Origin of the sequence: Streptomyces sp. NPDC048257 (assembly GCF_043201855.1) — a bacterium.
Taxonomy (GTDB): Bacteria; Actinomycetota; Actinomycetes; order Streptomycetales; family Streptomycetaceae; genus Streptomyces.
The window spans coordinates 1-56147 of the sequence record NZ_JBICZI010000012.1 but is presented as its reverse complement, the minus strand read 5'-3'; the positions used below and the strand labels follow the sequence as shown (position 1 = coordinate 56147).

51 protein-coding genes, 5 tRNA genes and 1 pseudogene are annotated in these 56147 nt (G+C 71.2%); 18 read left to right on the top strand and 39 right to left on the bottom strand.

Annotated elements, in window-relative coordinates:
• Window positions 1–27 precede the first annotated feature (27 nt).
• From ACGFZK_RS22970 to ACGFZK_RS22955, 4 genes are all read right to left on the bottom strand, one after another.
• On the bottom strand, window positions 28–2457 hold the full coding sequence (locus ACGFZK_RS22970) for a [protein-PII] uridylyltransferase (RefSeq protein WP_393850723.1): 2430 nt from the start codon (window positions 2455–2457) through the stop codon (window positions 28–30).
• A 17-nt stretch (window positions 2458–2474) separates the two neighbouring features.
• A complete protein-coding gene (locus ACGFZK_RS22965; RefSeq protein ID WP_030009357.1) occupies window positions 2475–2813 on the bottom strand; it encodes a P-II family nitrogen regulator in 339 nt (112 codons plus the stop codon).
• Entirely contained in the window at window positions 2810–4153 is a 1344-nt protein-coding gene (locus ACGFZK_RS22960; protein WP_393850722.1) for an ammonium transporter, read from the bottom strand. The genes ACGFZK_RS22965 and ACGFZK_RS22960 overlap by 4 nt, the downstream gene beginning before the upstream one ends.
• A 302-nt stretch (window positions 4154–4455) precedes the next feature.
• On the bottom strand, window positions 4456–5946 hold the full coding sequence (locus tag ACGFZK_RS22955) for a hypothetical protein (RefSeq protein WP_393850721.1): 1491 nt from the start codon (window positions 5944–5946) through the stop codon (window positions 4456–4458).
• A 420-nt stretch (window positions 5947–6366) separates the two neighbouring features.
• Here ACGFZK_RS22955 and ACGFZK_RS22950 point away from each other — a divergent pair, with 420 nt between their 5' ends.
• Entirely contained in the window at window positions 6367–7038 is a 672-nt protein-coding gene (locus tag ACGFZK_RS22950) for a bifunctional DNA primase/polymerase (RefSeq protein ID WP_393850720.1), read from the top strand.
• Between the two features lie 77 nt (window positions 7039–7115).
• Here the strand turns inward: ACGFZK_RS22950 and ftsY are convergent, their stop codons facing one another.
• A complete protein-coding gene (ftsY, locus tag ACGFZK_RS22945) occupies window positions 7116–8327 on the bottom strand; it encodes a signal recognition particle-docking protein FtsY (protein ID WP_393850719.1) in 1212 nt (403 codons plus the stop codon).
• Window positions 8328–8471: 144 nt separating this feature from the next.
• Between ftsY and ACGFZK_RS22940 the strand changes: the two genes are divergently transcribed.
• Together ACGFZK_RS22940 and ACGFZK_RS22935 are read left to right on the top strand one after the other, a co-directional pair.
• The gene (locus ACGFZK_RS22940; RefSeq protein ID WP_393850718.1) at window positions 8472–9932 is read left to right on the top strand and encodes a cytosine permease; all 1461 of its coding nucleotides are present in this window, start codon (window positions 8472–8474) and stop codon (window positions 9930–9932) included.
• A gap of 63 nt (window positions 9933–9995) precedes the next feature.
• Complete coding sequence (locus ACGFZK_RS22935) at window positions 9996–10982, top strand: LLM class flavin-dependent oxidoreductase (RefSeq protein ID WP_393850717.1); 987 nt, start codon at window positions 9996–9998, stop codon at window positions 10980–10982.
• Between the two features lie 41 nt (window positions 10983–11023).
• Here ACGFZK_RS22935 and ACGFZK_RS22930 read toward each other — a convergent pair whose 3' ends face one another.
• The 4 genes from ACGFZK_RS22930 to ACGFZK_RS22915 form a co-directional block, all read right to left on the bottom strand.
• Window positions 11024–12457 (bottom strand): sugar porter family MFS transporter, encoded by a 1434-nt coding sequence (locus ACGFZK_RS22930; protein ID WP_393850716.1) that lies wholly within the window; start codon window positions 12455–12457, stop codon window positions 11024–11026.
• A 183-nt stretch (window positions 12458–12640) separates the two neighbouring features.
• Window positions 12641–16360, bottom strand: coding sequence for an AAA family ATPase (locus tag ACGFZK_RS22925; protein ID WP_393850715.1), 3720 nt, complete (start codon window positions 16358–16360; stop codon window positions 12641–12643).
• A gap of 240 nt (window positions 16361–16600) precedes the next feature.
• Window positions 16601–16819, bottom strand: a complete 219-nt coding sequence (locus ACGFZK_RS22920) for a hypothetical protein (protein WP_030012524.1) — start codon at window positions 16817–16819, stop codon at window positions 16601–16603.
• A gap of 349 nt (window positions 16820–17168) precedes the next feature.
• Window positions 17169–17450, bottom strand: a complete 282-nt coding sequence (locus tag ACGFZK_RS22915; protein WP_393850714.1) for an acylphosphatase — start codon at window positions 17448–17450, stop codon at window positions 17169–17171.
• 136 nt (window positions 17451–17586) lie between these two features.
• Between ACGFZK_RS22915 and ACGFZK_RS22910 the strand changes: the two genes are divergently transcribed.
• Window positions 17587–18549 carry a CAP domain-containing protein gene (locus ACGFZK_RS22910; protein ID WP_393850713.1) on the top strand — a complete coding sequence of 321 codons (963 nt, stop codon included), beginning with the start codon at window positions 17587–17589 and terminating at the stop codon, window positions 18547–18549.
• A gap of 33 nt (window positions 18550–18582) precedes the next feature.
• Here ACGFZK_RS22910 and ACGFZK_RS22905 read toward each other — a convergent pair whose 3' ends face one another.
• Entirely contained in the window at window positions 18583–19194 is a 612-nt protein-coding gene (locus ACGFZK_RS22905) for a flavodoxin family protein (protein ID WP_393850712.1), read from the bottom strand.
• A gap of 127 nt (window positions 19195–19321) precedes the next feature.
• Between ACGFZK_RS22905 and ACGFZK_RS22900 the strand changes: the two genes are divergently transcribed.
• Entirely contained in the window at window positions 19322–19726 is a 405-nt protein-coding gene (locus ACGFZK_RS22900) for a winged helix-turn-helix transcriptional regulator (RefSeq protein ID WP_393850711.1), read from the top strand.
• On the opposite strand, the gene mutM is transcribed toward ACGFZK_RS22900, so the two are convergent.
• From mutM to ACGFZK_RS22855, 9 genes are all read right to left on the bottom strand, one after another.
• The gene (mutM, locus tag ACGFZK_RS22895; RefSeq protein ID WP_393850710.1) at window positions 19699–20559 is read right to left on the bottom strand and encodes a bifunctional DNA-formamidopyrimidine glycosylase/DNA-(apurinic or apyrimidinic site) lyase; all 861 of its coding nucleotides are present in this window, start codon (window positions 20557–20559) and stop codon (window positions 19699–19701) included. The two genes, ACGFZK_RS22900 and mutM, sit on opposite strands and share 28 nt — an antisense overlap.
• Window positions 20560–20673: 114 nt before the next feature.
• Complete coding sequence (rnc, locus tag ACGFZK_RS22890; protein WP_393850709.1) at window positions 20674–21519, bottom strand: ribonuclease III; 846 nt, start codon at window positions 21517–21519, stop codon at window positions 20674–20676.
• 19 nt (window positions 21520–21538) lie between these two features.
• Window positions 21539–21712, bottom strand: coding sequence for a 50S ribosomal protein L32 (rpmF, locus tag ACGFZK_RS22885; RefSeq protein ID WP_003965982.1), 174 nt, complete (start codon window positions 21710–21712; stop codon window positions 21539–21541).
• A gap of 2 nt (window positions 21713–21714) precedes the next feature.
• On the bottom strand, window positions 21715–22365 hold the full coding sequence (locus tag ACGFZK_RS22880; RefSeq protein WP_393850813.1) for a YceD family protein: 651 nt from the start codon (window positions 22363–22365) through the stop codon (window positions 21715–21717).
• Between the two features lie 139 nt (window positions 22366–22504).
• On the bottom strand, window positions 22505–23569 hold the full coding sequence (locus ACGFZK_RS22875; RefSeq protein ID WP_393850708.1) for a cell division initiation protein: 1065 nt from the start codon (window positions 23567–23569) through the stop codon (window positions 22505–22507).
• 103 nt (window positions 23570–23672) lie between these two features.
• Window positions 23673–24152, bottom strand: coding sequence for a pantetheine-phosphate adenylyltransferase (gene coaD / locus ACGFZK_RS22870; protein WP_393850812.1), 480 nt, complete (start codon window positions 24150–24152; stop codon window positions 23673–23675).
• Between the two features lie 14 nt (window positions 24153–24166).
• Window positions 24167–24745, bottom strand: a complete 579-nt coding sequence (gene rsmD, locus ACGFZK_RS22865; RefSeq protein WP_393850707.1) for a 16S rRNA (guanine(966)-N(2))-methyltransferase RsmD — start codon at window positions 24743–24745, stop codon at window positions 24167–24169.
• A gap of 73 nt (window positions 24746–24818) precedes the next feature.
• Window positions 24819–27011 (bottom strand): ATP-dependent DNA helicase RecG, encoded by a 2193-nt coding sequence (gene recG, locus ACGFZK_RS22860; protein WP_393850706.1) that lies wholly within the window; start codon window positions 27009–27011, stop codon window positions 24819–24821.
• Window positions 27012–27037: 26 nt separating this feature from the next.
• Window positions 27038–28726 (bottom strand): DAK2 domain-containing protein, encoded by a 1689-nt coding sequence (locus ACGFZK_RS22855; RefSeq protein WP_393850705.1) that lies wholly within the window; start codon window positions 28724–28726, stop codon window positions 27038–27040.
• A gap of 240 nt (window positions 28727–28966) precedes the next feature.
• Here ACGFZK_RS22855 and rpmB point away from each other — a divergent pair, with 240 nt between their 5' ends.
• Complete coding sequence (gene rpmB, locus ACGFZK_RS22850; RefSeq protein ID WP_073911113.1) at window positions 28967–29152, top strand: 50S ribosomal protein L28; 186 nt, start codon at window positions 28967–28969, stop codon at window positions 29150–29152.
• Between the two features lie 121 nt (window positions 29153–29273).
• On the opposite strand, the gene thiD is transcribed toward rpmB, so the two are convergent.
• Window positions 29274–30074, bottom strand: coding sequence for a bifunctional hydroxymethylpyrimidine kinase/phosphomethylpyrimidine kinase (gene thiD / locus ACGFZK_RS22845; RefSeq protein WP_393850704.1), 801 nt, complete (start codon window positions 30072–30074; stop codon window positions 29274–29276).
• Window positions 30071–31054 carry a thiamine-phosphate kinase gene (locus tag ACGFZK_RS22840; protein ID WP_327264634.1) on the bottom strand — a complete coding sequence of 328 codons (984 nt, stop codon included), beginning with the start codon at window positions 31052–31054 and terminating at the stop codon, window positions 30071–30073. Before ACGFZK_RS22840 ends, thiD begins: the two co-directional genes overlap by 4 nt.
• Before the next feature lie 245 nt (window positions 31055–31299).
• On the opposite strand from ACGFZK_RS22840, the gene ACGFZK_RS22835 reads away from it, so the two are divergent.
• Both ACGFZK_RS22835 and ACGFZK_RS22830 read left to right on the top strand, forming a co-directional pair.
• Window positions 31300–31533: an Lrp/AsnC family transcriptional regulator gene (locus ACGFZK_RS22835; protein ID WP_030028650.1), complete on the top strand. Its 234-nt coding sequence runs from the start codon at window positions 31300–31302 to the stop codon at window positions 31531–31533.
• A 23-nt stretch (window positions 31534–31556) separates the two neighbouring features.
• Window positions 31557–32048: a DUF3515 domain-containing protein gene (locus ACGFZK_RS22830; RefSeq protein WP_393850811.1), complete on the top strand. Its 492-nt coding sequence runs from the start codon at window positions 31557–31559 to the stop codon at window positions 32046–32048.
• An 88-nt stretch (window positions 32049–32136) separates the two neighbouring features.
• Here the strand turns inward: ACGFZK_RS22830 and ACGFZK_RS22825 are convergent, their stop codons facing one another.
• The 3 genes from ACGFZK_RS22825 to ACGFZK_RS22815 are packed head-to-tail and all read right to left on the bottom strand — an operon-like array spanning window position 32137 to window position 35093.
• Window positions 32137–33294 carry a D-alanine--D-alanine ligase family protein gene (locus tag ACGFZK_RS22825; protein WP_393850703.1) on the bottom strand — a complete coding sequence of 386 codons (1158 nt, stop codon included), beginning with the start codon at window positions 33292–33294 and terminating at the stop codon, window positions 32137–32139.
• Window positions 33295–33333: 39 nt separating this feature from the next.
• On the bottom strand, window positions 33334–34344 hold the full coding sequence (locus tag ACGFZK_RS22820; protein WP_393850702.1) for an NAD(P)H-dependent glycerol-3-phosphate dehydrogenase: 1011 nt from the start codon (window positions 34342–34344) through the stop codon (window positions 33334–33336).
• A complete protein-coding gene (locus ACGFZK_RS22815) occupies window positions 34341–35093 on the bottom strand; it encodes a lysophospholipid acyltransferase family protein (protein ID WP_393850701.1) in 753 nt (250 codons plus the stop codon). The genes ACGFZK_RS22820 and ACGFZK_RS22815 overlap by 4 nt, the downstream gene beginning before the upstream one ends.
• Window positions 35094–35283: 190 nt before the next feature.
• Here ACGFZK_RS22815 and cofC point away from each other — a divergent pair.
• Window positions 35284–35934 (top strand): annotated as a pseudogene (cofC, locus tag ACGFZK_RS22810) (2-phospho-L-lactate guanylyltransferase); the annotation flags it as partial.
• Between the two features lie 311 nt (window positions 35935–36245).
• Here cofC and ACGFZK_RS22805 read toward each other — a convergent pair.
• The 4 genes from ACGFZK_RS22805 to leuC form a co-directional block, all read right to left on the bottom strand.
• Window positions 36246–36929 carry an HU family DNA-binding protein gene (locus ACGFZK_RS22805; protein ID WP_393850700.1) on the bottom strand — a complete coding sequence of 228 codons (684 nt, stop codon included), beginning with the start codon at window positions 36927–36929 and terminating at the stop codon, window positions 36246–36248.
• Window positions 36930–37073: 144 nt separating this feature from the next.
• Window positions 37074–37301: a hypothetical protein gene (locus ACGFZK_RS22800; RefSeq protein ID WP_030009267.1), complete on the bottom strand. Its 228-nt coding sequence runs from the start codon at window positions 37299–37301 to the stop codon at window positions 37074–37076.
• A 137-nt stretch (window positions 37302–37438) separates the two neighbouring features.
• A complete protein-coding gene (gene leuD, locus ACGFZK_RS22795; protein WP_393850699.1) occupies window positions 37439–38032 on the bottom strand; it encodes a 3-isopropylmalate dehydratase small subunit in 594 nt (197 codons plus the stop codon).
• Between the two features lie 3 nt (window positions 38033–38035).
• Window positions 38036–39460 carry a 3-isopropylmalate dehydratase large subunit gene (gene leuC / locus ACGFZK_RS22790; protein WP_393850698.1) on the bottom strand — a complete coding sequence of 475 codons (1425 nt, stop codon included), beginning with the start codon at window positions 39458–39460 and terminating at the stop codon, window positions 38036–38038.
• Window positions 39461–39644: 184 nt separating this feature from the next.
• On the opposite strand from leuC, the gene ndgR reads away from it, so the two are divergent.
• A complete protein-coding gene (gene ndgR, locus ACGFZK_RS22785; protein WP_150517662.1) occupies window positions 39645–40361 on the top strand; it encodes an IclR family transcriptional regulator NdgR in 717 nt (238 codons plus the stop codon).
• A 158-nt stretch (window positions 40362–40519) separates the two neighbouring features.
• On the opposite strand, the gene ACGFZK_RS22780 is transcribed toward ndgR, so the two are convergent.
• The 9 genes from ACGFZK_RS22780 to ACGFZK_RS22740 all read right to left on the bottom strand — a co-directional run bounded on the left by ACGFZK_RS22780 (window position 40520) and on the right by ACGFZK_RS22740 (window position 44505).
• Window positions 40520–40592 (bottom strand) — tRNA-Glu (locus ACGFZK_RS22780).
• Between the two features lie 23 nt (window positions 40593–40615).
• A tRNA-Gln gene (locus ACGFZK_RS22775) sits at window positions 40616–40687 on the bottom strand.
• Window positions 40688–40711: 24 nt separating this feature from the next.
• Window positions 40712–40784, bottom strand: a tRNA-Glu gene (locus tag ACGFZK_RS22770).
• Between the two features lie 61 nt (window positions 40785–40845).
• Window positions 40846–40918, bottom strand: a tRNA-Glu gene (locus ACGFZK_RS22765).
• Between the two features lie 27 nt (window positions 40919–40945).
• Window positions 40946–41017: transfer RNA gene (locus ACGFZK_RS22760), tRNA-Gln, on the bottom strand.
• 86 nt (window positions 41018–41103) lie between these two features.
• Window positions 41104–41832: an HAD family hydrolase gene (locus ACGFZK_RS22755; protein ID WP_393850697.1), complete on the bottom strand. Its 729-nt coding sequence runs from the start codon at window positions 41830–41832 to the stop codon at window positions 41104–41106.
• 130 nt (window positions 41833–41962) lie between these two features.
• The gene (gltX, locus tag ACGFZK_RS22750) at window positions 41963–43438 is read right to left on the bottom strand and encodes a glutamate--tRNA ligase (protein ID WP_393850696.1); all 1476 of its coding nucleotides are present in this window, start codon (window positions 43436–43438) and stop codon (window positions 41963–41965) included.
• Window positions 43431–44219, bottom strand: coding sequence for a fumarylacetoacetate hydrolase family protein (locus ACGFZK_RS22745; protein WP_393850695.1), 789 nt, complete (start codon window positions 44217–44219; stop codon window positions 43431–43433). Before ACGFZK_RS22745 ends, gltX begins: the two co-directional genes overlap by 8 nt.
• Window positions 44220–44316: 97 nt before the next feature.
• Window positions 44317–44505 carry a hypothetical protein gene (locus ACGFZK_RS22740; RefSeq protein ID WP_393850694.1) on the bottom strand — a complete coding sequence of 63 codons (189 nt, stop codon included), beginning with the start codon at window positions 44503–44505 and terminating at the stop codon, window positions 44317–44319.
• Window positions 44506–45084: 579 nt separating this feature from the next.
• On the opposite strand from ACGFZK_RS22740, the gene ACGFZK_RS22735 reads away from it, so the two are divergent.
• The 8 genes from ACGFZK_RS22735 to ACGFZK_RS22700 all read left to right on the top strand — a co-directional run bounded on the left by ACGFZK_RS22735 (window position 45085) and on the right by ACGFZK_RS22700 (window position 55381).
• Entirely contained in the window at window positions 45085–48750 is a 3666-nt protein-coding gene (locus ACGFZK_RS22735; RefSeq protein ID WP_393850693.1) for a nitrate- and nitrite sensing domain-containing protein, read from the top strand.
• A 9-nt stretch (window positions 48751–48759) separates the two neighbouring features.
• Window positions 48760–49173, top strand: coding sequence for a roadblock/LC7 domain-containing protein (locus ACGFZK_RS22730; RefSeq protein WP_030708442.1), 414 nt, complete (start codon window positions 48760–48762; stop codon window positions 49171–49173).
• 152 nt (window positions 49174–49325) lie between these two features.
• On the top strand, window positions 49326–49718 hold the full coding sequence (locus ACGFZK_RS22725; RefSeq protein ID WP_030037344.1) for a DUF742 domain-containing protein: 393 nt from the start codon (window positions 49326–49328) through the stop codon (window positions 49716–49718).
• Window positions 49699–50280 carry an ATP/GTP-binding protein gene (locus tag ACGFZK_RS22720; protein ID WP_046776286.1) on the top strand — a complete coding sequence of 194 codons (582 nt, stop codon included), beginning with the start codon at window positions 49699–49701 and terminating at the stop codon, window positions 50278–50280. Before ACGFZK_RS22725 ends, ACGFZK_RS22720 begins: the two co-directional genes overlap by 20 nt.
• A gap of 293 nt (window positions 50281–50573) precedes the next feature.
• Window positions 50574–53753, top strand: a complete 3180-nt coding sequence (locus ACGFZK_RS22715; protein ID WP_393850692.1) for a nitrate- and nitrite sensing domain-containing protein — start codon at window positions 50574–50576, stop codon at window positions 53751–53753.
• A 10-nt stretch (window positions 53754–53763) separates the two neighbouring features.
• Complete coding sequence (locus ACGFZK_RS22710) at window positions 53764–54177, top strand: roadblock/LC7 domain-containing protein (protein WP_030037347.1); 414 nt, start codon at window positions 53764–53766, stop codon at window positions 54175–54177.
• Window positions 54178–54270: 93 nt separating this feature from the next.
• Complete coding sequence (locus ACGFZK_RS22705) at window positions 54271–54816, top strand: DUF742 domain-containing protein (protein ID WP_393850691.1); 546 nt, start codon at window positions 54271–54273, stop codon at window positions 54814–54816.
• Window positions 54797–55381, top strand: coding sequence for an ATP/GTP-binding protein (locus ACGFZK_RS22700; protein WP_007266770.1), 585 nt, complete (start codon window positions 54797–54799; stop codon window positions 55379–55381). Before ACGFZK_RS22705 ends, ACGFZK_RS22700 begins: the two co-directional genes overlap by 20 nt.
• 149 nt (window positions 55382–55530) lie before the next feature.
• Here ACGFZK_RS22700 and ACGFZK_RS22695 read toward each other — a convergent pair whose 3' ends face one another.
• Window positions 55531–55731: an acyl-CoA carboxylase subunit epsilon gene (locus ACGFZK_RS22695; protein WP_393850690.1), complete on the bottom strand. Its 201-nt coding sequence runs from the start codon at window positions 55729–55731 to the stop codon at window positions 55531–55533.
• A 23-nt stretch (window positions 55732–55754) separates the two neighbouring features.
• A partial coding sequence (locus ACGFZK_RS22690) for a carboxyl transferase domain-containing protein (protein WP_393850689.1) occupies window positions 55755–56147 on the bottom strand: 393 nt, incomplete at its 5' end.

Sequence of the window (56147 nt, the reverse complement as noted above, 5' to 3'; positions counted from 1 at the left end):
GCCGCTCCGCGCAGCGGCCCTCCCCAGCTACGCCAGGGCGGCCGCCACCGAGGCGGCCAGCGCCGTCGCGGCCGCGGGGTCCAGGGGCTTGCCCTCGGGAGTGGTGACGTACAGGGTGTCGACGGCGTTCGCGCCCAGCGTGGAGACGTGAGCGCTCCGCACCTTGACGCCCGCCGCCTCCAGAGCCCGCCCGATCCGGTGCAGCAGGCCGACGGCGTCGGGTGCGCGCACCTCCAGGACCGTGGCCAGGGAGGAGACGTCCGGGACCACCGTGACCCGGGGCGGCGGGGGGACCACCCCGCGCCGGCGCGGGTACGCCGCCTCGCGGTCCGCCAGCTTCGCCGGGACGTCCAGCGAACCGTCCAGCGCGCGGACCAGATCGGTACGCAGCCTGGCCGCCTCCGGCAGCGCGCCGTACTCCGCCGCCACCCGCCAGCGCAGCACCAGGACCTCGCCCAGCCGGTCCGGGAGCTCCGTGGAGCGCAGGTCGGCCGCCCGTACGGTGAGCCGGTGCAGGGCCAGCACCCCGGCCGCCGCCGAGAGGACCCCCGGCTGGTCGGGGACGGCGACGACGAGGTCCACGCCGACCGCGTCCTCCTCCTGACGGGCCTGGAGCGCCAGGACGGGCTCCCCGGTGCGCAGGGCCTCCACCGCCAGGCGTTCCTGCTCGGTGGTCGGGATCTCCGGTTCACCGGCGGCCGGGGCCGTGCCGCGCAGCACGGCGGCGACCCGCGCGACGAGGTCCGCCACGAGCGATCCCCGCCATGCGCTCCACGCAGCCGGGCCGGTGGCCAGGGCGTCCGCCTCGGTCAGGGCGTGCAGTATCTCCAGTGTGCCCACCGAGCCCACGGCGTCGGCGACCGCACGGACCGTGGCCGGGTCCTCCAGGTCGCGCCGGGTCGCGGTGTCGATCAACAGCAGGTGGTGGCGTACGAGCGCCCCCAGCACGGCGACGTCCTGCGCGTCGAAGCCGACCCGGGCGGCGACGTCGCGGGCGATGGTCTCGCCGGCCACCGAGTGGTCACCGGGCCAGCCCTTGCCGATGTCGTGCAGGAGCGCGGCCATCAGCAGCAGGTCGGGACGGCCGACCCGGCGGGTGAGGGCCGCGGCCCGCACGGCCGTCTCGATCAGGTGCCGGTCCACCGTCCAGGTGTGGACCGGATTGCGCTGGGGGCGGCAGCGGACCCGCTCCCAGTCGGGGAGCAGCCGGGTGATCAGGCCCTCCGCCTCCAGGGCCTCCCACACGGCCACCGTCGGCTCCCCCGCCCCCAGCAGCGTCAGGAGCTGCTCCCGCGCCTCGGCCGGCCAGGGCACCGGGAGCGGTTTGCCCTGCGCCGCGAGTCGGCGTACGGCGTGCAGGGAGACGGGCAGGCCCGCCTGCGCGGCGGCCGCGGCGAACCGCAGGGCGAGTACGGGATCGCGGTCCGGGCGGGCGGCCAGGGCCAGTACGGCCTCGCCGTCGGACTCCACCACGCCCTCGGCCAGCGGGGCCCGCGCGGCGGCCGCCCGGTCGCCGCGGGCGCCCAGCAGCCCGCGCAGCCTGGGCCGGGCGGCGCGGGCCCGCAGGACGCGCCCGACCTCCCGCCAGGTGACGTCGCCGGCGTACGCGACGACGCGCGCGGCCTCGTACACCTCGCGCAGCAGCGCGTCCGCGTCGAGCAGTCCGAGCCGGTCCGCGACCTGGTCCTGTTCCTGGAGCGAGAGCCGGTCGGTGGCCCGGCCGGTGACCAGGTGCAGGGCGTCCCGGGCGTCGAGGAGCCGCCGCCGGGCCTCGGCGAGGCCCTCGCGCGGGGCGTCGGCCAGCCAGGAGGCGGCGACCGCCCGCAGCGCGGTGACGTCCCGCAGGCCGCCTCGGGCCTCCTTGAGGTCGGGTTCGAGCAGGAAGCGCAGCTCCCCGGCCCGCTCGGCCCGTTCCCGGCACAGGGAGTGCAGCTGCGGGAGGCGCTTGGCCGCCTGGTTGCGCCAGTCGGCCAGTACGGAGGTGCGCAGGCCGGCCAGGAGCCCGGCGTCACCGGCGACCGTACGGGCGTCCAGCAGGCCGAGGTGGACCTTGAGGTCCTCGGCGGCGGTCTTGCGGGCCTCGGCGGGGGTCCGTACCGAGTGGTCGAGGGCAAGGCCGAGGTCCCACACCGGGTACCAGACGCGGTCGGCCAGCGCGCTCAGGGCCCGCGGCTCCGCCTTGCCGTCGTGCAGCAGCACCAGGTCGAGGTCGCTGCGCGGGGAGAGTTCGGCCCGCCCGTAGCCGCCGACGGCCACCAGGGTGGCGCCGCGCACGCCCGTCTCCCGTACGGCGCCCGTGAACAGGGCGTTCAGCCATTCGTCGGTCAGCCCGGCCAGGGCGGAACGCCGCGAAGGCCCGGACTGCGACTCCTGCTGGAGGAGTCGCAGCCGGGCCGCGGCGTATCCGCTGGGTCCCGAGCCGGCCGTGTGGTCCGTGTTCTCTTCGACGCTCGTCACCCAGAAGCTCCCATCGCCTAGAGGGCGTCCGCGCCGCGTTCGCCGGTGCGGACGCGTACGACCGAGTCGACGGGGACGCTCCACACCTTGCCGTCACCGATCTTGCCGGTGGCCGCCGCGCTCACGATCACCCGGATCAGTTCCTCGGCGTCGGAGTCGTCGACCAGTACCTCGATGCGGATCTTGGGGACGAGGTCGACCTGGTACTCGGCACCGCGGTAGACCTCGGTGTGGCCCCGCTGGCGGCCGTACCCGCTGGCCTCGGTGACCGTGAGTCCCTGTACCCCGAAGGCCTGGAGTGCCTCCTTGATCTCGTCCAGCTTGTGCGGCTTGACGATCGCGGTGATCAGCTTCATGCGTCAACCTTCTTGCTCGCGGCGGAGGGGGTGGGGACGGCGGTGCTGCGCGAGGCGGCTCCACCACCGGCTCCGCTGAAGTCGTAGGCCGTCTCGGCGTGCTCGACCTGGTCGATGCCGGCGACCTCGTCGTCCTCGGACACCCGCATCCCGATCGTCTTGTCGAGGAGGAAGGCGAGCAGCGCCGACGTCACCAGAGAGTAGGCGAGGACGGCGAAGACCCCGATGGCCTGCTTGCCGAGCTGTTCCAGGCCGCCGCCGTAGAAGAGGCCGGCCACGTCGGACTGGACCCCGCCGGTGGCGAAGAGGCCGACGAGCAGGGAGCCGACGACACCGCCGACGAGGTGGACGCCGATCACGTCGAGGGAGTCGTCGTAGCCGAACTTGTACTTGAGGCCCACGGCCATGGCGCACAGGACACCGGCGATGGCGCCGACGGCGATCGCGCCGAGCGGGCTGACCGCTCCGCCCGCGGGGGTGATGGCGACGAGGCCGGCGACCGCGCCGGAAGCGGCGCCCAGGGTGGTGAAGGAGCCGTGGCGCAGCTTCTCGTAGCCGAGCCAGGCGAGCATGGCGGCGGCGGTGGCGACCTGGGTGTTGACGAACATGACCGCGCCGACGCCGTCGTCGTTGCCGAGCCAGGAGCCCGCGTTGAAGCCGAACCAGCCGAACCAGAGGAGACCGGCGCCGAGCATCACGAGGGGGAGGCTGTGCGGGCGCATCGGGTCCTTCTTGAAGCCGACGCGCTTGCCGATGACCAGGATCACGCCGAGGGCGGCGGCGCCGGCGTTGATGTGGACGGCGGTGCCGCCCGCGAAGTCGATGACGCCGAGCTCGAAGAGCCAGCCGCCGGCGCCCCAGACCCAGTGGGCGACCGGGAAGTAGACGACGGTGACCCACAGGCCGGTGAACAGGACCCAGGCGCCGAACTTCACGCGGTCGGCCAGTGCACCGCTGATCAGGGCGGGGGTGATGACGGCGAACATCAGCTGGAAGACGGCGAAGACGTAGACCGGGATGGTGTAGCCGTCCCACAGCTCGGTGATCCCGATGCCGCTGAGGCCGACGTAGTCGGAGTTCCAGCCGATGAGGGAACCGGAATCGGTGCCGAAGGCGAGGCTGAAGCCGTAGAGGACCCACAGGATCGTGACGATCCCGAGGCTGATGAAGCTCATCATCAGCATGTTGAGGCTGCTCTTGACGCGGACCATGCCTCCGTAGAAGAAGGCGAGTCCCGGGGTCATCAGCATGACCAGGGCGGAGCAGATGAGCATGAACCCGGTGTTCGCGGCAGACAGCGTCGGGGCGTCTGCCGCGAGGGTCGTGATGGCTGATGCCATCGGCGTCTCCTCGTCGTCGGTACGTTCGCGTGCGGGCGATCGTGAAAACCTGAGCGGCGGCATTGGGAACTGGCCGGTTATTGGCCTTGAGATTCGCGCAGGCCGGTTTCCGGCGGGGCCGCTGAGTGTTTCGCCGCGATGACGAAGGCGTCCGGGTTGTTACGACGCGATGAACGCAGGAACCGTCGATTGAAGCGTGAGCCGGCCGCGGCAGTACCCGGACGTCCTGGCTGGGGGAGCCTGATCGGGCTTCACGGGGTGTCTGCCGCGGCCGGGGCCTCGGGGGGCGGCCCTGTGGGCCGTCAGACGGCCTCCGCGGCTTCGGGGAGCCGGGAGGCGAGGTGGTCAGTGAGCCTGACCACCTCGGCGACGTCGCCGTACTCACGGGCGGCGGTGTCGACGGTCTTGCGCAGGCGGGTGTTCACCCGTTCGGACCGCACCTTTCCCGCCACGTCCAGGGCCCGGTCGACGAGGACCGCGGCCTGCTCGGGCTCGCGCTGGAGCAGGTGCACCGTCGCCATGCCGATGAGGTTGAGGGCGTAGGAGCGCTGGTGCTCCTCGTCCTTCTCGAAGAGCTCGACGGCCCGCTCCATGACGGGCTCGGCGAGGGAGGCGTACATGGGGCTGCGGCCGGCCACGTAGGCCAGGTCCCGGTACGAGTGGGAGTTCTCGCCGTTCAGCTCGGCCTCGGAGAAGAAGCGGATCCAGTCGGGTTCGGGCTCGCCCGCGAAGCCGACGTCGGAGAAGGTGTCCTCGGCCATCCGCACGGCCCGCTTGCAGCGGCTGGGCTGGCCCATGTTGGCGTACGCGCGGGCCTCCATCGCATACAGCATGGCCTGGGTGCGCGGGCCGGCGCAGTCACGGCTGCCGTACTGCGCGAGGTGGATGAGTTCCAGGGCGTCCTCGGGGCGGCCCAGGTGGATCATCTGGCGGCTCATGCTGGAGAGGATGTACGAGCCGAGCGGCTTGTCCCCGCCCTCCTTGGCGGCGTGCAGCGCCAGCACGAAGTACTTCTGCGCGGTGGGGTGCAGGCCGATGTCGTAGCTCATCCAGCCGGCCAGTTCGGCCAGTTCGGCGGCGACCTTGAAGAGCCGCTTCATGACCGGGGCCGGGTGGTTCTCCTGGAGCAGGTCGGTGACCTCGTGGAGCTGGCCCACGACGGCCTTGCGGCGCAGTCCGCCCCCGCACTGGGCGTCCCACTGGCGGAACATGACGGTGGTGGCGTCGAGGAGGTCGAGTTCCGGTTCGGAGAGCCGGGGCGGGCGGTGGCCGCCGAGGGCCCCCGTCGGCCCCGCCCCGCGCGGTCCCGGGTCGGCGGCCGGTACCGGGACGAGCCAGCGCTGCATGGGCTCGATGAGGGCGGGGCCGGCGGAGAGCGCGAGCGAGGTCCCGAGGAAGCCGCGGCGCGCGAGCATCAGGTCGCTGCGGGAGAACTCGCCGAGCAGTTCGACGGTCTGTGGGCCGGCCCAGGGCAGGTCGACCCCGGAGACGGAGGGCGTCTGGTGGGCGGTGCGCAGGCCGAGCTGCTCGATGGCGACGACGGAGCCGAAGCGCTCGGAGAACAGCTCGGACAGGATGCGCGGGACGGGCTCGCGGGGCTGTTCGCCGTCGAGCCAGCGGCGCACCCGGGAGGTGTCCGTGCTGATGTGGTGGGCGCCCATCTGGCGGGCCCGGCGGTTGACCTGCCGGGCGAGCTCGCCCTTCGACCAGCCGCTGCGGACGAACCACGAGGTCAGCTGGTCGTTCCGCGCAGCAGCATCCTCGATCGCTCCGCTTGCGCCGTTGCCGCTCACTGGAACGCCCCCATCCGCTCAGCATCTTCCACACGAAACCCTGGCCGGGGCGCCGGTCGCCACCACGGACCTTCACAGATCCTTCACGCATTGCCTCCGGCATACCCACGGATGGGCCGCCTTCGGTTTCGTGCACCGAAAGTAATCCTACGATCACCCCTGCGGCGAGGTCGATTCCAGAAACGCCACCATTCGCCACCCCTTCGAATGAACTCGCCACCGGCCAGGCGCGATTCACTTGACACCGAGGTGAAAGCGGATCGGGTGGACTGGGGTGCGCTCGGGGCGCGCGCGGCGAGGAGTGCGCCGGGCAGCTTCGCAGGACACCCTCGGCGGGACCGCCGGCAGAGGTCCCGCCGAGGTCGTCACCACCGGCTTCGTAACCACCGGCACGTCCGACCCGTTGGAGGGGGCATGGGCATGGGCTTCACGATCGGCGGCAGCCGCAGCGCCAAGGAGTTCCGCTCCGGCACCCGGCGCCGCGGCGGCCGGACCTCGGAGTGCACGGCGGTGGCGGAGTACACCGGGCTGTGGGGCTGGGACGTGGTCCCCGGCGCCCGCGCCGCGGCGCCCTCCCGCGACTGCTCCTGCGGGGACGCGAAGTGCGCGGCGCCCGGGGCGCATCCCCTGGCCTTCGCCCCCACCGTCCCCGCGGGGGCCACCCTGGACGAGGTCACCGAGGCCTGGGGCGAGTACCCGGGCGCCGCCGTGCTGCTGCCCGTGGGCCGCGCCTTCGACGTCATCGAGGTCTCCGCCGAGGCCGGCCGGCGCGCGCTGGTGCGCCTCGAGCGGATGGGCCTGCCGCTCGGCCCGGTCATCGTCACCCCCGACGGCCGGGCGCAGTTCTTCGTGGCCCCGGGCGCGGCGGCCGAACTGCCGCAGCTGCTGTACCGGATGGGCTGGGACGACGCCGACCTCGACCTGCGGGCGCTGGGGCAGGGGGCCTTCGTGACGGCCCCGCCCTCCGACCGGGCGGGGCTCGGCCAGGTCGGCTGGCTGCGGCCGCCCGCGCTCGACTCCACCGGGGGCCCGCCGCAGGCCAGGCTGCTGCTGGGCACCCTCGCCTACATCTGCCACCGCTTCCGCCGCTGAGGCCCGTCCATGACGGTGCCCCCGCGTTCCGGCCGGAACGCGGGGGCAACTGGTGTCCGTAGGGAGCCCGGCTGCGCTCAGTCGCCGATCAGGGCGTCCACGAACGCCTCCGGCTCGAAGGGCGCCAGGTCGTCCGGACCCTCGCCGAGGCCGATGAGCTTGACCGGGACGCCCAGTTCGCGCTGGACGGCGACGACGATGCCGCCCTTGGCCGTGCCGTCGAGCTTGGTCAGCACGATGCCGGTGATGTCCACGACCTCGGCGAAGACACGGGCCTGGGTCAGGCCGTTCTGCCCGGTGGTGGCGTCCAGGACCAGCAGGATCTCGTCCAGCGGACCGTGCTTCTCCACGACGCGCTTGACCTTGCCGAGCTCGTCCATCAGGCCGGTCTTGGTGTGCAGGCGGCCGGCGGTGTCGATGAGCACCACATCGGCGCCCTCGGCGATGCCCTCCTTGACCGCGTCGTAGGCGATCGAGGCCGGGTCCCCGCCCTCGGGGCCGCGTACGGTACGGGCACCGACGCGCTCGCCCCAGGTCTGGAGCTGGTCGGCGGCGGCGGCGCGGAAGGTGTCGGCCGCGCCGAGCACCACGCTGCGGCCGTCGGCGACGAGCACCCGGGCCAGCTTGCCGGTGGTGGTGGTCTTACCGGTGCCGTTGACCCCGACGACCATGATCACGCCGGGGGTGTCCAGGCCGCTCTCCGTCTTCACGGCGCGGTCGAAGTCGGTGCCGACCAGGGTCAGCAGCTCCTCCTTGAGCAGGGCGCGCAGGTCCGCCGGGGTGCGGGTGCCGAGCACCTTGACCCGTTCGCGGAGCCGGTCCACGAGCTCCTGGGTCGGCACGACACCGACGTCGGCGATGAGGAGGGTCTCCTCGATCTCCTCCCAGGTGTCCTCGTCGAGGTGCTCCCGGGAGAGCAGCGTGAGCAGCCCCTTGCCGAGGGAGTTCTGCGACCGGGCGAGGCGGGCGCGCAGCCGGACCAGGCGGCCGGCCGTGGGCTCGGGCACCTCGATCTCGGGAGCGGCCGGAGCCTCCGGCTCGGCCACCGGCGCCTCGACGGGGGCGGTGGCCTCCGGGAGCCCGACCTCCTCGATCGTGCGGCGCGGCTCTTCCGCCGTCTCTACGGCGTCCTCCCCCACCTGCGGCTCGGCAGGCGGGGCAGTGATGGTCGGCGTGCTCGACGGTGCCGAGGGCGGCAGCTGCTTCTTCTTGCGGCTGCCGACCACGAGCCCGCTGATCACGCCGACCGCGACCAGGGCGATGACTACAGCAAGGATGAGGATGTCCATAACCCCACCAGTATCGGCCACGGTCGCCCCGGAGCCGGGAACCCGGGCGTTCCGAGCGGGACGTAAGCCGCCGTTTGTGGTTTTAGCGGCAAATCCACGATGATGAGCAACTTCCCCTCATAACCTCCCCCACGGAGCAACCGCATGCCTGCCGAGCCCGCCGACGGCGCAGCCGAAACCGCGATCGAGACCCGTGGCCTGGAGCCCGTACCGGACAGCGAGCGCAGCGGCCGGGTCCGCGAGCTCGTCCCCACCTGGGTCGCCGCCAACATCAGCGTGCTGCTGCTGACCATGGGCGCGGGGCTGGTGATCTTCAACAAGCTCAACATCTGGCAGGTGCTCGTCGTCGCCGTGGCCGCGCCGGTCGTCTCGTACGGGATCGTCGGCCTGATATCCATCGCGGGCAAGCGCGGCGGCGCTCCCGGCATGGCCCTGTCGCGGGCGGTGTTCGGGCAGCGCGGCAACCTCTTCCCGGGCGCCCTGATCTGGGTGGCCCGGTGGGGCTGGGAGACCATCAACGCGGTCAGCGGCGCCTACGCCGTGCTGACCGTGCTCGACCTGTTGTTCGGGGTGCGGAGCAGCACCCCGCTCATCGTCGTCACGCTGCTGTTCTTCGTGGGCTGCACCTTCGTGGTCTCGGGCCTCGGCATCAATGCGCTGCGCGTCTGCTCGAAGTGGTCCACGTACCTGTTCGGCGGCTTCAGCGTGCTCGTCCTCGGGTACCTGGTCGTCACCACCGACTGGTCCGACGTCTTCGGCAAGCCGGCCGGCTCCACGGCGATGATGGTCGCGGGCATCGGCACCATCGCGGCCGGCGGCATCAGCTGGGTGCCCTCGGGCCCCGACTTCACCCGCTACCTGCCGCGCGCCGCCTCCTCCAGGGGCATGGTCGGCGCGACGATCGGCGGCGCCGGTGTGGTCGTGCTCCCGATGGTCCTGATGGGCGCCGTGATGGCCGTGGGCACCCCGGACCTGGCCACCGCCCAGGATCCGGTCTCCTTCATCGGGGAGCTGCTGCCGACCTGGATCGCGGTGCCGTACCTGCTCATCGCGCTCGTCGGCATGCTGCTGATCAACTCCATGTCCATGTACTCGGCCGGCTTCACCGCGCAGACCCTCGGCATCAAGGTCCCGCGCGCCGCCGCGGTCAGCGTGAACGCGGTCATCAGCCTGGTCTTCGGCTTCCTGCTGATGGTGGTCGCGACCAGCTTCTTCGGCTCGTTCATCTCCTTCCTGACCCTGCTGGCCGTGGCCTTCTCCGCATGGATCGGCGTCTTCGGCGTGGACATGCTGCGCCGCCCGGTCTACGACGGCCCCGCGCTGCTGGACACCACGCGGAGCAGTGCCTACTGGTACAAGGGCGGCTTCGCCTGGCAGGCGATGACCGCGTGGGCCCTCGCCCTGCTGGTGGGGCTGCTGTTCACCGAGGTGGACTGGTTCGCCGGGCCGCTCGCCGGGACCTGGATCGGCCGCAACGGCCTGGGCTGGGTGGCGGGCATCGTGACCTCCGGCGTGCTGTACGCCGTACTGCCGCGCACGGCGCCCGCCGAGCCGGCGGCGGCGCAGGAGCCCGCGCACGCGCCCGCCGGATCCCTGTCCAACTGACGCCACGTCAGCTAACGTCCCCCTTCGCCCGCCCACCCACATCCGGCGAAGGGGGACTTCTCCATGCCCATCACCGTGGCCCGGTTCAATCTCGTCGACCCGAACGGCACCCCCGAGTCCCTCTCCGCCCGCTACAAGGCGGCGCTGGAGATGGCCCGGTACGCGGACGACCGCGGGATCGACACCATCCAGACCGAGGAGCACCACGGCACCGCCAACAACTGGCTGCCCTCCCCCTTCGCCTTCGCGGGCGCGGTCTTCGGCGCCACCCGCCGGATCGCCGTCACCGTCTCGGCGATCATCGGCCCGCTGTACGACCCGCTGAGGGTCGCCGAGGACATCGCCGTCCTGGACCTGCTGAGCGGTGGCCGCCTGGTCACGGTCGCGGGCATCGGCTACCGGCCCGGGGAGTACGAGCAGCACGGCGTGGAGTGGGGCCGGCGCGGCCGGCTCCAGGACGAGCTGCTGGAGACCCTGCTGAAGGCGTGGACCGGCGAGCCCTTCGAGTTCCGCGGCCGCACGGTACGGGTCACCCCGACCCCGTTCACCCGGCCGCACCCGCTGCTCCTGGTCGGCGGCAGCTCCGAGGCGGCCGCCCGCCGAGCGGCCCGGCTGGGGCTGCCCTTCTTCCCCAGCGCGCACCTGCCGGAGCTGGAGGCGTACTACACCGCGCGGCTGGCGGAGTACGGCACGGAGGGCTTCTGCATGATGCCGGCGGCCGAGACCCCGCTGCTGCACATCGCCGAGGACCCGGACCGGGTCTGGGCCGAGCACGGTGAGCGCTTCCTGCACGAGGCAGGCATGTACGCGTCCTGGCAGTCCAAGGACATCCGCAGCGCCGTACGGTCGGCGGCGCGCTCGGTGGCGGAGCTGCGCGCGGAGGGCGTGTACAGGATCCTCACCCCGGACGAGGCGGTCGCGTACGGCCGGGCCGCGGGCGAGGCGGGGAACCTGGTCCTGCACCCGCTGTGCGGCGGGATGCCGCTGGACGAGGGCTGGCGCAGCCTGCACCTGCTCTGCGAACAGGTACTGCCCCGGCTCAAGGGCTGAGCCGGGGCAGTATCGAGGAGAAGGGGTGTTGGCGGGGGTGGTTACCCCATCTCCTCCAGCGCCTTGCCCTTGGTCTCCGGCACCCATTTGAGGATGAAGGGGATCGAGAGCAGGGCGAAGAACGTGTAGATCATGTAGGCACCCGAGAGGTTCCAGTCGGACAGCGACGGGAACGTGACGGTGATGACCCAGTTGGCGATCCACTGGGCCGCGGCGGCCACACCGAGGGCGGCGGCGCGGATGCGGCCGGGGAACATCTCGCCGAGCAGCACCCAGACCACCACGCCCCAGGAGAGGGCGAAGAAGAGGACGAAGAGGTTGGCCGCGACCAGGGCGGTGATGCCCTGCGCGTGCGGCAGGGAGATGTCGTCGCCGGTTCCGGTCTTGAACGAGAACGCCCAGGCCGCCGTGCCCAGCGACAGCGCCATGCCCACAGAGCCGATGAGGGCGAGCGGCTTGCGGCCGAGCCGGTCCACGAAGATCATCGCGATCACCGTGCCGATGATGTTCACGACCGAGGTCTCGAAGGAGTACAGGAACGAGGAGCTCGCGTCGATGCCGACCGACTGCCACAGCGAGGAGCTGTAGTAGAAGATCACGTTGATGCCCACCAGCTGCTGGAAGACCGAGAGGCCGATGCCGATCCAGACGATGGACAGGAAGCCGAAGCGGCCGCCGAGCAGGTCCTTGAAGGTGGACTTCACCTCGGAGCGCATGGAGTGGTCGATCTCGCGGACGCGGGCGTCGGCGTCGATGCCCGAGCCCTCGACCTCGCGCAGGACCTCCTTGGCCTTTTCCGTGCGGCCGACCGAGACGAGGAAGCGCGGGGACTCCGGGATGGCGAAGGACAGCAGGCCGTAGAGCACGGCCGGGACGACCATCACGCCGAGCATCCACTGCCAGGCTTCGAGTCCGCCGATCTCACCGCGCTGGTCGCCGTCGGCGAGGTTGAGGATGCCCCAGTTGACCAGCTGTGAGACGGCGATGCCGATGACGATGGCCGCCTGCTGGAAGGAGGCCAGCCGGCCCCGGTAGGCGGGCGGTGAGACCTCGGCGATGTAGGCGGGGCCGATGACGGAGGCCATGCCGATGCCGAAGCCGCCGATGACGCGCCACATGGCGAGGTCCCAGAGGGCGAACGGGAGGGCCGATCCGATGGCGCTCGCGGTGAACAGGACGGCGGCGATCTGCATGCAGCGGATTCGGCCGATCCGGTCAGCGAGGCGGCCCGCGGTGGCGGCACCGATGGCGCAGCCGATCAGCGCCGCGGCGATCACCTGGGCGAGCGCTGCCGAGCCGACGTCGAAGCGGTCTCGGATGGCTTCCACAGCACCGTTGATGACGGAACTGTCGTACCCGAAGAGGAAGCCGCCCATGGCCGCGGCCGCGGTGATGAAGATGACGTGGCCGAGGTGGTCGGGATGGGGCGAGGCTCCGCCGCCAGGCGCCGAGGCCCGCGATGTGCTGCTGGTCAAGGTGTGCTCCGTGGGGGTTTCGTCCGTCCTCACAGTGGCGCACAGGTCAAGATCGGGCACCACTCGAAGGCGGGAGACAGCGGAGCGAGCCTATGCGTTCAGTTCCTGAAGTCAATACTTGGCACGAAGTTCACGTACCGCCGAGAGTGGCTGCATTGATTTCACTTCTTGAATTGAGTCGGCTCACCTCAGCCGTTGGCTGATGACCTTCGATACCCCGTCCCCCTGCATCGAAACGCCGTAGAGGGCGTCCGCGACCTCCATGGTCCGCTTCTGGTGCGTGATCACGATCAGCTGCGAACTCTCCTGGAGCTCCTCCATGATCCGGATGAGCCGCTGCAGGTTGGTGTCGTCCAGCGCGGCCTCGACCTCGTCCATCACGTAGAAGGGACTGGGGCGCGCCTTGAAGATGGAAACCAGCAGCGCCACGGCCGTCAGCGAGCGTTCCCCGCCGGAGAGCAGCGACAGCCTCTTGACCTTCTTGCCCGGCGGACGGGCTTCCACGTCGACACCGGTGGCCAGCATGTTGTCGGGGTCGGTCAGGATCAGCCGGCCCTCGCCACCGGGGAACAGGCGCGAGAACACCCCCTCGAACTCCCGGGCCGTGTCCCGGTACGCCTCGGTGAACACCTGCTCGACCCGCTGGTCGACCTCCTTCACCACTTGAAGGAGATCGGCCCTCGTCTTCCGGAGATCCTCCAGCTGCTCGCTGAGGAACTGGTGGCGCTCCTCCAGCGCCGCGAACTCCTCCAGCGCGAGCGGGTTGACCTTGCCGAGCTGCTGGTAGGCGCGCTCGGCCGCCTTGAGCCGCTTCTCCTGCTGCGTCCGGACGAAGGGACCGGGCCGGTTGCGCGGATGCTCCGGGTCCTCCGGCAGCTCCTCCCCCTCGGCGGCCGGGGACGGGGGAACCGGCTGGTCAGGTCCGTATTCGGCGATGAGACCCGCGGCGGCCATGCCGAACTCCTCCAGTGCCTTGGCCTCCAGCGCCTCGATGCGCAGCCGCTGCTCGGCGCCGAGCACCTCGCCGCGGTGGACGGAGTCGGTGAGCTTGTCCAGCTCGCCCTTCAGCTCCCGGCCGCGGTTGCGCGCCTCGCCGAGCTCCCGCTCGCGCAGGCCCTTCGCCCGTTCGGCCGTCACACGCTCCTCGTCGGCCCTGCCGAGCGAGACCTCCACGTGTGCGAGGAGCTGCCGGGAGCCGTCGGCCACCGCCCGGGCCACCTCCGCCTCGTGGCGCAGCCGCGCCCGGCGCCGCTCGGCGCGGGCCCGGGCCTCGCGTTCCGCCCGGGCCGCGCGGTCGAGTGAATCCGCCCGTCCGGCGAGCCCCTTGACCCGCTCCTCGTGGGTCCTCAGCTGGAGCCGGGCCTCCATCTCCGTCTGCCGGGCGTTGGCCCCGTCGGCGGCGAGCCGGTCCCGCCGGGAGCCGTCCGGCTCCTCGTCCACCGGCATCTCCTCGGCGGTCGCGAGCCGCTCCGCGCACTCCTCCACCTCGGCCAGCGCCTGCTCCAGCGCGTCCTGGGCCTTGGCCGCGGCGGCGGCGCTGCGCTCGGCCTCGCCCGCGGCGCCCTTCGCCTGTCCGGCGAGCCGCCCGAGCTGCTGGGCGACTCCGGCCCGGGCCTGTTCCGCGGCGCGCCGCCGCTCGGCGAGCTCCTCGACCAGGGCGGCCGCGTCCTGGCGGCGTGCCTGGGCGGCCGCTTGGGCCGCGCCGAGCTCCTCGCACCGCACGCCCAGCCGGGCCAGCTCGCCCGTGGCCTCGTCGACGGCGGCCTGCACCTCGATCAGGCTGGGCGCCCCGGCGGAGCCGCCGTGCGCGAGGTGCGCCCCGAGCACGTCACCGTCGAGGGTCACGGCCACCGCGCCGGGCCGCTCCGCTACGAGCGCCTCGGCCTCGTCGAGCGTCCCGACCACGACGTGGTCGCGCAGCACCCACCCGACGGCCCGGCGCACCTCGGCGTCCCCGGCGACCAGCCCGGCGGCCGGTACGGGTGCGCCCGCGGGTCCGCTGCCGGGGAGCTGCGCCGGTGCCGGGGCCGCCCCGGCGGACGCGCCGAGGCCCGCCGGCAGGTACGGCGCGGGGGCGGGCAGATCCGCGTCCCGGGACGGGGCCGGGTGGGGGACGGCTCCCCCGCGTCCTGCCTCGGCTCCGGCCCCGGTCCCCGGGCCGGCCGTGGCCTGGCCCGGGAGGGCGGGCACCGCCGGGGCGATCAGCAGGGTGGCGCGGCCCGCGTCCGCCTCGCGCAGGTGGCGGATCGCCCCGGCCGCCGCCCCCGGGGAGACCACCGCCAGCGCGTCCGCCGCCGAACCCAGCGCGGCGGCCACCGCGACCTCGTACCCGGGGGTCACCGACAGCCGCTCCGCCGCCGGCCCCAGCAGCCCGGCCAGCCGCTCCCGCGCCGCGAGCAGCGCGCCCGTACCGTCCTTGCGGCGCAGCCCCAGCGCCAGCGCGTCGCGCCGCGCCGATACGGCCGCCCGTGAGCGTTCCGCCCCGGACAGGGCGTCCCGTGCGGCGGACAGTCCCGCCTCCGCCGCGGCCAACTCCGCCCGCGCGGCCTCGTGGTCCGTGTCCGCCGACGGGTCGTCGAGTCCGCCGACCTCCTCCGCCAGTGCCTCGTACTCCTCCTGCGCGGCGGCGGCCCGGGACTGCGCCGCGTCCCGCGCCGCGACGAGCCGGTCGATCTCGGCCTGCGCCGCCCCCGCGCGGGAGCGGGCCGCGCCGAGCCGCCCGGTCAGCCGGGCCAGCCCCTCGCGCCGGTCGGCGATGGCCCGTGCGGCGTCCCGCAGCCGCCGTTCCTCCTCGGCCAGCGCCTGCTCCAGCTCCGCCCGGTGTTCGGCCGTGTCCTCCAGCGCCCGCGAGGCCGCCTCCAGAGCCGCCGTCAGTTCCGCCTCCTGCTCGCGGATCCGCGCGGCCTCCCGCTCCATGTCCTCGGGGTCGCGGCCGCGCCGCTCCTCCTCCGCCGGAGCCGAAGCGCTCTTGACCCGTGCGTCCGCCAGGGACGCGGTCCCCCGGACCCGTTCGGCGAGCTGCGAGAGCTCGTACCAGGTCTGCTGTGCCCGCTGCAGCCGCGGCGTCAGCTCCCGTACCGCCTCCTCCAGCTCCGCCTCGCGCCGCTGCGCACCCGTGAGCTGGGCCTCGGCGGCCTCCTTGCGCTCCTTGAGCGCCGCCTCGTCCGCGATCTCGGCGTCGAGCGCGCGCCGCAGCGCGACCAGGTCGTCGGCGAGCAGCCGCAGCCGCGCGTCGCGCAGGTCCGCCTGGATCACGGCGGCCCGACGGGCGACGGCCGCCTGCCGCCCCAGGGGCTTGAGCTGGCGACGCAGCTCGTCGCCCAGGTCCTGGACGCGCGCGAGGTTGGCCTGCATCGCGTCCAGCTTCCGCAGCGCCTTCTCCTTGCGCTTGCGGTGCTTGAGCACGCCGGCCGCCTCCTCGATGAAGGCGCGGCGGCCCATGGGATCGGCGTGCAGTACGGAGTCCAGCTGGCCCTGTCCGACGATGACGTGCATCTCGCGGCCGATGCCGGAGTCGGAGAGCAGTTCCTGGATGTCGAGCAGGCGGCAGGTGTCGCCGTTGATCTGGTACTCGCTGCTGCCGCCGCGGAACATGATCCGGGTGATGGTGACTTCGGCGTAGTCGATGGGCAGCGCGCCGTCGGAGTTGTCGATCGTCAGCGACACCTCGGCGCGCCCGAGCGGCGGACGCCCGGTGGTCCCGGCGAAGATGACGTCCTCCATCTTCCCGCCGCGCAGGGACTTGGCCCCCTGCTCGCCCATGACCCAGGACAGGGCGTCCACCACATTGGACTTGCCGGAGCCGTTCGGGCCCACGACACAGGTGATTCCGGGCTCGAAGCGCAGGGTGGTGGCGGACGCGAAGGATTTGAAGCCACGCAGGGTCAGGGACTTGAGGTGCACGCCGCCGGACTCTACCTTTCGCGTCCGGTTTCACCCATGAAGGTGCTGGGCACAACTGACGCCAATGGGATCAGGCCCCCCACCTGGCCCTGTGGTGCGTGGTGCGGCGGTCGGGGAAGGGGGCCCGGGAGAAGGGCTGAGGGGGCCGAGGGGCCGGAGGGGTCGGAGAAAGAAAGAAGGGACGCCGAAGCGTCCCTTGCAGATCATGCGGGGCTTAGTCGAGCGACGAATGAAGCAGGGTCAGGTGAGCGCAGGCTCCGCCTGGGGTACGTCGATGTCGATGCTGCCGAGCAGCGAGTCTCCGTCGTGCTGAGCGGCGGCCGCGTTCAGCGCGTCATTTTCGGACTGAATCCGTACGAGCTCGGACTCGAGGTCCTGGACGCGCTGCTGAAGCCGTCGCATCTCGGCGAGGAGTCGCGGATCGGAACCGCCGACGTAACCGAGAAGCGCCTTTGCCATGATGGATGGTCCTCCACACTGAGTGACCGACCGAAGCGGTGTGGGTCGTGAGGGAATCGCACCCGCGGATGTCCGGCAGCGACTGTCAGTCACTGCGCTTACTACTGCCAGCACTGCCAAACAGCTCAGGTGCGCGGGGCTTCCAGCGTCTCACCAAAAAGTTTGACGGTCAACACGATCACGCCCCGTATCGGCGGGCGCCCCGGTCCCCGCAAGGGACGTGGAGATCATCCTCATCTCCGAGCCTTCCACGAATCGCCCCCGTCGGCAACGCGTCGAAGACGAATGCGCAGTTCCGGCCGGGTGTGGACGCCTGGAGATGTGATGAGTGCATGATCAGCCGATTCGGTCACCGCATCCCGAACCCGTCGTAGCCACCGCGCGGTGTGCCCCAGATCTCTGTCACTCCGTCGACCCGGCCGGGCGTGTCGCAGGAGCGCAGCCAGTCGAGCAGCCGGTGGCAATTCTCACGTTGACCTTCGGCGACCACCTGCACTCGCCCGTCGTCGAGGTTGAGCGCGAAGCCGGCAACCCCGCCGATCTCCAGGGCGTTCTCCCTGGTGAACCAGCGGAAGCCCACTCCCTGCACACGGCCGCGCACCCAGGCGGTCAGACGGACCTCTTCATTCATGCGTGAACGCTAACCGGGCGAGCACTTTCGGGACACATCGCCCCCCTGGCCCCATGGCGTACAGTCGCGCAGCAATGAACTCACCCATTTGGGTGGGTAAGGGATGATCTTGGTCCGGCAAGGAAGGCACGCACCGATGGGACGTCACCGGCTCCCCACCGCGCCGCCCGGCGGCGGCAAGCGCGGCACGGCCCTGCGCAACGGCCTGCTGGGGGCCTCGGTCGCCGTTGCCCTCGGCACGGCAGCCGTCACCACCGGCATGGTGCCGGTCGGCGGCTCCTTCCCCTATGTGGGTGTCAACGCCACGGATGACCCCACCGCGGAGGCGAAGGCCAAGGCCTCAGCCGACCCCGACGCGGCACGGGAGCAGCAGGGCGGCCTCGCGAACCTGTCCGGCCGCGCCTCCGCGGGTACCGGTGCGGGCACCGCGTCCCCGAGCCCGTCGGCCTCCGCCTCCGCCTCCGCCTCCCGGTCGGCGTCGGCGTCGCCGAGCCCCTCGCCGAGCAGCGCGTCGCCCTCCGCCCCGCCGAGCACCTCCCCGCCGTCGGCGCCGGCCACGCCCGCCCCTTCCACCAAGGCCCCGCGCACGAGCCCGGCCGCGCCGGTCGTCCCGGCTCCCTCCAAGAGCCCGGCCCCGGCCCCCTCCACGCCGGCGGCCCCCTCGACGCCGGCCGCTCCCTCGCCTTCGGCCACCCCCGGGGCCCGGCCGCCCCTGGACGGGCACTCCGCGGAGGAGGCCGCCGTCGTCGAGCTGGTGAACCAGGAGCGCGCCCTGGCCGGCTGCGGCCCGGTCCGGGCCAACCCGCCGCTCGCGTCGCTGGCCGGGGCCTTCAGCCTGGACATGGCCACCCGCGGCTTCTTCGGCCACAGCGACCCCGACGGCAACACCCCCTGGGACCGCGCCGCCAAGGCCGGCATCTCGGGCCTCGGCGGCGAGAACATAGCCCGCGGCCAGGGTGACGCCGAGGCCGTGATGAAGGCCTGGATGAACAGCCCGGGCCACAAGGCCAACATCCTCAACTGCGAGTTCCGCACCCTGGGCGTCGGTGCCCACTGGGCCGCCGGCGGCCCCTGGTGGACCCAGGACTTCGGCTTCTAGCTCCCGGACAGGGCCGCACGGAGCCCGGAGGACTCAGACCGCGGCAGCGGCCAGGGCCGCACGGCCCGCGACGACGATGCGGGTCTGCTCGGCGACGCGGCGGCCCAGGTGCTCCGCGGTCGCGATGTCGGCCTTGTGCACGGCGTCCGCACCCTCGTCGGAGTTGGACTGGGCGGCGGCGCCGGCGAAGAAGCCCAGGCGGTTGAGGTCGTTCTCGGAAGCGGTGCTGGAGTTCCAGCCCGGCTTCAGGCCCAGGTTGATCCAGCTCATGCCGTGCTGCGCGGCGAGGATCTGGAAGAACTGCAGGGTGTGCAGCTTGTCGCCGCTCTTGGAGGCGGAGTTGGTGAAGCCCGCGGCCACCTTGTCCTGCCAGGCGTCAGCGAACCAGCGCTTCGAGCTGGCCTCGGCGAAGACGTGGAAGGCGCCGGAGGCCGTGCCCATGTAGGTCGGGGAGCCGAAGACGATCGCGTCGGAGGCGTCCAGCAGCTCCCACTGCGCGTCGTCGATCTCGTCGACCTTGATCAGGTGGACGGTCGCGCCGGCGTCCACGGCGCCGCTGCGGACCGCCTCGGCGACGACGGCGGTGTGGCCGTAGCCGGAGTGGTAGGCGATCGAGACGACGGGGGTGTGCGTGATTGCGGACAAGGCTGATCTCTCCCTCGGGAAAACTCTCGTCGCGGCACAGGACGTGGTGCGACGAGAGAAAGAGAACCACTAACTTTTGGAAAGCGCAACCCACGAGTTAGCGCTGCGGAGGAGTACGCTGGTCCGCATGGACACCCCTGCCTGTACCGACGCAACCGAGGCCGAACAACCGTTCGACGTCTTCGCGCGCGCCTGCCCGTCCCGGGAAACCCTGGAGCACGTCACCGGCCGCTGGGGCAGCCTCACCGTAGGCGCCCTGCGCGAAGGCCCGTGCCGCTTCAACGAACTGCGCCGCCGGGTGGAGGGCGTGAGCGAGAAGATGCTCTCGCAGACCCTGCACGCGCTGGAGCGCGACGGGATAGTCAACCGCGAGGCGCAGCCCACGAACCCGCCTCGCGTCGACTACGAGCTGACCCCGCTCGGCGTCGAGGTCGCGGACCGGCTGCTCGCACTCATCCACTGCCTGGAAGGGAGCATGCCGGTGGTGCTGACGGCCCGCGAGACCTACGACGCCACGCGCGGCGGCCGCTGACAGCGCGGGCAGTAGTAGCTCGACCTGTTCATCCACGGGCGGCGCCGCATCGGGGTGCCGCAGCGCTTGCAGGGTTCGTCCTCGCGCCCGTAGGCGTCGAGCGAACGGTCGAAGTAGCCGGACTCCCCGTTCACGTTGACGTAGAGGCTGTCGAAGCTGGTGCCGCCGACGGCCAGGGCCGCGTTCATGACGTCCCGGACGTGGCCGAGGAGTTCCGCGCTCCGGGGGCGCGTGAGGTTGGCGGTGGGGCGCTCGTAGTGCAGCCTGGCGCGCCACAGCGCCTCGTCCGCGTAGATGTTGCCGACCCCGCTGATCAGGGACTGGTCCAGCAGTGCCCGCTTGACCGTGGTCCGCTTGGCGCGCAGCGCCAGGTGGTAGGCCACCTCGTCGAACAAGGGGTCCAGGGGGTCCCGGGCGATGTGCGCGATCACGTCGGGCAGCCCGCCGGACGTGTTCTCGTGCAGGGAGAGCCCGCCGAAGGTCCGCTGGTCCACGAAGCGCAGCTCCGTGCCGGCGGCATCGTCGAACCGCACCCGGATCCGCAGGTGCTTCTCGTCGGGGGCGTCCGCCGGCTGCACCAGCAGCTGCCCGCTCATCCCGAGGTGCCCGAGCACGGACAGGTCCCGCCCCTCCAGCGGCAGCCACAGGTACTTCCCGCGCCGCTGCGGCACCCCGACGGTCTCCCCGCGCAGCCGCGCCGCGAAGTCGGCCCCGCCGCCCGGATGGCGCCGTACGGCCCGCGGGTGCAGGACCTCCACGGTCTCGACGGTCCGCCCGGCCACCCAGCGCTCCAGCCCCCGCCGCACGACTTCTACTTCGGGCAACTCGGGCACGGGGCACCTCCGGTGGAGTGGATCTGACGCTCCCGGCGAGCGTACCGGCCGCCCGGAAACGGAACCGCCCGCCCCTGCGAGGCAGGGGCGGGCGGGTGGATCCCGAAGGAAGGGTCAGGCGTCGGGCGCCGGTTCGGCGGGCGTCGGCACCCCGCCGTCCGGGGTTCCGGCCGGAGCCGGGACCTCGGCCGGAGCCGCGGCGACGGCTGCCGCAGCTGCGGTCCGTTCGTCCGCCGCTGCACGGATTCCGCGCCATGCGGACTCCGCGGCCTGCTGTTCCGCTTCCTTCTTGCTGCGGCCGGTGCCGGTGCCGTACGAGACACCACCGACGCGAGCGGCAGCAGTGAAGGTCTTCTCGTGGTCCGGACCTGTCTCGGAGACCAGGTACTCGGGCACGCCAAGGCCTTCGGCCGCCGTGAGCTCCTGGAGACTGGTCTTCCAGTCCAGGCCGGCTCCGAGGTTCGAGGACTTCTCGATGAGCGGGTCGAAGAGCCGGTGAACCAGCTCCGAGGCCGCGTCGAGGCCCTGATCGAGGTAGACCGCGCCGATCACCGCTTCAAGGGTGTCGGCGAGGATGGAGGCCTTGTCCCGGCCGCCCGTGCCCTCTTCGCCCCGGCCGAGCCGGATGAAGGAGCCGAGTTCGAGGCCGCGCCCGACCTCCGCAAGTGCACGCGAGTTGACCACCGCGGCCCGAAGCTTGGCCAGCTGGCCTTCGGGGAGATCGGGGTGGGTCGTGTACAGCGTGTCCGTGACCACCAGGCCCAGCACGGAGTCCCCGAGGAACTCCAGGCGTTCGTTGGTGGGCAGACCGCCGTTCTCGTACGCGTACGAGCGGTGGGTCAGTGCACGCACCAGAAGGGCGGACTCGAGTTGATACCCGAGCCGCCCTTCCAGAAGCGTGTGGGACGAGGCCGCGTTGTTACTGTCTGCCTGCTTCTCAGCGTTGGACAGCTCAGACATTGCGCCTCTCACCAGCCGCTCAGACCTCGAGGACCTGGCGCTTGTTGTAGGTGCCGCAGCTCGGGCACGCAATGTGCTGGAGCTTCGGCTCCTGGCAACGCTCACACGAAACCAGGGTGGGGACCGCAGCCTTCCACTGCGACCGGCGGTGGCGCGTGTTGCTGCGCGACATCTTCCGCTTCGGAACAGCCACGGCTACTTCTCCTGCTTCTCGGCGGCGCCCTGAACTCCGTCAGAGGCAGTGCCGCTCATGTTGTCCTTCTCGTCGTCCTGATCGGTCACGACGAGTCCCTGCAATGCCGCCCAACGGATGTCGACGGCGTCATGGTGGTGGTCCGGGTCGTCGTTCAGGCTGAGCCCGCAATCGGGGCACAGTCCGAGACAGTCCTCCCGGCACACCGGCTGCATGGGCAGTGCGAGCACCACCACATCCCGCAGCACGGGTTCGAGGTCGAACAAACCGTCCTCGAGGAAGAGCGTGTCCTCGTCGTCCTCGGCGTCGTCGGCCGGTTCCGCCTTGGAGCGGCTCCGGTCGTCGGCGTCAGGGTACGAGAACATCTCCTGGAAGTCCGCCTTGAGCTCGCGCTCGACGGACTCCAGACACCTTACGCACTCCCCTACGGCCGATGCACGGGCGGTGCCTGTGACAAGCACCCCTTCCATGACCGACTCCAGGCGGAGCTTGAGCTTCACCGGCGTGCCCTCCGGCACTCCGATGACGCCGGCGAGACCGAAATCCGCCGGTGCCGCGATCTCACGGGACAGCCGCTGCATGGCACCAGGACGCCGGCCCAGCTCGTGTGTGTCGAACACGAGGGGGTTGTGGTGGTCGAGGCGGGTATTCAGGGCTGTTCCTGCTTTCACAGATCGCTGAAGATCAAAAGTTCCGCCGCACTAGGGCAGCATGGATCGCGGTGCATACGCGCGACCGAAGAGCCAGGATACCCGCAGCGGCGCCCAGCGCCCAATCCGGTCGGCAGGATCCCTAGCGCCCCTGCTCGTACTGCCGCAGCTGATCCAGGTTGATCATGCTCGTGTCGAAGAGGCTGGTCTCGTCGAGCGAGGGCTGCCGGTCCTGCGGCTGGTCCTGCGACGGGTAGGCCGCGTAGGGGTCCGGCTGCTGCGCCTCGTAGTGCGCGGCGTAGGCCGCTCCCGTGGAGCCGGCGCTTGCACCGGCATACGGGTCCGGCTGCTGCTGGTAGCCGCCGTACGGGTCCTGGTAGGCGTACGCGTCCTGCTGCTGGGCGGGCTGCTGGTAGGAGTACGTGTCGTACACGGGCTCCGCCTGCGCCGGGATCGGCGCCTGCACGTGCAGCGGCTCCGGTTCCGCCAGGCCCGCCAGGAAGTCCGAGTCGCTCGCCGAGCGGGAGGCCTGCCCGCCCACCGCGTCCTGGGCGGCCATGTGCACGCCCAGGTCGTCGGAGGGGACCCGGCCCAGGAGCTTCTGGCGGCCACGGCCCACGGCCTCCAGGGTCTTGGAGAGCACCGCCTCGAAGGTCGCCAGCTTGGTGTCCACGTACGCGTCCGCCTGCTGCCGCTGGGTCTCGGGGTCGTGGCTGCGCTCGGGCGCCTCCATGTCCGGGTACCCGTGCTCGTCCAGGCCCGGGCCGCGCCCGAGGAGCTTCTCCCGGCCCCGGTCCACCGAACCGATGGTCTTGGTCAGCACGACCTCGAAGTTCGCGAGCTTGCTGTCGACGTAGTCGTCGGCCTCGGCCCGGATCTCCTCGGCCTCACGGCGGGCGTCCTCCAGGATCCGGTCCGCCTCGGCCTGGGAGCGCCGGGCGATCTCGGTGTCGGAGATCAGCGAACCGCGCTGGTTGTGGGCCGCGTCGATGATCCGCTCCGCCTCGCGGCGGGCGTCCTCGACCATCTGTTCCCGGCCGCCGATGAGCTCCTGAGCCTGCGCGAGCGAGCCGGGCAGTTCCTGACGCAGCTCTTCGAGCTGCGCGAGCAGCTCGGCGCGGTTGATCACGCAGGAGGCCGACATGGGCATGGACCGGGCGCCGCCGACGGCCGCGACGATCTCGTCGAGCTTCTTCTGCACGTCCATGGGGGCTCGCACTCTCTCGGCCTCAGGCGGTTCCTGAGACGGACGGGACGACTGTAAGGCCAGCGGGCGGGCGCCCGACACTGCCTGACGGCCCATCAGTCGGTCAGCGGTTGCGCAGCCGCTCCAGGAGCGCCGCGTGGACGTGCGCCGGCAGCAGGTGGGCGACGTCGCCGCCCCAGGCCGCGACCTCCTTGACCAGCGAGGAGGACAGGAAGCTGTAGGTGGGGATGGTCGGGACGAACAGCGTCTCGACGCCCGACAGGCCCATGTTCATCTGGGCCATCTGGAGCTCGTAGTCGAAGTCGCTGACCGCGCGCAGGCCCTTGACGATGGCCGGGATGTCGCGCTGCTTGCAGAAGTCGACGAGCAGGCCGTGGAAGGACTCGACCTCGATGTTGCCGTAGTGGGCCGTCGCCTCGCGGATCAGCTCGATCCGCTCCTCGACGGTGAACAGGCTCTGCTTCGACTTGTTGATCATCACGGCGACGTGCACGACGTCGTACAGCCTGGAGGCGCGTCCGATGATGTCGAGGTGCCCGTTGTGGATGGGATCGAAGGACCCCGGACAGACGGCGCGGCGCAACTGAACTCCCTCGTTCATGAGTCTTCGCTGGTGAAGGCGGCGCGTCCGTACCACAGGGTGCCCTCGCCGTACTTGCGCGACCGGAGCGGCTCGAAGCCGTCGGGCCACGGGAAGGCGCCGCCCCTGGTGCTGCGTTCCACGGTGACGAGCGCATCGTCCGTGATCCAGCCATTGGACCGGAGTGTGAGGAGGATCTCCCGCAGCTCCGCGCTGTCCACGGCGTACGGCGGATCCAGGAAGACGATGTCGTACGGGTCCCCGGCGGCCCTGGCCGCCACGATCTGCTCGGCCTTGCCCGCACGGAACTCCGCGCCCGGCAGGCCCAGGGCCCGGATGTTGTCCCGGATCGCCTTGGCGGCCTTGGCGTCGGCCTCGACGAGCAGGGTGTGGGCGGCGCCCCGGGAGAGCGATTCCAGGCCGACGGCGCCGGAGCCGCCGTACAGGTCGAGCACCCGGGCCCCTTCGACGCCGTGCAGCGACTCCCAGGTGGAGAAGAGGCCTTCGCGCATCCGGTCCGAGGTCGGCCGGGTGCCGGTGCCGGGGGGCACGGCCAGCCGTCGCCCGCGGGCGCTGCCGGCGATCACGCGGGTCATCTGGGGTCCTTCGGTACGACGGTAGGGGGGTGCCTCGGCGCTGCCTCGGCACCCCAACGATAGGTCGTGCCGCTCAGCCCTTCTCCAGGTACTGCTCGCGCTCGGTGTCGAGCAAGGCGTCGAGCGCGGTCCGCAGGCCCGGCAGCCGCTCCAGCGCGGGGTCGTCGGCGACGACGCGGGTGGCCTCCTCCCGCGCCTCGGCGATGACCTCCTCGTCCTCGATGACGGCGAGCATCCGCAGCGAGGAGCGGACCCCTGACTGGGCCTGGCCCAGCACGTCGCCCTCGCGGCGCTGCTCCAGGTCGATCCGGGAGAGTTCGAAGCCGTCGAGAGTGGCGGCGACGGCGGCCAGCCGGGCCCGGGCGGGACTCGCCTCGTGCATCTCGCTGACCAGCAGGCACAGTCCGGGCGCGGAGCCACGGCCGACGCGGCCGCGCAGCTGGTGGAGCTGGGAGACGCCGAACCGGTCCGCGTCCATGATCACCATGACGGTGGAGTTCGGGACGTTCACCCCGACCTCGATGACGGTGGTGGCCACCAGCACCTTGACCTCGCCGGCCGCGAAGCGGCGCATGACGTCGTCCTTGTCGGCGGGGTCCATCCGCCCGTGCAGCACCTCGACGCTCAGCCCGGCCAGCGGTCCGCGCGTGAGCTGCTCGGCGATCTCCACGACGGCGAGCGGCGGCCGCTTGTCGCCGTCGTCCTCGGCGGACTTCTTCTTGGGATCGTCCTCCCCGTCCCCGATGCGGGGGCACACCACGTACGCCTGGTGCCCCTTCCCGACCTCCTCGCGGACCCGCTCCCAGGCCCGGGCGAGGAAGTGCGGCTTGTCCTTCGAGGGCACCACGTGGGTCGCGATCGGGGAGCGGCCGGCCGGCAGCTGGTCCAGGACGGAGGTCTCCAGGTCGCCGAAGACGGTCATGGCGACCGTGCGCGGGATCGGGGTCGCCGTCATGACCAGCAGGTGCGGGGGCTGCTTCCCCTTGGAGCGCAGCGCGTCGCGCTGTTCCACCCCGAAGCGGTGCTGCTCGTCCACCACGACCAGGCCGAGGTCGTGGAACTGCACCTTGTCCTCGATCAGCGCGTGCGTGCCGATCACGATTCCGGCCTCGCCGGTGACCAGGTCCAGCAGTGCCTGCCGGCGCGCCGGCATCCCCATGGAGCCGGTGAGCAGCACCACCTTGGTGCCCCGGTCCGAGCCGCCGAGCATGCCCCCCTCGGCCAGTTCGCCCATCATCTCGGTGATGGAGCGGTGGTGCTGCTGGGCGAGCACCTCGGTGGGCGCGAGCATCGCCGCCTGCCCGCCGCTGTCCACGACGGCGAGCATCGCCCGCAGGGCCACCATCGTCTTGCCGCTTCCGACCTCGCCCTGGAGGAGGCGGTGCATGGGGTGTTCGGTGGCCAGGTCGTCGAAGATCTCCTTCGAGACGGTCTGCTGGCCCTGGGTGAGGGTGAAGGGCAGTTTCGCGTCGAAGGAGTCGAGCAGGCCGCCGGGGACCGGGCGGCGGGGGACGGCCGGGAGCTGGGAGTCGGCGTGGCGGCGGCGGGCCAGGGCGACCTGGAGGACGAAGGCCTCGTCCCACTTGAGGCGCTGGCGGGCGTCCTCGATGTCGGCCTTGGTGGCCGGCCGGTGGATCTTCAGCAGGGCCTCGGTGAGCGGGACCAGTCCGCGGCCCTCGCGCAGGGCGGGCGGCAGCGGGTCCACGGCCTCCTGGGCGCTGGGCAGCACCGCGTCCACGCACTTGGTGATCTTCCAGGACTCCAGCTTCGCGCAGGCCGGGTAGATCGGGATGAGCTGGTTGGCGAAGGCGGTGGCGGCGTCCCGGTCGGAGGCGTCCGCGCCGAGCGGCTCGTAGGCGGGGTGGGAGAGCTGGAGCTTGCGGTTGAACATGCCGACCTTGCCCGCGAACATGGCGCGGGTACCCGGCAGCAGGTCCTTGTGCGGCTTGTGGACCCCGGCCCCGAAGAAGACCAGCTGGAGGCGGCCGCTGCCGTCGGTGATGGTCACCTCCAGTCGCTTGCCGCGGCCCCCGTTGAAGGTCAGGATCCGGGCGTCGGCGACCTGCGCGACGACGGTCACGTGCTCGTCGATCTGGTCGGCGAGTTCGGCCAGCGAGGTCAGCTCCCCGCGCTCGGCGTACCGCCGCGGGTAGTGGTGGAGCAGGTCCAGGGCCGTGTGCAGGCCGAGCTGCTCGGCCAGCACCTTGGCGGTGGCGGGACCGAGCGTCTTCTTGAGGTCTTCGTCGAGCGCGGGCACGTGTTCCATTGCACACCATGGCGCTGACAAGCCCGCTATTCCACCCCGATGAGCAGTGGAGCCGAGTACCGGCCGCCCCGGTAGGTGACGGTGTCCACGGCGAGGTGGCCGTGCTGGACGTACGCCTCCAGGTGCTCGGCGACGGCGTCCGGCACCTCGGGTCCGAGGACCAGGGTGACGAGTTCGCCGCCGGAGCCCAGCATCCGCTCCAGGACGGCCTCGGCGGTCTCGGTCAGGCCCGCGCCGATCACCGCGACGTCCCCGTCGATGAGGCCGAGCACGTCACCGGCCTGGCAGATGCCGGCCGAGGTGAAGGACTGCCGTTCGGCGACGGCCAGTTCCCCGTACCGGGTGGCGCCGGCCGCCGCCGTCATGGCGACCACGTCCTCGTCGAAGCTGCCCTCCGGGTCGTGCACGGCGAGGGCGGCCAGGTCCTGGACCGCGGAGCGGGTGGGGATCACGGCCACCCGTACGCCCTCGGCGCGGGCCTGTTCGGCGGCCGCGGCCGCGGCGGCGCGCAGTTCGGCGCGGCCCGGCAGGAACACGACCTCGCGGGCGTGCGCGCGGCGGACGGCGTCGAGGAGTTCGGCGACGGCCGGGACCTCCCCGGGGCGTACGAGCACGGTGGTCGCTCCCGCCTCCCCGCACAGTCCGGCCAGTCCCTCGCCGGGTACGAGGGCGACCACGGCCCGCTGGGCGCGCTCGCCCCGCGCCCGGCGGCACTCGTCCCCGAAGTGGGTGATCCGTATCCGGTAGGGCCGTCCGGCGACGACTCCGGCCTCCACGGCCGCGCCGGGGTCGTCGACGTGGACGTGGACGTTCCACAGGCCGTCGCCGCCGACCACCACCAGTGAGTCGCCGAGCCCGTCGAGCCGTTCGCGCAGTTCCCCGACCGCCGCCTCGGTGGCCTCCAGCAGGTAGATCACCTCGTACGCGGGGCCGTCCTCCTCCTGCGCGCAGGGGTCCGGCGACTGCGGTGCGGGGACCGCACGGCCGCGTACGGGCGGGGCGGCCGGCTCCTGGCCGGACAGCGCCTGCCACAGCGCCCCGAAGACGACGACCAGCCCGCAGCCACCGGCGTCGACCACTCCGGCCCGGCCCAGTGCGGCGAGCTGCCCGGGGGTCTCGGCGAGGGCGGCGCGGGCCCCGTCGTAGGCGGCCCGGGCCACTTCGGCCGCGGTCCCGGCGGCGGCTCCGGCCGCCTCGCCGGCCCGGGCGGCGGCGCCGGCGACGGTGAGCATGGTGCCCTCCACCGGGTGCGCGACGGCCGCGTACGCCTCCTCCGCGGCCCGGGTCAGGGCGCGGGCCAGCAGCCCGCCGGGCCCCTGCTCGCCGTGCGCCCCGCGCTCCCCGTGCTCTGCCCGGACGGTCTGCTCGCCGCCGAGCACGTCGGCCACTCCGCGCAGCAGCTGCGCCAGGATCGTCCCGGAGTTCCCGCGGGCCCCCACCAGCGCGCCGTGCGCCCAGGCCCGTACGGCTTCGCCGAGGGAGGTCCGCCCTGTGCCGTCGGTCACCCCGGGGAAGGCCTCGGCCAGGCCCCGGTCGGCCGATTCGGCGGTGAGGTAGAGGTTGGTTCCGGTGTCCGCGTCGGCGACCGGGTAGACGTTGATCGCGTCGATGTCCTCGCGGGCCCGGCCCAGTGCTGCCAGGGCCAGCGAGCTCCAGGTGCGCACCGCTTCGGCGTCGAGCTCGTCAGGGGACTGCGGCTGCGGCTCGTGCGGCACCGGGCGTTCCTCCTTGTGCGGGCCAGGGTTCACCGCAGGGTAACGAAGGACTGCCCGGGCGTCGGGACCGCGGGGCGGGGGCTGCGGCGGTCATGGTAGTTTTCTTGGACGGACGCAGTCGTTGTATGCTGCTCCGGTTGCCCGATGAGAGTCGGGCCATTCCCCCGGCAAACCACTTCAGATCTCTGAATCCGGTGCGCCGGTTTCACTGTAATTGCATCTGAAGTCTTGGAGTGACCTGTGGCTGCCAACTGCGACGTTTGCGCCAAGGGGCCGAGCTTCGGCAACAGCATTTCCCACTCGCACCGCCGCACCTCGCGTCGCTGGAACCCGAACATCCAGCGTGTCCGTGCCGTGGTCAATGGGACGCCGAAGCGCCTCAACGCCTGCACCTCGTGCATCAAGGCCGGCAAGGTCTCGCGCTGACGCCTCCCGTCGTAGCGCAGCCCTTTCCGGTTGCCAAAAAGGCCGGTTCACCTCTGGTGAACCGGCCTTTTGTCTTGCCCGGGGTCCCGGCCGGAGCGCCGGCCGGGCCGTCACAGCGGGTTCAGCGCCACTGCCAGGCGTGATCCACCGGGCCGATGCCCCCGCCGAGCGCGAAGCCGGCGGCGATGGCGCCCGTGACGTACTCCTTGGCGGCGGTGACGGCCTCCGGAACGGTCAGTCCCCTGGCCAGGCCCGCCGCGATCGCGCTGGCGAGGGTGCAGCCGGTGCCGTGGGTGTGCCGGTTGTCGTGACGGGGGGCGCGCAGCCACCGCTCCTCGGTGCCGTCGGTGAGCAGGTCCACCGCCTCGTGGCCGTGCGCCGCGAGGTGTCCGCCCTTGATCAGCGCCCACCGCGGCCCGTGGCCGAGGATCGCGTCGGCGGCCCGCCGCATGTCGTCCTCGCTCTCGACCACCACTCCGGTGAGCTGGGCGACCTCGTCCAGGTTCGGGGTGGCCACGGTGGCCCGCGGCAGCAGCTCCTTGCGTACGGCGTCCAGCGCCGAGTCGGCGAGCAGCGCGTCCCCGTGCTTGGAGACCCCGACGGGGTCCACGACGGCCGGGGCCCGGGTGTCGGCCAGCAGCGCGGCCACGGTCTCCACCAGGGCGGCGGAGGAGAGCATCCCGGTCTTCACGGCCTGCACGCCGATGTCGTCCACGACGGCCCGGTACTGGGCCGTGACGGCCTCGGCGGGCAGCTCCCAGACTCCCCGGACGCCGAGCGAGTTCTGCGCCGTCACGGCGGTCACCACGCTCATGCCGTGCACCCCGAGCGCCAGCATGGTCTTGAGGTCGGCCTGGATGCCCGCGCCGCCGCCGGAGTCGGATCCGGCGACGGTCAGGCACCGTGGCGGGGCGGTGCTCACAGCGTGCCGTCCTGGGGGGCCGGGTCGGCCCCGAAGTGGTCCCAGCCGCCGGTGCTGGTCCAGGGCGCACCGTCCACGGTCACCTGGGGCAGCGCGGAGCGGTTGAGCACCTCGCCGATGACCTTCCAGCGGGCGGGGAGCTTCACGTCGGGCGGGAAGGTGGCCACGATCGCGTGGTCCTCTCCCCCGGTGAGCACCCACTGCAGCGGGTCCACGCCGACGGCCTGCCCGATGTCGTGCATCTGGGTCGGGATGTCGACGGCCGCCGAGCGCAGGTCGATCCGTACCTTGCTGGCGTCGGCGATGTGCCCGAGGTCGGCGATCAGGCCGTCGCTGACGTCGGTCATGGCGGTGGCGCCGAGTCCGGCGGCCGCGGGGCCCGCGTGGTACGGCGGTTCGGGGCGCCGGTGCGCCTCGACGAAGGCTCGCGGGGAGCGGAAGCCGCGCGAGAGCACGGCGAAGCCGGCAGCGGACCAGCCCAGCCAGCCGGTGACGGCGACGACGTCGCCGGGCTGGGCGCCGGAGCGCAGTACGGGCTCGTGGTTGCGCAGGTCGCCGAGGGCGGTGATGGCGACGGTGATGACGTCCCCGCGGACGACGTCCCCGCCGACCACGGCCGCGCCGGCGACCTGGCACTCGTCGCGGATCCCGTCCATCAGCTCGGTGGGCCAGGTGACCGGGAGTTCGGCGGGGACGACGAGGCCGAGCAGCAGCGCGGTCGGCACCGCGCCCATGGCGGCGATGTCGGCGAGGTTCTGCGCGGCGGCCTTGCGGCCGACGTCGTAGGCCGTGGACCAGTCGCGCCGGAAGTGCCGGCCCTCCAGCAGGATGTCGGTGCTCGCCACGACCCGCCGGTCGGGGGCGGACACCACCGCGGCGTCGTCGCCCGGTCCGAGCCGGACCGCCGGGGTGGTGGTGAGACGTGAGGTGAGCTCCCTGATCAGCCCGAACTCCCCCAGCTCGCCGACAGTGCCCTTCATCGCTGTGCCCCTTCTTGCCCAGTCCGCTTGCGGTCGCGAGCCGTCTCAGCTCTGGGTACCGTCAACAGATACGTCAACTTCTGCTCTCCGTACGCCCCGCCGTGCGTGGCGCCGGGCCCGCAGGTCTCCCCGCGGCGCACGGCGACGCGGTACCGTGGCGTCCCTTCTTCCCCCGGCCCTGTCCATCGTGTGGGGTCCACCCGAAGATTAGGGGAAATGATCCTCGTGGCCGCCCTGGAGGTTCCGTGGTACAGGCGTACATCCTTATCCAGACCGAGGTGGGCAAGGCGTCGTTCGTCGCCGAGTCCATCGGCCAGATCCCGGGGGTGATCCAGGCCGAGGACGTGACGGGCCCGTACGACGTCATCGTCCGCGCCCAGGCCGACACCGTCGACGAACTCGGCCGCATGGTGGTGGCCAAGGTCCAGCAGGTGGAGGGGATCACCCGCACCTTGACCTGCCCGGTGGTCCATCTGTAGCCCCCGTCTACTCTTGGCCGGTGATGTCCCTCCACCGCCGGCCCCTCCGTGTCCTGGCCGCGTCGGCCGTACTGGCCCTCGCGGCTTGTTCCCCGGGCAGCTCCGTTGCCCGGGTCGGCCCTCCGCCCACGCCGCCCACCGCCGTCGCGGGGCTCTGTGCGGCACTGCACAAGGAGCTCCCGGAGACGGTGGCCGGCCTGGCGCGGACCAGGACCGATCCGGAGTCCGATCTGACCGCCGCGTGGGGCGGCTCGGCGATCGTACTGCGGTGCGGTATCCCCAAGCCCCCCAAGATGGCCGATCCGAACCAGGACGGAGTCCACGTGAACGGAGTGGCCTGGCTGCTGGAGGAGCGCGACAAGGCTTCCGGCGGCGGGTTCCGGTTCACCACCGGACTGCGGCTGGCGTACACGGAGGTCCAGGTCGACAAGGAGCATGCCACGGACGCGGGCATGCTCGTCGGGCTGTCCACGGCGATCGCCGCGACCGTGCCCGAGGGCATCGCCTCCTACTGAGCACCGCGCACCGGGTACCGAGCACACCGCCGCCCGCCGGCCACGCCCTCGGGGGCGGGCGGCGGGCGGTCGGCTCTTGGGACGACGGTCAGCGCAGGCCGGTGGAGCGGCGCAGGGCCGCCTGGATCAGGCGGTCCACCAGCTCCGGGTACTCGATGCCCGTCTTCTGCCACATCAGCGGGTACATGGAGATCGGCGTGAAGCCCGGCATCGTGTTGATCTCGTTGATGACGAAGCTGCCGTCCTCGGTGAGGAAGAAGTCGGCGCGCACCAGGCCCTCGCAGGACGCGGCCTCGAAGGCCTCGATCGCGAGCCGCTGCACTTCGGCGGTCTGCTCCGGGGTGAGCGGTGCGGGCACGATCCCGGAGGCGGAGTCGATGTACTTCGCCTCGAAGTCGTAGAAGTCGTGGCTGGACACCGGCGGGATCTCGGCGGGGACGCTCGCGCGCGGCCCGTCCTCGAACTCCAGGACCCCGCACTCGATCTCGCGGCCGCGCAGCAGCGCCTCCACGATGATCTTCGGGTCGTGGCGCCGGGCCTCCTTGACCGCGGCCTCCAGGCCGGAGGCGTCGTCGACCTTGGTGATGCCGATGGAGGAGCCGGCCCGGGCGGGCTTGACGAACAGCGGCCAGCCGTGTTCGGCGGCGAAGTCCAGGATCCTGGCCTCGGCGGCGCCGCGGTCGGCCTCCCACTCACGGGGGCGGATGGTCACGTACGGGCCGACGCTCAGCCCGAAGGACGTGAACACCCGCTTCATGTAGTCCTTGTCCTGGCCGACGGCCGAGGCGAGGACGCCGGAGCCGACGTACGGGATGCCGGAGAGCTCCAGGAGGCCCTGGAGGGTGCCGTCCTCGCCGTACGGGCCGTGCAGGACGGGGAAGACGACGTCCACCTCGCCCAGGGCCTTGGGGACGGCGCCCGGTTCGGTGTAGACGACCTGGCGGCTCGCCGGGTCGACCGAGAGCACGACGGCTCCGTCCTCGGAGTCGGCGAGCTCCTCGACGCTCGGGAGCCTGCGGTCGGCGATGGCCATCCGCTCGGGCTCGTCCGCGGTCAGCGCCCATCGGCCGTCCGTGGTGATGCCGATGGGCAGCACCTCGTACTTGGAGCGGTCGATGGAGCGCAGCACGGCGCCCGCCGTGACGACCGAAATGGCGTGTTCCGAGCTGCGGCCGCCGAACACGACGGCCACGCGGGGCTTGCGGCCCTGCTGCTCAGGGGTCTGGGGGAGGTTCTCGCTGCTCATATCGCCACGAGAGTACCCGCTCAGGCGTCCGGAAAGGAGTTAGCGACGTTCCGGCTTGGCGCTGCGGCCCATCAGCTCCTTGAGCGCGACCAGGGTCGGCTTGCCGTGGTGGACGATGTCCACCACCGTGTCGGTGATGGGCATGTCCACCCCGTGGCGGCGGGCCAGATCTGCCACCGACTGGCAGGACTTGACGCCCTCGGCGGTCTGCTTGGTGACCGCGATGGTCTCCTCCAGGGTCATCCCGCGGCCCAGGTTGGTGCCGAAGGTGTGGTTCCGGGAGAGCGGCGAGGAGCAGGTGGCGACCAGGTCTCCGAGGCCCGCGAGGCCGGAGAAGGTGAGCGGGTCGGCGCCCATCGCCACGCCGAGGCGGGTCGCTTCGGCAAGTCCGCGGGTGATGAGCGAGCCCTTGGTGTTGTCGCCCAGGCCCATGCCGTCCGCGATGCCGACGGCGAGGCCGATGACGTTCTTGACCGCGCCGCCGAGTTCGCAGCCGGTGACGTCGGTGCTCGTGTACGGGCGGAAGTAGGGGGTGTGGCAGGCGGCCTGGAGGCGCTGCGCCACGCCCTCGTCCACGCAGGCGACGACGGAGGCGGCGGGCTGGCGGGCGGCGATCTCGGCGGCCAGGTTGGGGCCGGTGACCACCGCGATGCGCTCGGCGGGGACCTTGGCCACCTCCTCGATGACCTCGCTCATCCGCTTGGCGGTGCCGAGTTCGATGCCCTTCATGAGGGACACGAGCACGGTGTCGGGGGCCAGCAGGGGGGCCCATGCGGCGAGGTTGTCGCGCAGGGTCTGGGACGGGATGGCGAGGACGGTGAAGTCGGCGCCGGCCGCGGCCTCGGCCGGGTCGGTGGTGGCCCGGAGGTTCGCGGGGAGTTCGACGCCGGGGAAGTAGTCCGGGTTGGTCCGGCCGGTGTTGATGGCGTCGACCACCTCCTGGCGGCGGCCCCACAGCGTCACCTCGCAGCCGGCGTCGGCGAGCACGATGGCGAAGGCCGTGCCCCAGGAGCCTGTTCCGAAGACGGTCGCCTTCACGGGACGTGTCACTTGTTGCCCTCCCCTGCGGCCTTGCGCCGCTGTTCCGCCCTGGCGTTGCGATGGTCGTACGGCCGCTCGGGCGCGGTCTCGCCGCGCACCTCTTCCAGCAGCGCGGTGATGGCCGCCATGATGACCTCGGTGACCTCCCGCAGGACCTCCGGAGTGGCCTCCCGGCCGTAGAAGGCGGAGAGGTCCACCGGCGGTCCGGCGAGCACCTGGAGGGTCTTGCGCGGGAAGAGCCGGACCTTGTTCTCCTTGGCGTAGGGCGGCATCGCGAGGTTCGCGCCCCACTGGGCCACCGGAATGACGGGCGCCCTCGTCATCAGCGCCACCCGGGCGGCGCCGGTCTTACCGGCCATCGGCCACATGTCGGGGTCGCGGGTGAGGGTGCCCTCCGGGTAAAAGGCCACGCATTCGCCGCGCTCGATGGCGTCCACGGCGGCCCGGAATGCGTCCAGGGCGTTGGTGCTCTCCCGGTAGACGGGGATCTGCCCGGACCCGCGCAGGATCGACCCGACAATAGGGACCTTGAAGAGGGCGGCCTTGGCGAGCAATCGGGGCACCCGGCCGGTGTTGTACTGGAAGTGCGCGTACGAGAGCGGGTCCAGATACGAGTTGTGATTGACGGCGGTGATAAAACCCCCGTCGGCCGGAATGTGCTCCATTCCCCGCCAGTCCCGCTTGAAGAGCACTACCAGCGGCGGTTTCGCGATGACCGCCGCCAGGCGGTACCAGAAGCCGATTCTGCGGCGGGACACTCGGACACCTTCCTCTAGGACCGGTGCGCGGCTTGGGCACCTCGTCGGCCGGACAAGTGTCACCCCACGCCCGGTCTCTGTCGAGAACACCGTACGCCCCGCTCACGCCACCGGACTCCCCGGTTGCCCGGGCGGAGGCGACAATGGGCCGACACATGACCCGGCCGTGACCTGACCATGGCCGAAGGATGTGCCGGAACGCACCGGAGGGAAGGGGTCCGTCACGAACGCCGTCTGGAGTCTGGTGGTCCCGCTGAAGCCTCTGGCGGTGGCGAAGAGCCGTCTTGCGCGGGCCGTCGGCGCCTCCCGTCCGGGCCTCGCCCTGGCGTTCGCGCAGGACACCGTCGCAGGCGCCCTGGCCTGCGCCGCGGTCTCGGATGTGGTGGTCGTCACGGACGACGCCACGGCCGGTGCGGAACTGGCGCGGATCGGGGCGCGGATCGTCCCGGACGCCCCGGCGGCCGGGCTCAACGCGGCCCTGGCCCACGGGGCGCGGGCGGTGCGTTCGAGGCGGCCCGGCGCCGCGGTGGCCGCGCTGAACGCCGATCTGCCGGCGCTGCGGGCCCCGGAATTGCAACGCGTGCTCGAAAACGCCTCGGTATTTCCACGGGCATTTCTGGCGGATGCGGCCGGAATCGGGACGACCCTGCTTTCCGCCGCGCCGGACGTGGAATTGACCCCCTCCTTCGGCGGCCGGTCACGGGCCAGGCATTCGGCCTCGGGAGCGGTGGAAATAGCCCTGTCGGACGTCGACAGCGTGCGCCGGGACGTGGACACGGCGGTGGATCTGCGGGCGGCGCTCACCCTCGGCGTGGGGCGCCACACCGCCCGATACAGTGCGCGTATGCAGGCGACCGCGTACACGTACGACTCCGAGACCCGCAGCGGCAGTGTGCTGCTGGACGACGGCACTCCGGTGCCCTTCGAGGCCCCGGCCTTCGACGCGGGCGGCCTGCGGCTGCTGCGGCCCGGACAGCGGGTCCGGATCGAGACGGACGGCGCGGGCGCGAGCCTGCGGATCACCCTGGTGACGCTGCAGACCTTCTGAGGGGGGCCGCCGCGGCCCGCGCACCGGCCCGCGGCGCGCCGAACGCACCGCGGGCCGGCTCCCCCACATGGGGAAAGCCGGCCCGGCCTGTGCGACGCGTGCCCCTACTTCTTGCGGGCGGTGGTCTTCTTCGCGGTGGCCTTGCGCGTCGCCGTCTTCTTGGCGGGCGCCTTCGTCGCCGCGGTGACCTTCTTGGCCGCCGGCGCGGTCTTCTTCGCCGTGGCGGTGGTCTTCTTCGCGGTGGCCGTGGTCTTCTTGGCCCCGGCAGTGGTCTTCTTGGCGGTGGCCGTGGCCTTCTTCGCCGTGGCGGTGCTCTTCACCGCCGCCTTCTTGGCGGTCGCGGTGGTCTTCTTCGCCGTGGCCTTCTTTGCGACCGCGGTCTTTGCCGCGGCCTTCTTGGCGGTGGTGGCCTTCTTCGCCGCGGCCTTCTTGACCGTCGCGGAGGCGGCACCACCCGTGAGGCTGCCCTTGGGCGCCTTCTTCACGGACACCTCGCCGCCCTTGGGGAGCTTCTTGGTGCCGCTGACCAGGTCCTTGAAGCCCTGGCCGGCACGGAAACGGGGCACGGAGGTCTTCTTGACCCGGACGCGCTCACCCGTCTGCGGGTTGCGGGCGTAACGGGCCGGACGGTCGACCTTCTCGAACGAGCCGAAGCCCGTGACCGAGACCCGGTCGCCCCCGACGGTAGCGCGGACGATCGCGTCCAGTACCGCGTCGACAGCATCCGCGGCCTGCTGGCGACCGCCCAGCTTGTCGGCAATCGCTTCTACGAGCTGCGCCTTGTTCACGTCTTCCCCTTCGGAGACTTCGCCAGAACGAATGTGTTCAAGCTTATTTCGCACGTTAGGCGGATATATACCGCAAATCAAACACGAAACGGGCTAATCACCCTAGTGCCGCAACGCTGTAGGCCGTTACGGAGTTCCTTCGCATCAGTCGCCTTCAGGGAATCGACCCTCGTCGAGGTCCTTCATCAACCTGTCCAGGCGCCTTGCCGCATCGGCGAGATCATGCTTCGCCGCGGCTGTGACGACCAACAGCTTCCGGGACAGCGCCATCCTTACGCCCTCCGGGACTTGCAGTGAGCGCACCCGTGTGTGTGCTTCTTTCAGCCGGTCCGCGACGAGTTCGTAGAGCTCGAGTTGACTGTCGCGTTCCATGCACAGATTGTGCCATCTGGGGCGAGTTGTCGCCTCACGGGGCCTCAACAAACGCCTGTGCCCCCCGCCGGAGGGCGGGGGGCACAGTGTTGTCCAAGTGATCACCCGAGGGTGAATAAGCGCTGATCAGGCAGGAATCAGGCCTGAATCGTGCGCGGCTTGAAGGTCGGCCGGGCGCTTTCGTACGTAGCGATGTCCGCTTCGTTCTGAAGGGTGAGGGAGATGTCGTCCAGGCCCTCCAGCAGACGCCAGCGGGCGTTGTCGTCGAGCTCGAACTCGGCGACGACACCTTCGGCTCGCACCTGGCGGTCGACCAGGTCGACCGTGATCTCGGCGGCCGGGTCGGCCTCCGTCAGCTTCCACAGCCGCTCGACGGTCTCCTGCGGTAGAACGACGGTCAGCAGGCCGTTCTTCAGGGAGTTTCCGCGGAAGATGTCGGCGAAGCGGGAGGAGATGACCGTCTTGAAGCCGAAGTTCTGCAGGGCCCAGACGGCGTGCTCGCGCGAGGAGCCGGTACCGAAGTCGGGGCCGGCGACCAGAACGGTCGCGCCGGCGCGCTCCGGGCGGTTCGTGACGAACTCCGGGTCCTTGCGCCAGGCCTCGAAGAGCCCGTCCTCGAACCCGTCACGGGTGATCTTCTTCAGCCAGTGGGCCGGGATGATCTGGTCGGTGTCGACGTTGCTGCGGCGCAGCGGGACGGCCCGGCCGGTGTGGGTGGTGAAGGCTTCCATGGTTCAGACTCCGGCGGTCGCGTGGGCGTCGGACAGGTCGGCGGGCGAGGCCAGATGGCCCAGCACCGCGGTGGCGGCGGCCACCTGCGGGGAGACCAGGTGGGTGCGCCCGCCCTTGCCCTGCCGGCCCTCGAAGTTGCGGTTGGAGGTGGACGCGGAGCGCTCACCGGGCGCCAGTTGGTCGGGGTTCATGCCCAGACACATCGAACAGCCCGCGTGCCGCCATTCGGCGCCGGCTTCCTTGAAGACCTTGTCCAGGCCCTCTTCCACGGCCTGCAGGGCAACCCGGACCGAGCCCGGGACGACCAGCATCCGTACGCCGTCGGCGACTTTGCGGCCCTCGATGATGCCGGCGACGGCGCGCAGGTCCTCGATGCGGCCGTTGGTGCAGGAGCCTACGAAGACGGTGTCGACCTTGATGTCGCGCAGCGGCTGCCCGGCGGTCAACCCCATGTACTCCAGGGCCCTTTCGGCGGCGTGGCGCTCCGAAGCGTCCTCGTACGAAGCCGGGTCGGGGACGTGGGCGGACAGCGGTGCGCCCTGGCCCGGGTTGGTTCCCCAGGTGACGAACGGGGACAGCGTGGTGCCGTCGATGACGACCTCCGCGTCGAAGACCGCGTCGTCGTCGGTGCGCAGGGTCTGCCAGTAGGCGACCGCCGCGTCCCAGTCCGCGCCCGCGGGGGCGTGGTCGCGGCCCTGCAGGTAGTCGAAGGTGGTCCGGTCGGGGGCGATCATGCCCGCGCGGGCACCGGCCTCGATCGACATGTTGCAGATGGTCATGCGGGCTTCCATCGACAGTTTCTCGATGGCCTCGCCCCGGTACTCCAGGATGTAGCCCTGGCCGCCGCCGGTGCCGATCTTGGCGATGATCGCCAGGATCAGGTCCTTCGCGGTGACACCCTCGGCCAGCGCGCCGGTGACGGTGATGGCCATCGTCTTGGGGCGGGCCAGCGGCAGCGTCTGGGTGGCCAGCACGTGCTCGACCTGGCTCGTGCCGATGCCGAAGGCCAGCGCGCCGAAGGCGCCGTGGGTGGAGGTGTGCGAGTCGCCGCAGACCACGGTGGTGCCGGGCTGGGTCAGACCCAGCTGCGGTCCCACGACGTGGACGACGCCCTGCTCGACGTCACCCAGCGAGTGCAGGCGGACGCCGAACTCGGCGCAGTTCGCCCGCAGGGTCTCCAGCTGGGCCCGGGAAACCGGGTCGGCGATCGGCTTGTCGATGTCGATGGTGGGGGTGTTGTGGTCCTCGGTCGCGATGGTGAGGTCGAGGCGTCGGACCTTGCGGCCGGCCTGACGCAGTCCTTCGAAGGCCTGCGGGCTGGTCACCTCGTGCAGCAGGTGCAGATCGATGAAGAGGAGGTCGGGCTCGCCTTCGGCGCGCCGGACGACATGGTCGTCCCAGACCTTCTCCGCGAGTGTCCTACCCATCGCTTTCCCTCCGGCCGGCCGGTTGTGCCGGCGCTTCATAGAGATCTCGTGCGCCGTGTCGTCCGTACCCCACGTCCCGGACGACGGCTCGGACCCAGTGGTTCGTGGACCCGCACATACAGACTCGCTGGTTCTTGGAAAAATTGAACTTGCGTTTCACAGTGTGAGACGCGAATATCGTTTCATGGACAACTCTAGCGGCGTCGGCGTTCTCGACAAGGCAGCTCTGGTACTGAGCGCACTGGAGTCCGGTCCGGCCACCCTCGCCGGGCTGGTCGCGGCGACAGGGCTCGCACGACCCACGGCACATCGCCTTGCCGTGGCACTGGAACACCACCGGATGGTGGCGAGGGACATGCAGGGCCGGTTCATCCTCGGACCGCGGCTGGCGGAGCTCGCCGCCGCGGCCGGCGAGGACCGCCTGCTGGCCACGGCGGGACCGGTACTCACCCACCTCCGTGACGTGACGGGAGAGAGCGCGCAGCTCTACCGCCGTCAGGGAGACATGCGTATCTGCGTGGCGGCTGCGGAGCGGCTCTCGGGTCTGCGGGACACCGTCCCGGTGGGCTCGACGCTCCCGATGAAGGCCGGTTCGGCCGCGCAGATCCTGATGGCCTGGGAGGAGCCCGAGCGGCTCCACCGCGGGCTTCAGGGCGCGCGCTTCACGGCGACGGCGCTCTCGGGCGTACGGCGTCGCGGCTGGGCGCAGTCGATCGGCGAGCGGGAGCCCGGCGTGGCCTCCGTCTCGGCGCCGGTGCGCGGGCCGTCGAACCGCGTGGTGGCCTCCGTGTCGGTCTCCGGGCCGATCGAGCGGCTGACCCGCCACCCGGGCCGGATGCACGCGCAGGCCGTCATCGACGCGGCCGCACGGCTCACGGAGGCCCTGCGCCGCACCGGCTGACGCTCCACCCCATCCGTTCACCCCCGGGTCCGGGGGCGCGTACGACGCCGCACACGTCCTGTACACGCGCCTCCGGGCCCGCACTTACATGGGGGCCACGGGTCGGCACCACACGAAAGAGGCCCTCCGCGATGAACGCGGAGGGCCTCTTCGATGCGTACCCCCGACCGGATTCGAACCGGCGCTACCGCCTTGAGAGGGCGGCGTGCTAGGCCGCTACACAACGGGGGCTAGCTGGTGCTGCTGTTACTGCGCTGGGCTACCAGGACTCGAACCTAGAATAAGGGAACCAGAAACCCTCGTGTTGCCAATTACACTATAGCCCAAAGTGGTCTAGACCAGACCAACAGTACCCCCGACCGGATTCGAACCGGCGCTACCGCCTTGAGAGGGCGGCGTGCTAGGCCGCTACACAACGGGGGCCCTAGCGATCCTGCATCAAGACGTCCGGGTGCGACCCTGGAGATCTCGCGGGAAGGATCTGTACCCCCGACCGGATTCGAACCGGCGCTACCGCCTTGAGAGGGCGGCGTGCTAGGCCGCTACACAACGGGGGCAAAGCACTGCGTTACTACTGCACTGCGCTGGGGTACCAGGACTCGAACCTAGAATAAGGGAACCAGAAACCCTCGTGTTGCCAATTACACTATACCCCACCAAAAGTCAACCCCCTGTGGGGGCTTTTCTTTGGGTGTCGCCTCCGTCCGGCCTTTCGGCCCGCTCCGGCGGCGCAGAAAGAACATTACCGGATGCCTGACCGTGCTCCAAAACGGGTATCCCGTGCCAGCAGCTCCGGCAGCTGGTCAAGGGCCTCGATGCGGCGCACGCCCTCGGGGCCGGGGCCGCGGCCGCCGTCGCGGTCGAGCCAGACGGCCAGCAGCCCGGCGTCGCGGGCTCCCCGTGCGTCGATCTCGGGCTGGTCCCCCACGTACGCCACCTCGCCCGGCGGCAGCCCGAGCGCCTCGCACGCGGCGAGGAAGGCCTGCGCCTCGGGCTTGCTGACCCCGAGTTCGACGGCGCAGACCAGCACCTCGAAGCGGTCGCGCAGCCCGAGGTGGCGCAGCTTGGGGTCCTGGTTGGCGGTGGAGGAGTTGGTGAGCACCCCGTGCCGGTAGCCCGCCGCGAGGGCGTCGAGGACGGGCACCACGTCGGGGAAGACGGTCCAGGCCGCCTTGTAGTGCTCCACGTACTGGTCGAACCAGGCGTCGGCCTCGTCCGCGGTCATCCCGGGCTGTCCCAGGAACTCCCGCACCCGCTCCTGCCGCTGCCCCTGGAAGGTGCCCTCGCCGGCCGCGAAGCGTGCCCAGTGCCGGTCGGTGATCTGCCGCCACAGCGCGAGCGCCTGCGCGGGGGTCCCGTACCGCTCCGCGAGGCGTACGGCCTCCAGCTGGCGTGCGAGGCCGGCGGCGTCGGCCCCCGTGTAGTCGAAGAGGGTGTCGTCGATGTCCCACAGCACGGCGCGGATCGGCATAGCGCCGAGGCTACGCCCGAAGATCGTCCGCCGGGGCCGCTCCGGGGAATTCGGCGTCCCCCGGCAACGCCGCAGGGGGCGGCGACCGGGGGTTTCCGGCCACCGCCCCCTGCGGGACGTACGGGGAGTGCTACGCGGCGAGCTTCGCCAGCGCCGCGTCGATGCGGGCCAGCGAGCGCTCCTTGCCCAGGATCTCCAGGGACTCGAACAGGGGCAGGCCGACCGTGCGGCCGGTGACGGCCACGCGGACCGGGGCCTGGGCCTTGCCGAGCTTGAGGCCGTGGGCCTCACCGGCGGTCAGGACGGCCTGCTTGAGGGACTCGGGGTCCGACCAGTCGGCCGACTCCAGGTTGGCGCGTGCCGTGGTGAGCAGCGCGGCCGGCTCCCCCTTCATCGCCTTGTCCCACGAGGCCTGGTCCTCGACCGGCTCCTTCAGGAACAGGAAGTCGACGTTGGCCGTGATGTCCGACAGGACGGTCACCCGGGTCTGGGCGTACGGGGCGATCCGCTCCCAGGCCTCGGCGTCGAAGTCCTCGGGGGCCCAGTTGGCGTGCGGGGCCCGCAGCCACGGGGCGCAGGCGTCCGCGAAGGCCTTCGGGTCCAGCAGGCGGATGTGGTCGCCGTTGATCGACTCGGCCTTCTTCAGGTCGAAGCGGGCCGGGTTGGCGTTCACACCGTCGATGTCGAACTTCGACACCATCTCCTCGATCGAGAAGACGTCCTGGTCCTTGGAGAAGGACCAGCCGAGGAGCGAGAGGTAGTTCAGCAGGCCCTCGGGGAGGAAGCCGCGCTCGCGGTACAGGTTGAGCGAGCTCTCCGGGTCGCGCTTGGAGAGCTTCTTGTTGCCCTCGCCCATGACGTACGGCAGGTGGCCGAACTGCGGGATGCCGGTGGCGACGCCGAGCTCGATCAGCGCCTTGTAGAGCGCGATCTGGCGCGGGGTGGAGGACAGCAGGTCCTCGCCGCGCAGCACGTGCGTGATCTGCATCAGCGCGTCGTCGACCGGGTTGACCAGCGTGTAGAGCGGAGCCCCGTTGGCCCGCAGGATGCCGAAGTCCGGCACGTTCTCCGGCGTGAAGGTCAGCTCGCCGCGGACCAGGTCGGTGAAGGTGATCGGCTCGTCGGGCATCCGGAAGCGGACGATCGAGGGGCGGTGCTCGCCCTGGTACGCCTCCAGCTGGACCTGGGTCAGCTCGCGGCAGTGGCCGTCGTAGCCGGAGGGCTTGCCGGCCGCGCGGGCGGCGGCGCGGCGGGCGTCGAGCTCCTCGGTCGTGCAGTAGCAGTCGTACGCGTAGCCGCCGTCGCGCAGGCGCTGGGCGACGTCCGCGTAGATGTCCATGCGCTCGGACTGGCGGTAGGGGGCGTGCGGGCCGCCCACCTCGGGGCCCTCGTCCCAGGTGAAGCCGAGCCAGCGCAGCGAGTCGAGCAGCTGGCCGTACGACTCCTCGGAGTCGCGGGCCGCGTCGGTGTCCTCGATGCGGAAGACGAACGTACCGCCGTGGTGGCGGGCGAACGCCCAGTTGAAGAGGGCGGTCCGGACCAGGCCCACGTGGGGGTTGCCGGTCGGGGAGGGACAGAAACGTACGCGGACGTTCGCGTTAGCCACGCTTGATCACCTTGTTGGTGAGAGTGCCGATGCCTTCGATGGTGACGGCGACCTCGTCGCCGACGTTGAGGGGGCCGACTCCGGCCGGGGTCCCCGTGAGGATGACGTCGCCGGGCAGCAGCGTCATGGCCTCGGTGATGTGGACGATCAGGTCCTCGATGGAGCGGACCATGTCGCTGGTGCGGCCGAGCTGGCGCTGTTCGCCGTTGACCGTGCACTGGATGGTCAGGTCACTCGGGTCGAGGTCGGTCTCGATCCAGGGGCCGAGGGGGCAGGCGCTGTCGAAGCCCTTGGCCCGGGCCCACTGCTTCTCGCGCTGCTGGACGTCGCGCGCGGTGACGTCGTTGGCGCAGGTGTAGCCGAGGATGACGTCCTTGACGCGCTCCCTGGGGACCTCGCGGCACATGCGGCCGATGACCACGGCGAGCTCCGCCTCGTGGTGGAGGTCCTGGGAGAAGGAGGGGTACGTGATCGGGTCGCCCGGGCCGACCACCGAGGTGGAGGGCTTGAAGAAGGTGATCGGCACGTCGGGAACCTGGTTCCCGAGCTCCGCCGCGTGCTCCGCGTAGTTGCGGCCGATGGCCACGACCTTGTTCGGGAGCACGGGCGGCAGCAGCCGGACCTTGCTCAGCGGGACCTTCGTGCCCGAGAGCTCGAAGTCCGTGAACGGGATGCCCTTGATGATGTCGAGCACGAGCGTCGATTCGTCGCCGGGGGCGGCGTCGCCCTCGACCGCGCCGAACGCGACATTGCCGTCGATCGAGAACCTGGCGATGCGCACGTGTTGCGTCTGCCCCTCTGTATTTCCGCTGGCTGGAGTCTGCGGACCCCAGGCTAACGCGGCGGGCAGCGGCGCTTCACGTTCCTTTGCGGGGTGGCTACTCCGCGGCGACGGCGACCGGCGCGTCCATCAGGACGGTGCGGCGCGGGTTGGCGGTCTGCATCGGCAGCTCGACGGTGTGCTCCGGGGTGGCCGGCGCCGCCTGCAGGTCCTCGGCGTCCTTGAGGTGCGCGAGGGTGGTGCGGCGGGGGTTGGCTATGTTGCGGAACATCGTCGTCGTCTTCATCGGAGTTCGGGATCCTCGGTTCGATCTGTGAGTGTCGGCTGTCGCATGCACCAACCCTGGCGCCAACCCTTTAAGGGGCAAGGCTAAACATCTGAATCCCCCGTCGAACCAGGAAGTAATGGCCACGGCTGTGTGAGTTTGCTCACCCGTGACCCGACATTCCCGACATCACGGGCAGTCAACTACACCCCACTAAACGGACATTGCGCCACTGAATGCGCCATTCCGCTCCTGATCATCTCGACTGGGACACCTTGACAGTCGGGTTGTTTGGATGGCGTAAGTCCGGTTTCTACCGAATGCGGTCGCACATCCCGTAGCCCGTCTGTCACAAGACGTAACCAACTCTGCGGGCCGCAGCTCGCACCTTGTTGGAGATCCTCCACTGTGCTGGAATTCGCGGGACCGCCGCGGGAATCAGCCGGCGCGCAGGTGGCGCGACTCAGCGCCGAGCGCGGCGGTAAAGAGAGGAAGACGCGCCGGTCACCGACGACCACCATGGGGCGGCAAGTGCCCCACGACTCGACACCGTCCCACCGGTCGCCCGGCGGGACGCCTGGTCCAGAGGTTGCGACGCTAGTGCAGGGACGATTCAAGAGGGATGGCAGCGCTGCGGCGGAGCAGGAGCCGCGTGGCGGGACCGACCGTGGCTCCTCGCCCCAGCACGCCCAGAACCGCGGGCCGGCTGTCGAAGGCGCAGGCCCCGACACCTCCGCCGCGGTGAAGGCGAAGGGCCGGGGGAAGTCCGTCAAGGCCAGGGTCAAGGCGAAAGCCGGATCTTCCGCGCCTGCCGGACCGGGTGAGCAGGACGTGGCGATACCGAAGGCCCCCAGCGGGCCCGGTTCTCGCCTCGCCATGCAGAACTGGCGCATCAGCACGCGACTCGTGTCGCTGCTGACCCTGCCGGTCGTCGCCGCCACCACGCTCGGTGGCTTCCGCATCAACGACTCGCTCAACGACATCGCGCAGCTCGAGCACATGCAGCTCCTGACGACGATGACGCGACAGGCCACCAACCTGGCCGCCATGCTGCAGGAGGAGCGTGACCTCTCCGCGGGTCCGCTCTCCCTCTCCAACGGCAAGACCACGAGCAGTGTCGACAACGCCCGCAAGCTGACCAACACCGCTGCCGAGGCCTTCGCCGCCGCGACCGACAAGGTCGACAGCACGGGCGAGAAGGACGAGACGCTCAAGTCGATCCGCAACAACGTGCTGCAGATCGGCCGCCAGCTCACGAACATCGAGACGATCCGCAGCAAGGCGTACGTCAACGGCGCCCAGCAGACCGTCAGCGAGTACAACTCCCTCATCGTCTCGCTGCTCTCGCTCTCCCAGGACATGGCGCAGGCCACCTCCAACCCGGAGATGATCAAGCGCACGCGCGCCCTGGCGGCGTTCTCCGCCGCCAAGGAGTACGCCTCCATCCAGCGCGCGATCATCGCGGCCTCGCTCCCGGACACCTCCGAGCGTCAGGGTGTGCTGAAGGAGAACGACCGTCTGTACGCCCTCTCCGCCCAGAAGGGCGAGCAGCAGGCGAAGACGACGTTCGAGCTCGTCTACCAGGGCCGGACCGAGGAGCTCCTCGCGGGTCTGGGCGACAGCAACTCCGAGATCTCCAGCGCCGACCACTACGCGCGCCGCGTGCTCGCCAGCCAGGACGCCTTCCTCCGCGAGAAGAACCGCTCGTGGCTCGACTGGTACGACTCCGACGGCACCAAGCTCACGGCCATGAAGGTCATCGAGCTGACCCTGCTCGAGGAGATGGAGCAGAAGGCCCGTGAGCTGAAGAACGAGGCCCAGCAGGACGCCATCGTCAACGGTGCCCTGATCCTCCTCGTCCTCGGTGTCTCCCTCGTCGGCGCGTTCGTCATGGCCCGATCCATGATCCGCTCGCTGCGCCGCCTGCAGGACACCGCGACCCGCGTCGCCCAGGACCGGCTGCCCGAGCTCGTCAAGCAGCTGTCCGAGTCCGACCCGCAGGACGTGGACACGTCCGTGGAGTCGGTCGGTGTGCACACCCGCGACGAGATCGGCCAGGTGGCCGCGGCGTTCGACGACGTGCACCGCGAGGCCGTCCGCCTCGCCGCCGAGCAGGCCCTCCTGCGAGGCAACGTCAACGCGATGTTCACCAACCTCTCGCGCCGCTCGCAGGGCCTCATCCAGCGTCAGCTCTCGCTCATCTCCGAACTGGAGTCGCGCGAGGCCGACCCGGACCAGCTGTCCTCGCTCTTCAAGCTCGACCACCTCGCGACCCGTATGCGCCGTAACGGCGAAAACCTCCTCGTCCTCGCGGGCGAGGAGCCGGGCCGCCGGTGGACGCGTCCCGTCCCGCTGGTCGACGTGCTCCGTGCCGCCGCCTCCGAGGTGGAGCAGTACGAGCGTGTCGAGCTGGCCTCGGTGCCCGGCACCGATGTCGCCGGCCGCGTGGTCAACGACCTCGTGCACGTCCTCGCCGAGCTGCTGGAGAACGCCACCTCGTTCTCCTCCCCGCAGACCAAGGTCAAGGTCACCGGTCACGCGCTGCCCGACGGCCGTGTGCTCGTCGAGATCCACGACACCGGTATCGGCCTCTCCCCCGAGGACCTCGCCGCGATCAACGAGCGGCTCGCGGCGCCGCCGACCGTGGACGTCTCCGTCTCCCGCCGCATGGGCCTGTTCGTGGTCGGCCGCCTGTCCCTGCGACACGGCATCCGCATCCAGCTGCGCCCCTCCGACTCGGGTGGTACGACGGCCCTCGTCATGCTGCCGGTGGACGTCGCCCAGGGCGGCAAGAAGCCGGCTCCGATGGCGGGCCAGGGCGGTCAGGGCGGTCCCGGTGGCGCTCCGGGCGGTCCCGGCGCGCAGGGTGCCGTACCCGGCGCGGCCGCACGTCCGTCCGTCGGTGCGGGCCCGCAGCGCGGTCAGGTCGCCGGTGGCGGCCAGCGCGCCGCCCTGCCGGGGCGCGACGGCGGCGCCGGTCAGCGTCCGCAGGGTCCGCAGGGCGGTCGGCCGCAGCAGGGCGGTCCCGGGGCTCCCGGTAACCGTCCGCAGCAGGGTCCGACCACCGCGGGACAGGGCCAGGGTGCCTTCGGTTCCGGTGCTCCGCTGCCGGCCCGTGGTCCGGTCGCCAGTGCCGGCTCCGGCGGTGGCCCGCAGGCCCGTCCGGCTTCCGGTCCGTCCGGATACCCGCAGGGCAACGGCTTCGAGCGACCGCAGCAGCCCCAGCCTCAGCAGCAGTCCCAGCAGCCGGCCCCTCCCGCGGCTCCGGCTCCGAACGGCCCCCGGCCGCAGCTGCCGCCGCGCGGTGGCGCTCCTCGTCCGGAGCTCCCCGGCCCGCAGGCCACCAGCTGGGGCAGCGACCAGGCGCGCGGTCACGACGAGCTCTCGGGCCCCGGCTCGACGGCCGAGTTCGCCCGCCCGGACTTCAACGCCCCGATGCCCCAGGCGGACGGCGGCAACAGCACGACCGGACAGTTCGAGCGTCCGGACGTGCGGGGTCCCGTGAACCCGTCCACCACCGGACAGTTCGAGCGCCCGGGCTACCAGCCCCAGCGTCCCGGCGGTCCCGGGGTCGGCGGTTACGCCCCGCAGCCGCAGGCCCCGCAGCAGCCCCAGCCGCAGCAGATGCAGCCGCAGGCTCCGCAGGGCGGCGACGCGTACGCACCCGTACCGCCCGCGCGCCCCGAGACTCCGCGACTGCCGCAGGCCCACCGGCCGGAGGCACTGCCCCCGGCCCAGAGCTCCGGCGACGCCCGCAGCCCGATCTTCGACACGCTGGAGTCGAACTGGTTCCGCGAGGAGGGGCAGCAGCCCCCCGCGCAGGGACCGGCCGTACCCCAGCAGCCGCAGCAGTCCGCCCCGGCGGCTCCGGCGGCTCCGGCTCCCCAGCGCCCGCTGCCGCAGCGCGGCCAGGAGCAGGCGGCCGAGTCCGCCGTCACGGCGACCGGCGCCACGCCGACGGTCAGCTGGCGGTCCTCGCCGAACGACGAGCTGATGCGGCAGGCCGAGCGCGTGCGCCAGCCCGCCGCCGGCGGTATCACGACCTCGGGGCTGCCCCGCCGGGTCCCGCGGGCGAACCTCGTGGCCGGCACGGCGCAGCAGCAGGCGGAGGCACAGGCGGGCCCGCAGGTCTCGCGGGCGCCGGACGACGTCCGCGGCCGTCTGACCAACCTCCGACGCGGTATCCAGCAGGGCCGTCAGGCCGGCAACAACGGACCGGCGACCGGCAGTTACCACATCGACCCCACTTACCAGCAGGAGCGATAGTTGAGTTCGATGAGCCAGGCGGCACAGAACCTGAACTGGTTGATCACCAACTTCGTGGACAACACCCCTGGGGTGTCCCACACGGTGGTGGTCTCCGCCGACGGACTCCTTCTGGCCATGTCCGAAGGATTCCCCCGCGACCGCGCCGACCAGCTGGCGGCCGTGGCCTCCGGACTGACGTCGCTGACCGCCGGAGCCTCCCGCATCTTCGAGGGCGGCGCCGTCAACCAGACCGTGGTCGAGATGGACCGGGGATTCCTCTTCCTCATGTCCGTCTCGGACGGATCCTCGCTGGCCGTACTGGCGCACCCCGAGTGCGACATCGGCCTCGTGGGCTACGAGATGGCTCTTCTGGTGGATCGCGCGGGCAGTGTCCTCACGCCGGACCTGCGCGCCGAACTTCAGGGAAGTCTGCTCGGCTGACTTCCCCCTCTCCCGGCCGGACGGTACTACCGGCCGGGAGATCGGGGCCCCGCCCCGGAATCCAGTACCCCCGCCAGGCCGTCATACCGTTCCCCCCACCGGCCGCCCCGTCAGACGGCACGCTGACCACTGCTGTCCAGCCCGGAGGATCAATGACCCCGCCCCCCGCCTACCCCGATGCGTACGGAGACTCGTACTCGGAAGGCGACCAGCCGCTGGTGCGTCCGTACGCGATGACCGGCGGCCGGACCCGGCCCCGCTACCAGCTCGCCATCGAGGCGCTGGTCAGCACCACCGCCGATCCGATGCACCTGTCCGGCCTGCTCCCGGAGCACCAGCGCATCTGCACCCTGTGCCGCGAGGTCAAGTCGGTCGCCGAGGTGTCCGCACTGCTGTCGATGCCGCTCGGTGTCGCCCGGATCCTCGTCGCCGACCTGGCGGAGGCCGGAATGGTGGCCATCCACCAGCCGGGCAATGGAGAGGCCGGCGGCACGCCGGATGTAACGCTGCTCGAAAGGGTGCTCAGTGGCCTTCGGAACATCTAGCGGAGCGGCTCCCCGCTCCACCACCTCCGCGAAGATCGTGGTGGCGGGCGGCTTCGGCGTGGGCAAGACCACGTTCGTCGGAGCCGTGTCGGAGATCAACCCGCTGCGCACCGAAGCCGTGATGACCAGTGCCTCGGCCGGGATCGACGACCTCACCCACACCGGTGACAAGACGACCACGACCGTCGCCATGGACTTCGGCCGCATCACCCTGGACCAGGACCTGATCCTGTACCTCTTCGGTACGCCGGGCCAGGACCGCTTCTGGTTCATGTGGGACGACCTGGTCCGCGGCGCCATCGGCGCGATCGTGCTGGTCGACACCCGCCGTCTCGCCGACTGCTTCCCCGCGGTCGACTACTTCGAGAACAGCGGTCTGCCGTTCGTCGTGGCCCTCAACGGCTTCGAGGGGCACCAGCCCTACACGCCGGAGGAGGTCCGCGAGGCCCTGCAGATCGGGCCCGGCGCTCCCATCATCACCACCGACGCCCGCCACCGCGCGGACGCCAAGAGCGCGCTCATCACGCTCGTCGAGCACGCGCTCATGGCGCGGCTCAAGTAACACGGTTTCAGCTGTCGCGCGGGAGGGGCGGGCTGTGTCGTACGACACGGCCCGCCCCTGTCGTTCATAACGTTTCGACAGAGAATTGCAGCCATTTGGCAACGGGGTGCGTTCGCCTGGTGCCCCTGCGCGCACAACTGCCCCTATTTTTGCCGCAGGACGCTCTTTATGTCCGATTTATGTGGGGCATAAGGTTCCGCGTATGGCCGGTTTCAACTGTTTGGAACACGGCCGTTAACCGTGCTGGAATTCAACGAACTAGCTAGTAGCACCGCCGAGAGGTTGTTGGTCGAGTGAGGCGAAGCAACGCAAGCCCCGCGGATGAACCCGCGCGCGGCAACTTCACCCCGCCGCCGCGAGCGGCCGCGTCGCCCGTCGACGTGCCCGTGGAGCCGCCCGCGAGCAGCGGGAGCAGCAGCAGGTTCTCGCCCCGCAACTGGCGTGTGCCGACCCGTCTGAACGCCATCCTGCTCGTGCCGGCCCTCGTGGGTCTGGTCATGGGCGGCTTCCAGGTGAAGGGGTCCATCGACACCTGGAACGAGGCCAAGGACGCCGAGAAGATAGCCACGGTCGTCCAGGCGGCCTCCGGTTACAGCCAGGCACTGCTCAACGAGCGTGACCTCACCGCCGAGCCCCTCCTGAACGGCCTGACCAAGGACCCCAAGGTCACCAAGGCCTACGAGGACACCGCCGCGGCCAAGGAGAAGTTCGACAAGGCCGTCCAGGACATGCCGAAGAACCTCGGCCTGGAGCGGCGTCTGGACCTCTTCCGCAACGAGGAGCCCCTGCTGGCCAAGGTGCGCGAGAAGGCGTACGTGGCGGCGGCGGAGAGCCCCAAGAAGAACCTGCCCACCTCGGCCGGCCCCATCCCGACCGAAGAGGGCTATGTGCTGGTCCAGCACTACCTCATGCAGTTCGCGAACGAGCTCGGCCTCGGCACCGGCAACGTGACCTCGTACGGCCGCATGGTCTACGCGATCCAGCTGGCCAAGGCGGCGAACTCGCTGCAGCGCTCCGTCGGTACCCACCTGCTGGTCCGCCCGAGCGCCGACGAGAACACCCGCAAGGCTCAGCTCGTCGCCTTCTCCTCCTACGCCTACCTCGAGGAAATCGCCATCGGCGAGTACGTCGCGGCGGGTACCGAGGAGGACGTGAACCGCCTCAAGGCGGTCATGGCCAAGAAGTCCGAAGAGGGCGCGGCCAAGATCGCCGACGCCAAGCACCAGGCCGAGCAGGCCGGGGTCCGCTTCGTGCCCCCGCCCACGGTCAACCAGTCCCCGCTCCTCGGCATGACCGAGGCGATCGCCAGCGGCGAGCCCAAGAAGAAGCTCGCCGAGAACGGGACGAACCCCGCGTTCTGGCAGGCCGCCGCCACCGCGAAGTTCGACGGCTACGACGAGGTCGAGAAGGAACTCCTCGACAAGGCCGTCAAGGACGCCGTCGCGGTCTCCGACGACGCCCGCACCGACGCGATCGTCAACGGCGCCATCGTGGTCGTGGCCCTGCTCGCCGCCTTCATCCTGGCCGGCATGATGGCCCGCCAGATGGGCCGCGCGATGGCCCGCCTGCGCACCGCCGCCTTCGACATCGCCGAGCAGCGCCTGCCGATGCTCGTCGACCAGCTCTCGCGCACCGACCCCGGAAAGGTGGACACCCGTGTCCACCCGATCCCCATCGACTCCCAGGACGAGATCGGCGAGGTCGCCCGCGCCTTCGACCAGGTCCACCGGGAAGCGGTCCGGCTCGCGGCCGAGCAGGCACTCCTGCGAGGGAACGTCAACGCGATCTTCACGAACCTCTCCATGCGCAACCAGTCGCTGATCGAGGGCCAGCTGACCCTCATCACCGACCTGGAGAACAACGAGGCCGACCCGGACCAGCTGGAGAACCTCTTCCGCCTGGACCACCTGGCCACCCGTATGCGCCGCAACGGCGAGAACCTCCTCATCCTCGCGGGTGAGGAGCCGGGCCGCCGCTGGGACCAGCCGGTGCCGCTCGTCGACGTGCTGCGCGCCGCCTCCTCCGAGGTGGAGCAGTACGAGCGCATCGAGCTCTCCGGAGTCTCCGAGGCCGAGATCCACGGCCAGGCCGTGACCGACCTCGTGCACCTGCTCGCCGAGCTGCTGGAGAACGCCACCACGTTCTCCTCCCCGCAGACCAAGGTCCGCGTCAACGCCACGCGTCTGCCCGACGGCCGCGTGATGGTCGAGATCCACGACAAGGGGATCGGCCTCACCGCCGAGGACTTCGCGGACATCAACCACAAGCTGGCCAACCCGCCGACCGTGGACGCCGCGATCTCGCAGCGCATGGGTCTGTTCGTGGTCGGCCGGCTGGCGGACCGCCACAGCATCCGCGTCCAGCTGCGCCCCTCGGGCGAGGCGGCCGGCACCACCTCGCTGGTCATGCTCCCCGACGCCATCACCCACGGTGGCGGTGGCGAGGGCATTCCGGACGACGACTTCACGGTCTCGCAGATCATCCCGGAGCAGCAGGCCCAGCAGGCCCCCGCGCTGCGCACGGCCGCCGAGCTCGGCTTCGACGACTCCCGGTACGACCAGCAGGGCGCCGACGGCCTTCCGGCCGACCCGGTCGGCCGGTCCCTGGTGCAGCAGGAGCGCCGGGCCGCACTGGCGGCCCAGGTGGGTTACCCGCAGGAACAGCAGCAGTACCCCGGCCAGGACTATCCGGAACCTCAGCCGGAGCACGGGTACCAGGAGTACCAGGGCTACGAGCAGCCGTCCGAACAGGCCTACGACACCTCGTACGAGGCCCAGCAGCCGCAGCAGGGGTACGAGGCGTACCCGCAGCAGGACTACGGCTATGCGGAAGACGGCTACCCGGATGCGCAGCCGGCCGCTCAGGGTTACGACAATGGGTTCGAAGCCCGGTCGCAGCAGGCGGAGTGGCCCGAGCAGAACACGTATCCGGCTGCCTACCAGCAGGATTACGGGACCGAATCGGAATCCCGGGCCGTCCCCGAACCGGCCCCGGAGCGCGTAGGCTTCGACCGTCCGGGTGCCGCTGCCGACACCGGTCATACGATGACCGGAGCGGGCCTGCCGCGACGCGGCAGCCAGCAGCAGTGGCCGCCCGGGAAGCAGGAAGCGGAGTCCACCGGATCCCTCTTCGAGCAGCGGTCGCCGCGTCAGCAGCCCGCTGAGACGGAGCGGGCCCCGGAGGAAACTGAAGGCACCGCCGCCTGGCGCTCGCGCAACGACGAACGCTGGCAGCAGGCCGGAAAGCTCCGTGAGCCGAAGGCGGGCGGGGTCACCACGTCCGGTCTCCCTCGGCGCGTGCCCAAGGCCAACCTGGTCGAGGGCGCAGCGGAGACGACCCCGCAGGGCGGCCCCCAGGTCTCCCGCGCCCCGGAGGACGTCCGCGGCAGGTTGAGCAACCTGCGGCGCGGTGTCCAGCAGGGACGCAGCGCGGGTTCTGAGCAGTCAAGTAACAGCTATGACCAGGAGCGTTAGTGTGAGCCCGATGAGCCAGGCGGCACAGAACCTGAACTGGTTGATCACCAACTTCGTGGACAACACCCCTGGGGTGTCCCACACGGTGGTGGTCTCCGCCGACGGCCTTCTTCTGGCGATGTCCGACGGGTTCCCGCGCGACCGCGCCGACCAGCTGGCGGCCGTGGCCTCCGGACTGACGTCGCTGACCGCCGGAGCCTCCCGCATCTTCGAGGGTGGGGCCGTCAACCAGACCGTGGTCGAGATGGACCGGGGATTCCTTTTCCTCATGTCCGTCTCGGACGGATCGTCCCTCGCGGTGCTCGCGCACCCCGAGTGCGACATCGGTCTCGTGGGCTACGAGATGGCTCTTCTGGTGGATCGCGCGGGCAGTGTCCTCACTCCGGACCTGCGTGCCGAGCTGCAGGGAAGTCTTCTCAACTAGCAGACAGGCAGTGCGTTTCGCGCCATCGCACCATAGGGTGCGGTGGCGCGGTTCCACAGGGAGTACTGCGTACTTGGAGTCGGAGGAGGAAACGTGACAACACCCGGAGGACATCCTTATGGCGGCGCGCAGCAGCCGCAGGGTGGGCACGACCAGAACCGCTTCAACTTCCCCTCCGCGCCCAGCCGGCCCGTGCCGGAGCAGCAGTACCCCTATCAGCAACAGCAGTACGGACAGCCTCAGATGCCTCCCCAACAGCAGCCGCCGCGCGCCACGCGGCAGCCGGCTCCCAAGGCCCACAACCCGCTGGTGCGTCCGTACGCGATGACCGGCGGCCGTACCCGGCCGCGCTACCAGCTCGCCATCGAGGCGCTGGTCAGTACCACGGCGGATCCCGCGCGTATGCAAGGGCAGTTGCCCGAGCACCAGCGCATCTGCCGCCTGTGCCAGGAGATCAAATCCGTAGCGGAGATCTCGGCACTTCTCTCCATTCCTCTTGGTGTCGCCCGCATCCTCGTCGCCGACCTGGCGGAGGCGGGCCTTGTCGCCATTCACCAGCCCGGCGGCGACGAGTCTGCCGGTGGCCAGCCAGACGTGACACTGCTCGAAAGGGTGCTCAGTGGACTTCGCAAGCTCTAACGGCGGAGCGGCTCCCCGCTCCACCACCTCCGCGAAGATCGTGGTGGCGGGCGGCTTCGGCGTGGGCAAGACCACGTTCGTCGGCGCGGTCTCCGAGATCAACCCGCTGCGCACCGAAGCCGTGATGACCAGTGCCTCGGCCGGGATCGACGACCTCACCCACACCGGTGACAAGACGACCACCACCGTCGCCATGGACTTCGGCCGCATCACCCTGGACCAGGACCTGATCCTGTACCTCTTCGGTACGCCGGGCCAGGACCGCTTCTGGTTCATGTGGGACGACCTGGTCCGCGGCGCCATCGGCGCCGTCGTGCTGGTCGACACCCGCCGTCTCGCCGACTGCTTCCCCGCGGTCGACTACTTCGAGAACAGCGGCCTGCCGTTCGTCATCGCCCTCAACGGCTTCGACGGGCACCAGCCCTACACGCCGGAGGAAGTCCGCGAGGCCCTGCAGATCGGCCCGGACGCCCCCATCATCACCACCGACGCCCGCCACCGCGCGGACGCCAAGAGCGCGCTCATCACGCTCGTCGAGCACGCCCTCATGGCGCGCCTGCGGTAGTCACCCGCCGCATCCGAAAGGCCCCTGCGTCCTGCGACGCGGGGGCCTTCGCCGTGGGCGTCCCCGGGCGGGGTGCCTGCGGCCGCCGTGGGGGTACGCCGAAGGCCCCGCACCCTGGACGGGTACGGGGCCTCGTGGGCTTCTGGAACTCAGCCCTGCCAGCTGTGCGGGGCGCGAAAGCCGGGCGTGCGCTCCAGGCGGCGCCAGCCGGCCTGGCGGGGCACGCCGACCGGGGTCTCCTCGGGCGTGGCGGCCGCACGGGCGAGCAGGATCGCGGTGATCGCGGCCAGCTCCTCGGGCTCGGCGTTGCCCTTCTCGACGCGCAGCAGGGTGTCAGTGGCGGTGGTCATGTGGTGGCAGGTCTCCTTCGCGGTTACTGCGGCGGGTTGCCGTGCTTGCGGGACGGCAGATCGGCGTGCTTGTTGCGGAGCATGGCGAGGGCGCTGACGAGCACCTCGCGGGTCTCGGCGGGGTCGATGACGTCGTCGACGAGACCGCGCTCGGCCGCGTAGTACGGATGCATCAGTTCGGCCTTGTACTCCTTGACCATGCGGACGCGCATGGCCTCGGGGTCCTCGGCGTCCGCGATCTGCTTGCGGAAGATGACGTTGGCCGCGCCCTCGGCGCCCATCACGGCGATCTCGTTGGTCGGCCAGGCGTAGGTGATGTCAGCGCCGATGGACTGGGAGTCCATGACGATGTACGCGCCGCCGTACGCCTTGCGCAGGATCAGCGAGATCCGCGGGACGGTCGCGTTGCAGTACGC

What these genes read in the sequence shown, in the direction of transcription:
- ACGFZK_RS22830 (WP_393850811.1), top strand. Translation starts at nt 31,557, where the DNA reads ATGTCCCTCCACCGCCGGCCCCTCCGTGTCCTGGCCGCGTCGGCCGTA.
- ACGFZK_RS22725 (WP_030037344.1), top strand. Translation starts at nt 49,326, where the DNA reads ATGACCCCGCCCCCCGCCTACCCCGATGCGTACGGAGACTCGTACTCG.
- ACGFZK_RS22915 (WP_393850714.1), bottom strand. Translation starts at nt 17,450, where the DNA reads ATGAATGAAGAGGTCCGTCTGACCGCCTGGGTGCGCGGCCGTGTGCAG.
- leuC (WP_393850698.1), bottom strand. Translation starts at nt 39,460, where the DNA reads ATGGGTAGGACACTCGCGGAGAAGGTCTGGGACGACCATGTCGTCCGG.
- ACGFZK_RS22960 (WP_393850722.1), bottom strand. Translation starts at nt 4,153, where the DNA reads ATGGCATCAGCCATCACGACCCTCGCGGCAGACGCCCCGACGCTGTCT.
- ACGFZK_RS22965 (WP_030009357.1), bottom strand. Translation starts at nt 2,813, where the DNA reads ATGAAGCTGATCACCGCGATCGTCAAGCCGCACAAGCTGGACGAGATC.
- recG (WP_393850706.1), bottom strand. Translation starts at nt 27,011, where the DNA reads ATGGAACACGTGCCCGCGCTCGACGAAGACCTCAAGAAGACGCTCGGT.
- rsmD (WP_393850707.1), bottom strand. Translation starts at nt 24,745, where the DNA reads ATGACCCGCGTGATCGCCGGCAGCGCCCGCGGGCGACGGCTGGCCGTG.
- rnc (WP_393850709.1), bottom strand. Translation starts at nt 21,519, where the DNA reads ATGTCTGAGCTGTCCAACGCTGAGAAGCAGGCAGACAGTAACAACGCG.
- ACGFZK_RS22695 (WP_393850690.1), bottom strand. Translation starts at nt 55,731, where the DNA reads ATGACCACCGCCACTGACACCCTGCTGCGCGTCGAGAAGGGCAACGCC.
- ACGFZK_RS22875 (WP_393850708.1), bottom strand. Translation starts at nt 23,569, where the DNA reads ATGGACGTGCAGAAGAAGCTCGACGAGATCGTCGCGGCCGTCGGCGGC.
- ACGFZK_RS22710 (WP_030037347.1), top strand. Translation starts at nt 53,764, where the DNA reads ATGAGCCAGGCGGCACAGAACCTGAACTGGTTGATCACCAACTTCGTG.
- ACGFZK_RS22800 (WP_030009267.1), bottom strand. Translation starts at nt 37,301, where the DNA reads ATGGAACGCGACAGTCAACTCGAGCTCTACGAACTCGTCGCGGACCGG.
- ftsY (WP_393850719.1), bottom strand. Translation starts at nt 8,327, where the DNA reads ATGGACATCCTCATCCTTGCTGTAGTCATCGCCCTGGTCGCGGTCGGC.
- ACGFZK_RS22950 (WP_393850720.1), top strand. Translation starts at nt 6,367, where the DNA reads ATGGGCTTCACGATCGGCGGCAGCCGCAGCGCCAAGGAGTTCCGCTCC.
- ACGFZK_RS22920 (WP_030012524.1), bottom strand. Translation starts at nt 16,819, where the DNA reads ATGGCAAAGGCGCTTCTCGGTTACGTCGGCGGTTCCGATCCGCGACTC.
- ACGFZK_RS22940 (WP_393850718.1), top strand. Translation starts at nt 8,472, where the DNA reads ATGCCTGCCGAGCCCGCCGACGGCGCAGCCGAAACCGCGATCGAGACC.
- ACGFZK_RS22840 (WP_327264634.1), bottom strand. Translation starts at nt 31,054, where the DNA reads ATGAAGGGCACTGTCGGCGAGCTGGGGGAGTTCGGGCTGATCAGGGAG.
- leuD (WP_393850699.1), bottom strand. Translation starts at nt 38,032, where the DNA reads ATGGAAGCCTTCACCACCCACACCGGCCGGGCCGTCCCGCTGCGCCGC.
- ACGFZK_RS22900 (WP_393850711.1), top strand. Translation starts at nt 19,322, where the DNA reads ATGGACACCCCTGCCTGTACCGACGCAACCGAGGCCGAACAACCGTTC.
- ACGFZK_RS22910 (WP_393850713.1), top strand. Translation starts at nt 17,587, where the DNA reads ATGGGACGTCACCGGCTCCCCACCGCGCCGCCCGGCGGCGGCAAGCGC.
- ACGFZK_RS22825 (WP_393850703.1), bottom strand. Translation starts at nt 33,294, where the DNA reads ATGAGCAGCGAGAACCTCCCCCAGACCCCTGAGCAGCAGGGCCGCAAG.
- ndgR (WP_150517662.1), top strand. Translation starts at nt 39,645, where the DNA reads ATGGACAACTCTAGCGGCGTCGGCGTTCTCGACAAGGCAGCTCTGGTA.
- ACGFZK_RS22740 (WP_393850694.1), bottom strand. Translation starts at nt 44,505, where the DNA reads ATGAAGACGACGACGATGTTCCGCAACATAGCCAACCCCCGCCGCACC.
- ACGFZK_RS22730 (WP_030708442.1), top strand. Translation starts at nt 48,760, where the DNA reads ATGAGCCAGGCGGCACAGAACCTGAACTGGTTGATCACCAACTTCGTG.
- ACGFZK_RS22755 (WP_393850697.1), bottom strand. Translation starts at nt 41,832, where the DNA reads ATGCCGATCCGCGCCGTGCTGTGGGACATCGACGACACCCTCTTCGAC.
- ACGFZK_RS22935 (WP_393850717.1), top strand. Translation starts at nt 9,996, where the DNA reads ATGCCCATCACCGTGGCCCGGTTCAATCTCGTCGACCCGAACGGCACC.